Below are 57,671 nucleotides of genomic sequence, written 5' to 3'. Positions count from 1 at the left end.
AAAATGACTACAGATATGGTATCGGATTGTGCATTTGATTTTATGATGAAATATAGGGTAGATATTTCTCCTATTGTAAAGAATGTTGAGCATTTTGCCTATTGGGTAGATACTCTTCCATATTATCGAAATATAAGAGACGAAGGAGTGAGGTTAAGTGCCTGATATAAAAGATATAGAATTGTCTAGGTATCGTTATTCGTCGGCGGAAGAGACGTTAAGAAATGCAAAGATGTGTCTGGAAAATGGATTTTACAGAGATTCCATTAATCGCTCATACTATGCCATGTTTTATGCAATTAAAGCGATTTTAGCACTAGGCAGTATTGATTTTAAACGTCATAAAGATGTGGTTGCTTATTTTAATAAAGAGTATGTTGCAGGGGGGATTTTTCCGGGAGAGTTGGGAAGAAGACTGGCAAGACTCAAAACAAAGCGAGAAGAAAGCGATTATGATGACTTTTTTGTAGCTTCAAAAAGTGAAGCGGATGCACAGATTCAGACAGTGGAGTATGCGTTGCCTTTAATCAGAAAATATCTTATGGAAGAAAAGGTTTTTGAAAAAGATTTGTAGACTCGCCAGTTCGTGAAAGAGTTTGAGTTACTGAATGTAAGGAAATAGATGGAGATTATATATGAAGAAGGTGAAGGGCGAGGGTTCTTCACCTTTTTTGAAAAATAGTTGTATGAATAGGCCAGAAGGAGAAAAAAGCCATGAAAACCACAAAAACCATGAAAGATGAATAGGCAGAATAGGCTAAATCGAAAGGGTCTAAGTGGTGGTTTCCATGGTTTATATGGAAAGTATGAGAGAGAAGTTATTAATTGAGGGGTATACTCCTCAGATTATGAAAAAGATGGAAGAAGATTTTGCAGGGATTCATTTACAAGAGCTGGTGGAGGAATGTAAAAGGCGGTACGCAAAAAAAGAAAATATATGGGACGTTATTTATGAACAGATGAGCCGAGAATTTGTGAGGGAAGAGATTGATTCCGAGCCTATTAGTGTTATAGATATTTTTTGTGAGGCAGATCTGGATTTTAGGATTTTTTATGAAGAGGCGATACAATGCTTACGCTATAATTTGGTGCGTTTAAATGGTAACGAATATTACATAGATACCAGTGAAGAATCAGATATGGAAGCGTTAGAACGAACCAGGGATGAGTTATTCAAAGAACAAATTTATCCTGTTAAGGCTGAGGAAGAACTCAAAGATGAATTGCCGTTCATCATTAAAAGAGTTCAGAAATATCGGGACAGCGCAAATCCCTCCATTGAATTTCATATCAATTTGGAAAAAGAAGAACTAGATGGGGGGACTGAATATACAGCTAGAGGATAATTTTTTGGTCTTGCAATTACTTTTCCTGATGAACGACCGCTTTGTCTCGCTGTTTACATGTCAAGACGAGAAGCCTGACGAAAAATCATATAAAAAACGGGCTGTGCAATATGAATTTGAAACGTTGAATCATATTAGGGAGGCCCTGGCGAAAGCGGAAAAAGATTTTCCAGAGGGGAGGTCAGTAGACCTTTATGCGTGGGAAAAACTTACGCATATGAATATGGCAGTCTTGCTATCCAATTATTATGAAGGGATTAGGGAGCAGTTTAAAGAGTACGATCTTGCATGCTCCAGATGGAAAGGGGAGGGATATAACAGAGCTTTCACAGAATTGTATACAGAAGATGATTTTGCAGAAGATATTTATCGTCTGGCGATTGAGATCGGTAATCTACCGGGTAGTTTATCTGTGCTTGTAGTAATTAAAAGGTGTTTTGAGTTTATATTAAGTCATAAAAAGATAAATCTTTCCCAGGAAATAGGAAATGTAATCCGGACAATTAATAATATATATACACCAATCTGTCTTGAGCAGGGAAAGACAATAGATAAAATTCAATATTATGTAGAAATAATCTTATATTTGAGGAATGCATGTTTTGAATCAAGTGAGGATTATAGTAATAGATATAATACTATATTAAGTGAATTAAAAGGAAAATCTCCGGATTATATCATTTGTTCGCTTGACCATAGAATTGAAAAGATTCTTGATGAAGTAACAATGAAGGATAATCCTGAAATAAAGGTTACAAAACTAAAGAATTGGGACAATAAATTTCAGGAGATGAAAGAGCAATATAGAAAAAAACCTGACCTTTCTATAGAAAGAACCATGTATCAGGTTGAGCAGGCGATATATTGTTGTTACAAGGATTTGAACGGAAGATTATTGCAGGATGATTTGCGGGCGATGCAAATCAATGCGGTAGAGGATAGAGAGATCCGAAAAATAATAGTTCAATGTAACAGGGAATGGAAAGAATTCTTTGGCGATCAATTAAGAAGTATCCTCAAGGAAAGTGAAGCCGAGAGTGCGGAGGAATGGGCGGCAATATTGCTGGAGCAAGGGTGGGTAAAAAAAGATACCATTTGGAAAATAGTAGATCGGGAGTTGGGAGACAGTATAGAAGAAGCGCCGAAAGATGTCTTTGCTGAATTGGAAGTGCCAAATAAAGATGATAAAGAGGCGTATGAGGAATTGAAGCACTGGATTAGGTCCAACATAGAGTTATTTCGTAATCATAAGACTGGAACTTTGCTTTTCCCTGAGAAGATATTAGGAGAAATATCTGCCAAAGGTAGATTAAAAGAAGAGTATAAAGAAATACAGAAAAAATTATTATATCAAAAAATATAGATTATGTCAAAATAGTATGGAGAATCTGAGCGTTTCCTGTAGCGAAATGCAAGATTCTCCTTTTTGGTGTACCATGCAGACATCTTAAGATAAATGACGCGTCAAGACAAAAAGATGGAGGAAATTACGATGCAGGATAAAAAAATAAGCGATGTAAAAATGGTAAACGGAGTAACCTATGGCGGTCTGATTCGGGGCGTTTCATATAGCGATGAATTTATCCGGTTTGTTACGGAGCATTATGAACAGATCGTGCAGTATATTAAGACGAAATCATATGTTATCCGTAACCAACAGGTATGCAATATCCCTAGATTCTCCGAGGTTTATGCGGTTTTTGTGGTTACGATAGGCATTTTCTTATGGTTTATCAAAGAAACCAGGCGGTTTGATTATTCGATCGCTCTAAGTGATAAGCGGCAACTTGTGATGTATTTGAAAGAGGCGGGGATCTTAGAATCTGATCAGAGAAATAACACGAGAAAATCAAGGGAGTACCCCAAAATCATATTAGGTACTTATATCTGAAGCGGGATATGATTGAGAAGAAATTAAAGGAGGAGGCAGAATAATGAGGGCAACGAACAAGTTTAGCATGGAAGAATCGACAATCTGTGTACCTCGTGACAGGCTTCCGCAGTTGTTGGGGTGTGGCCAGGCAACAGCAGACAGAATCGCAATTGATGCAGGGGCCAGGATTAAGGTGGGAAAACGGGTTCTGATAAAATTGCATAAACTCCAACGTTATCTGGACAGCCAGACAGAGTAAGAAAGGGGCGTTTGCCCCTTTTTAAAATATATGAGGAGAAAGAAGATGGCGGTTAATAGACAAGGGCGGACGCTCCCAAAGGGGATTCGCCAGCGAAGTAAAGGATACGAAGGACGGATTTATTATGAATATAAAGAATACACAGTACATGGAAATACGATTACAGATACACAAAAAAAGATGACAGAGTTAAAGTATAAACTAGAGCATGGACTGTATATTGCAAAAGATAAAATGACCGTTCAGGGGTGGTTTGATACCTGGATGAAGGAGTATAAAAGAAATCAGGTGAAGTTAGGAACCTATATAAATTACCAGAAATATTATGATGGACTTATTAAAGAAAAGATCAGTTCGAGAAAACTTTGCAGCATTCGTGGGGAGCATATACCAAAAACAGAAACGTCTGTGAGGGATATTCCTTTGACAAAAGATATCGAATACTATCTTGAAGCACAGCGGAATTACTGGGGATTTAAGATCGAGAGATTTGACCGTTTCTTATTCTGTACGGAATATGGAGAACCTTTAAGCCGGTGGCGGGTGCAAGGGGAGATTGACCGTATTGTAAAAAAGATACGCAAGGATGGCTGCGAATTTCCACATACAACGCCACATATATTTCGCCATACTTTTGCAACCAGAGCAATTGAAGAAGGAATGCAGCCGCAGATCTTAAAAACGATTTTAGGACACAGTACGCTGGCGATGACGATGGATCTATATAGTCATGTATTACCAGATACTAAGGCAGAAGAGATGAACAAGATCGCCGGAGGGTTTTCGCGTTAGAGAGAAAGGAAAAATTAAATGATGTATAGAGGGAAAAGTTCTGCTATAATGAGAATACTGAAAGAGAGGAGGAAGGCCATGTATCTGAAAAGAGATGTATACAAACGTTTGATAGAGTGGAAAGAAAGTGGAAACCACAGTACGCTGGAGGTTAGTGGCGCAAGGCAGGTTGGCAAGACATACCTTATCAACCGATTTGCTGATGAATACTTCCATCATAAAATCTATATCAATTTGTTTGAATTGTCAGGAAAGCAGTTTATGGAGTGCTATCAGCAGGCTTTATCCTGGAAACCGGGAACAAAAAGACCGGAACATCCGCTCCACGAGGCATTTCGGCTGTATGAGCCAGACTTCCAGGACACAGAAGATACAGTGATTATCATTGATGAGATACAAGAATCAGCAGAAATCTATAACCGAATTAGGGAATTTACAAGGCAGTTTAAGTGTCGCTTCATTGTGACGGGCAGTTATCTGGGACGGGTATATGACTCGGAGTTCAGATATTCCAGCGGTGACGTGACAAAGATTACGATCTATACTCTTTCTTATGAGGAGTTTTTAAGAGTGTATGATAGTGCGCTATATGAAGAATACTGCGGTTTGGCAAATGGAGAATGTGATAAGGATATCTATAGTTCTCTGAAAGAGGTTTTTGACATTTACTGTCAGGTAGGCGGCTATCCTAAAGTGGTAGAGGCATACCTGCTGACAGGGGAAGTGCAGGAGGCTCAGGGAGAGCTGGTTAAGATCATAGATACCTTTATGAATGAATCTATCCGTTATTTTACTGATATTTTAGACAGCAGAGTATTTGCTCAGATCTTTCTGTCGATCTGCCGAATCTTGAACCGGGAAAAGAAAGGACTTGCAGAAGACAGTATCAGTGAAGAACTACAGAAAATCGTGACGAGAGATTATTCTAGTAATATTACTAAGGCGGCTTGCAACCGGGCGATAAGCTGGCTTTATTTTTCGGGAATTATTGGTTTTTGTGCCAAGATTACAGAGATGGATATTTTAGAATTTAAACCTGCCAGAAGGTGTTATTTTATGGATCTGGGCGTGGCGAATTATTATTTGAGGCTGACGGGAACGGATTTTCGTGTGTTGTCCGGTACTCTGAATGAGAATTATGTATATATTAACCTAAAAAAACGTCAGGATTTCCCGCCGGAAATTGCATTTGAAACCCCGGCGTTTGCAACCTATAAAGGTGGAGAGATTGATTTTGTTGCACAAAGCCTGAAATCAGATTTAAGGTATCTGATAGAGGTAAAAGCAGGAAGAGGGACAGCGTCTACGTCGGTGAAAGCATTGGAGAGTGGAAAAGCAGACAGGCTTTTGTATCTGAAAGGAGATACCAAAGGAGGCAGGGAGCAGAAGGTAGAGACGATACCGATCTACATGCTGGAGAGATATGTGTTTTAATTCAGAGGGCAGTGTTTGCCCTCTGAATTTCTGTCCGGAATTTGTCCGGAATCTGTCCGGACTCACATGGATATTGATAGATTGTGATAAAATAGATATCCCCGGAAACCGTTGATTTCCGGGGATATCAGACATTGATGATATATTATAAAATCAAGGCCTTTACAGCTTGACTTAAAATACCTGGGGGGGGGGTATAATGGTATACATAATAAAAGTTACTGTACACGATAAGATACAGTAACAAATTTCTGTATACAGGAGGAGAGAAATGAGAAAAACATTGAGTATTGTGCTGGCGGCAGTGATGGTATTTTTCGTGTTCGGCTGTTCCGCACCCGCTGAAAAGAATGCAAAGCAGGAGGATTCTGCAAAAGCAGAAGAGTCGGTTGAGACTGAGGAAGAAGAAACTGATACGGAAGAATCTCAGAAATTAAACGAGTACGGAATCACCGATAAACAGTTGGATGCATTTGTGAGTACGGTGAAAGAACGGGTGCAGAAGGAATATCTGGAAGCATATGGAATCGACCCGGCAGAATTTACATGGTCGGACAGCGCGGGAGCAACGTGGATGCCTAATGAGTTTAATACGGTACTTGCGCTATGTTATGCAACAGGCGATGATTTGTCAATAGGCTGGGAGTCCTGGAAAGAGAGAAACAAAGAGGCAGCGGGAATAAAGAGCTTTGAAGAAGATGAAAAACCAGTGAATAAGAAAGATGAGTTACGGTATCTGCTGGGTGATATATGTGTAAACTGGCTTGAAGAGGAAGAGATGGATGAGGCAGATTATACAACATTTCAAGAGACTACAAAAGCAGTGTATTATGATGAAGCATATACGTTCTCCAAGGAATCTCAAGAAATCATAGAACTATATTCAGGGCAGACTGACGAAATAGAAGAATGGGCAGCAAGATACGCAGAGAGTATTTCTCCCTGGGAGTGGCTTATCCGGGATAAAGTGACATTTGAGTGATGATATGGAACCATAATACAGAACAAGAAGGATATGTAAAAGATGAAAAGTCTGTAAATGTAAATTTTAGATATGATATTATAGGATAATAACAGGGCGGAGAGGTTAATTTTTTTAAACTTTCCGCCCTTGCTTTATCGGGCATTAGCAGTTTAATAAGTATACCTTGCTGGACGAAGTCCACCCGTCCGAAGGACATGCATTAAGGGATGCCCTGTGGGTATACCTTGCTGGACGGAGTCCGCCCGTCCGAAGGACATGCATTAAGGGGTGCCCTATGGGTATAGATATGTGTATGTTGTTTGGCAATAATTTTATTGACCTTTTCATACTCACAACCTATAATTATTACATTAGTAGTATTAAGGAGTGATACATATGGAAAAACTACCTCAGATTTCAGAAGCGGAATATGAAATTATGAAAATCATATGGGCCGATTCGCCTATCAGTACCAATGAAGTCTGTGAAAAGGTCCCCAAAGTGCATAATTGGAGCAATAAGACGATTCATACATTATTATCCCGGCTTACGGCTAAACATGTTATTTCTTATGAACAAAGAGGACGTATGTATTATTATTATCCCATCATTTCACAGAAAAAATATCTGTCCCAGGAAAACCATTTATTTTTAGACCGCTTTTATAATGGAAAGGCAGAGACCCTGCTATCTTCATTACTGTCGAGTTCTCAATTGTCTAATGCTGATCTGGAAAAAATGTATGAGCTGATCCATTCAAAATTAAAACGAGGTGATAAAGCTTGACATTTTCAGGACATTTTCTGTCATGTAATCTAACCGTCAGTATTCTTTTAGCCATTATATTGTTGTTGAAAAGAATTTTAAAAAAACATATGACTCTAAGCAGCCAGTATCATATATGGTATATTTTTATTTTAGTACTGTTTTTTCCATTTGTACCAGCCAGTTTTTTTAGTCCGAACCCGTTTCTATTAAAATTACAAAATGTTTTTAACCACAAATCTGGGGGTATTATAAATGTATCAGCTTATGATCCTCTTGATGCCGCCCAACTTACTGGATTGGGACTGTCTGATTTTGCGCCGGGCGCAGGCCATTCTGCCGGGTATGTATCCGGCACTGTTTTTCAAGTGATATGGATGTTGGGATGTGCTGTGACAATCGTATATTTTATCTATAATGTTTATACGGTTTATAAGATTAAAAAAGCCTCTTATTTAATTACGGCTGAAAATGAGCAAGATTTATACAGACATTTTGCTGCCTGTATGGAGGAACTGAAGATTGAGCGCAGGGTTGCCCTGTATGCTTCCTGTAATGTGCCTAGTCCTGTATCTTACGGTCTCATTCGTCCGACAGTCATTATTCCGCAGGATATGGATATTCTATTGGAGGAACATGATATCCGTTTTATTTTCCTTCATGAGCTGCAGCATTATAAAAATAAGGATGTCATTTTAAACTATCTAAGCTGTATCTTCCAGATACTTTATTGGTTTAACCCCTTTGTCTGGCATGCCTTTCATGTCATGCAAAAGGACAGGGAAATAAGGGTTCCTTCGTTTTGTACGATATGGTGGCGGGCAGATATCATATATATAATGAAGATTTAAGTATAAAACGGGTATTGCCGGACTCTGGTTATAAAATATACAGTGGTCTGTTTGCTCTGGAGGAAGGCGTTATTTCTCCCGATTCCTCTGGCCAGTCCTGGGACGGCACATAGTATTCCTTTGATTCGTGGAACAAAGACCAAACTTTTTCTTTTGCTATGCAGAACTCTGTAAACTGGTATTTTCAAAATCTCGACAGCCAGACAGGACTTCCCTCGCTGCATGCTTATTACCAGTAGATTTCCTATGGGAACTGTGACCTGACAGCGGGGATCCACGACTATTGGGCAGAATCTTCCCTGAAGATCTCCCCTGTAGAGCAGGTAATACTTTTATCTGAACTGCTTGAGAATAAGTGGGGGTTTGATGAACAGAATATTCAGGCTGTCAAAAATGCCCTATATCTGTCTGATACTTCATCCGGGAGGCTTTACGGCAAAACGGGTACGGGTTTGGCAGATGGGGAAAATGTAAACGGATGGTTCGTAGGGTTTCTTGAAAAAATGGGCATATTTATTGTTTTGCGACTATTATACAGGATTCGGAAGATGCTGCTAGTTTGATGCCCCGTATGCTTGCATCGGGGTCTTTGACTGGCCAGTCTGTCTGATAGATGGCTTTAAAAAGGTGCTGGGGGAAATAGTAACTGACAGGTAAGGTTGAGGCTAAAGGGCTGCATGGAGGAGTTTGGGATGTATCATATACTGGTTGTAGAAGACGACAAGGCGCTCAGCGATGGAATCCGGCTTGCTTTGCAGGACGGAGAACATGGGGTATTTCAGGCAGAGAGCCTGGCACAGGCGGAAGGGGCAGTTTTTGGCAGGAATGCAGGGGGAATAGATCTCGTGATTTTGGATCTGAACCTGCCCGATGGAAACGGCCTTACGCTTTTACAGAAGATCCGGAAGGCGATGGATCTGCCGGTGATTATTCTGACGGCAAATGACCTGGAAGTGGATATTGTAACTGGATTGGAATCTGGAGCTGACGACTACATTACAAAACCTTTCAGTCTGATGGTTTTGCGGGCCAGGGTGAATACCCAGTTGAGGAAGATTAAAAAAGGGGAGAGAGCCAGATTGGGAGATGCGGGGGAGTTGATACTTGGCCCATTTTGTTTTGCTTTCTCCAGTATGGAATATACAAAGAACGGACAGCCTCTTTTTTTGAGCCGGACAGAGCAGAAATTGCTGAAAATTTTGGTGGAGAACCGGGGAAATACAGTGCCTAAAGAACGTATTTTAGATGCAATCTGGACGGAAGGCGGAGAATTTGTAGATGATAATGCACTTCCTGTTGCAGTAAAACGGCTGAGGGAAAAGCTGGAGGATGACTCCTCGTCCCCGGAGTATATAAAAAATGTGTATGGTGTGGGTTACACCTGGGTGGTGAAGTAGATGGGCATAGAGGCAGGGATCATACTGACCTGTATAGGACTGGCAGCAGGAATTGGTCTTTTCTGGGGATGGCAGTACAGAAGAATGCGGGGGATTTTGAGTTCACTGCAGAAGATGTTGGATGAAGCGGTGGAAGGTACGTTTCGGGAGAAACGCTATGATGAGACAAGAATATCTGCTATTGAGACGCGCATGGCGCAATATTTAAAGAAGTCAGAAACAATCATCCGAAAAATGGAGCAGGACAAGGGCAGCATTAAAACGCTTATTTCGGATATTTCGCATCAGACAAAGACGCCCCTTGCAAATATATCGCTGTATACACAGCTTCTTCTGGAAAAGGAATTGCCCCGGGAGGAGAGAAATTGTGTCAGCCAGATACAGGGGCAGGCCGGAAAGCTTCAGTTCTTGATTGAGGCTCTGATTAAGGCCTCCCGCCTGGAAAATGGAATCGTGACACTGCACCCGAAAAGGCAGGATGTGTTTATATTAATTGAACAGGCCGTGGAACAAATTCGGAAAAAGGCGGAAGAACGAAAAATAAAGATTCACTGTGCAAATCACCAGGGAACTAAAGAAAAGGGGGACGTGGTCTGCGACGGGAAATGGACCCAGGAGGCCCTTTATAATATCTTGGATAATGCAGTAAAATATACAGAGCCAGGGGATGAGGTGACTGTGTCCGCGACACCTTATGAATTGTTTTACCGCATCCAGATTACGGATCATGGGCCTGGGATTTTGGAGGATGAGCTGGGGAAAGTATTTCAGAGATTCTATCGCGGGAGGCAGGTTTTGGAAAAGGAGGGTGTCGGTATCGGACTATACCTGACCAGCCAGATTATTCAGGAGGAGGGGGGATATGTAAAGGTGGAAAGTATGCCTGGAATTGAGACTACATTCTCTGTGTTTCTCCCTAAAAAAGATGTGTATTTGCAGAAATAAATATAGCATTATTTTAACAGCCGTGAAGCCAAAACTTTCAGATCTGTTAGTTTTCAGAAAGCACCATGAAAGATTGTTCTGTTATAGTGTAATCAGACAGAAACAGTTTAAGCGTAGGGACAGAAAGGGGTTAAGGCTATGGCAATTCTGGAAACACGAGAGCTAAAGAAATATTATGGGGCCGGGGAGACTATGGTGAGGGCGCTGGACGGTGTAAATTTGTCAGTAGAGGCAGGCGCATTCACCGCCATTGTGGGTACGTCCGGCAGTGGGAAATCCACGCTGCTGCATATGCTCGGGGGACTGGACCGCCCCACCTCAGGAGAGGTGATTGTAGGCGGGGAAAGAATATTTGGACTCAAAGAAGAGGCGCTGACTATATTCCGAAGGCGTAAGATTGGATTTGTCTTTCAAAATTATAATCTTGTTCCAGTACTGAATGTATATGAGAATATTGTGCTTCCCATTGAGCTGGATGGAAATAGGCCGGATAAGCGATATGTGAAACGGATTATTCAGACTCTTGGGTTGGAGGATAAGGTGGAGAGCCTGCCCAATAATTTGTCCGGAGGTCAGCAGCAGAGGGTGGCCATCGCCCGTGCCCTGGCCGCAAAGCCAGCCATTCTGTTAGCAGATGAACCTACTGGAAACCTGGATTCGCGTACGAGTCTGGATGTGATGGGACTTTTAAAAGTAACGGGCCGTCAGTTTGAACAGACCATCGTGATGATCACACATAATGAAGAAATCGCACAGATGGCTGATGAAATCGTTCATATTGAAGATGGGAAGATTGTAAACGGCAGGCAGGCCAGCGGGCAGACTACAGGCAGGGCAGGAGACAGCGGTAGAAAGGGTGTGGCAGAATGAAGGTAGCAAACAGACGCACAGTCCGCCGTCTTGCATTTCGCAGCCTCCGCGCCGGCAAGACGAGAAATCTTGTGGCAGTACTGGCAATTATATTGACTTCCCTGTTATTTACTGCATTATTTACTGTGGCGGAGACCATGAATTATTCTGTAGAGCAGCAGAGTATGCGGCAGGTCGGAGGATATTCCCATGGTGGGTTTAAAGAACTGACAAGGGAACAAGTGAATGAGCTGAAGGACGATCCATTGATCCGGGAATATGGGACTACATTTTTATTTGCCAAGCCGGAAGAAGCACCGTTTGATAAAATCTGGCTGGAAATTCGGTATGCGGACGAAAATTATGCAAAATTTGGATGGAGCCAGCCCACTACTGGCAGAATGCCTGAGAAAGAAAAGGAAGCAGCTGTAGATACAGCAGTTCTGGAGGAGCTGGGCGTGCCAAAGGAGCTGGGGGCAGAAGTGACAGTTACCTACCCTCTCGGAAAGGAAACAGTGACAGATACCTTTACATTGTGTGGATTCTGGGAAGCAGACCAGGCTGCCCAGGCGCATATGATGTGGTTGTCAGAGGAATATGTTCTGGAGAAGATGGAAAAAGTACCACGTGAAGATATTTATTACAGTGGCATTGGAAGTTGGTTTCTGGACGTAATGTTTAAAGATAGTAAAAAGATTGAAGAAAATTTGGATCAGGTAGCAGAAAATCATGGCTATACGACCTTAGATGCGGATGCAGGCAATTATCTAAGCACTGGAGTGAACTGGGCGTATACCTCGACGAGAAGTGACACCGGCGATATCCAGGACCGGTTTATTATGATTCTTGCGCTGGTATCCATCATCCTGGCAGGTTATTTGATTATTTATAATGTATTTCAGATCAGTGTGGCGGGAGATGTACGGTTTTATGGACTTTTGAAAACCATCGGGACTACCAGGGGGCAGATCCGCAGGATGCTCTTCTGGCAGGCGGCGCTCTTGTCGGGTATCGGGATCCCAGTGGGACTTCTGGCAGGATATGCCGTGGGAAATCTTTTGGCTCCGGTTATGATACGCAATTTTGATGATGTGGAAGTGTTTTATACGGCAAATCCTTTAATTTTTGTGGGTTCGGCACTCTTTGCATTGGTGACAGTGCTGATTAGCTGCCTGATTCCCGCTTGGAAGGCAGGAAAAGTTTCTCCTATTGAGGCGGTGCGCTATACAGAGCAGAGCCAGAAAAGGAGCAAGAAGAAACGGAAGAGTAAGAAGAGAAGCCGTATTTACCAGATGGCCATGGGAAGTCTGATGCGGAACAAACTAAAGACTGTATTGGTCGTGTTGTCACTATCGTTGAGCCTGACGATCCTGAACGGAGTGTATATATTTTCTGTGGGTTTCAATATGGATGGTTTTCTGGATAAGTTTGTGCTCTCTGATTTTCTGGTGGGTACTGTGGATTATTTTAACTATTCCGGCGGCGGGGATGTCTCAGATTCTCTTGTGGAAAATCTAAATGCCCAGCCGGGCATGGAAGACGGAGGGTATGTGTACTATGCAAGAGAATACCTGGAAATGGATGTGACAAAGGAGCAGTGGATTAAGCAGCGCGCAGGTTATTCGCGGGAGCATCTGGATCCGAGTATCCTGGCTCTTCCAGACGATGCAGCCGTGAGTGAATATCCAAATTTGTTTGGGCTGGATGATTTTCCGTTTACCTATCTGGAAGAGGTGGAGGGACATCTGGAGGATTGGAAAAACCCAGACAGTATCATCCATGTAATCCAGGAGGATGACTACGGAAGACCCAGGACAGAAAATATTCTTTTCCATCCAGGGGAACAGGTTAAGCTGACCTATTCAGACGATTACACCTGGAATGAGGAGGGCACAGAAGTGACATTGCATGGGAAGACAGAGAAAACCTATACCGTAGCGGCAGTTGCAGTAATGCCAGGAAATATGACACTTCGCAGGTATGGGAACCCTATGTTTGCCATGTCAGCAGAAGGGATACAGTCATTGGCGGGCAAAAATGCCGGAAAGATGATCTATATGGCAGATTTCACGGAAGAATCCCAGGCAGATGCGGAACAGTTTTTGAAAAATTACACTGAAAATGTGGAGACAGATATGCAGTATGAGTCAAAAGCGGGGTATGCTTCTAATTTCCAGCAGATTCAGACAATGATCTGGGTCGTGGGGGGCAGCATGAGTCTTCTCATCGGCCTGGTAGGTATTTTGAATTTTGCCAATGGGGAGGTGACCAGCATCGTATCCAGAAAGCGGGAACTGGCAATGCTGCAGAGTATCGGCATGACGGGGAAGCAGATGAAAAAAATGTTGATCATGGAAGGGATACTGATTGGCGGGAGCACCATTATCCTGGCATTAATTTTAAATTTTGGTATTTATTTTGGACTGCTTCCGGTTGTGGAAAGTCTGTATTGGTTTTTCAAACGGAAAATGACGGTTACGATGATTCTTATTGCTGTACCAGTTTTAGCTTTGCTGGGTGTGTCTATTCCAATTTTAGTATATAAAGCTGTCTCAAGGAAGAGTATTGTAGACAGGTTACGGGAACATGAAACATAATAGTAAAAACAGATGCTTTCTGCTATATTGGCGGCCAAACACCTCTGTGATATACTATGCGCCGGAGGCACATTCTTTGTCCTATACATTGTTAAGGCTATGTTAATTTTTATTATGAATGGTATATAAAGGTGGTATAATATGTAAAAAAGATAAATTAAATTGAGACGGAGGGGTTACAAATGAAAAAGAGAAAAATTATTTTGGTTACTTTGGCGGCAGTTTTATTTACTTCTTCACTTGCAGGCTGTGGGAAGAGTGAGAAGGCGGATCAGCAAAACAAGCAGGCGCAGGAGGCTGCTGCAGAGGCAGAACCTAATCATGAAGCGGAGAAATATTTTGAATCCATAGAAACTTCTAATACAATAGAAGAAATCAATGGGATTATTGGATTCGAAGCAGAGAAAAATGAATATAAAGAAGAGTACAAATGGAAATTTGAGGATGAAACATCTATTGTAGCAAATATGACTGCCGGCGATATGACGCTTGGATTAAACTTTAAGAAAGAGGCATACGCAAATGATAAGGTCGATTTATCCTGCTACTATGATATTGAGGAAGCCCTCGAGAGTGGAACTTCTTTTACTTATGAGGAAATGGTAGAAAAGGTTGGAGGAGAAGCGGGTATTCTTGCAGGAAAGACATCCACTTCTAAACGTTATTCCTGGGTGGATAAGCATCATGTGGTTTTCAGTGCTACTTTCTCAGATAATTTAGAGGGAAGATGCTCTATTATTTCTATGAGATAGGGGTGAAATATATAATTTAAGAATATTTTATAAACCTCCGGGGACTTTGGTACCGGGAGGTTTTTTGCGTGTATCCATAAGGCTGCATTCGAAGAGTCCCTTAATAAAAGTTACTGTCCCCAAAAACAAAAAGTTACTTTCCCTATGTTACCCTCAGTATGCAAGGCGCTATACCAAAAAGGATATGCCTTGTTGGATACTAGCAGTTCAAAAAGTATATCTAAGGGCGCCATGTCCAGGTACAAAATCATGTTTATCAAACTGTCTAAAAGAAAGGGGAAAGAAGTGAAAAGTAAAGTAAACAGAAGCCTATATTATTTTATTCTCCCAGCTCTTCTGCTGTATGTAGTATTCTGGGTTTCACCTGTATTAATGTCATTTTATTATGGGTTTACAGACTGGTCAGGAGTGGGGGACTATAAATTTGTAGGATTGGACAACTTCCAGTTTTTGATGAGAGATGGTACGCTTTTAAATGCACTGAAAAATACGGGTATCTATACACTTTTTACTGTGATATTCGGGAATGTCCTCGCCCTGGTGCTGGCCTTTATACTCAATATGAAAATGCGGCTTAAGGGGGCGTTCAGGACTACATTTTACATACCTGCATTATTTAGTACGGTCGTAGTGGCATTTATATGGAGTTATGTATATGCGCCTTATTATGGGATGATTTATAGCGTGTTCGACGTCTTTGGGGCAGGCGAGTCTGCCCCGAATCTCCTGGGCGGCACAGGCACGGCGCTAATTGCATGTGCTTTTGTAGAGCAATGGAAGACCTGTGGGACAATGACGCTGATTTATTTGGCGGGACTGCAGAATCTGCCGGACGAAGTAATTGAGTCAGCCAAAATAGACGGCTGTAAATGGTATCAGGAGATGTTCAAGGTAAAAATACCGATGCTCGCCAATACTATTGCCATTAATGTAATGCTGGGACTGATCAATGGATTCAAGTCTTTCGATTATGTGTTTACTCTGACAGGGGGCGGCCCGGGCAATTCATCAAGTACTTTGATGTACAGCGTGTATAAGCTGGCCTTTGTAGAGTATCAATATGGGACTGCCGAGGCGCTCGCGGCATCGGCCTTTGTACTTATACTTGTAGTTTCCTGCGTGGTACTATATTTCTTTAAGAAAAGGGAGGTGGAGGCATAATGAAAAAATCAACAAAAAAGGAAATTGTGTGGAGCATACTTATTATTCTGTTTTTTGTCCTTATGCTTTCCCCGCTTTTAATTGCACTGTCCGGGTCTTTTCGTTCACCCGACAATGGCACATCCTTCCTGCAGTTGTTTAATGAGTTTTCTTTGGAGAGTTATAAAGAGGCATTTGAGGATATGCACTATTTCCGCTCCCTTAAGAACAGTATAATTACTACATTTTCAAGTGTGGCAATCTTGCTTGTAACAGCGTCCCTGGCTGGATATGCCCTGGCCAGGCTAAAAACAAAGATAGGGGGATTTCTGCAGGTTTTCTTTTTGGCCGGCATGATGATATCGGCCCAGATGTCAATCATCCCCATTTACAGCATTATGCGTTCTTTAAAAATTAATAACAGCTATATGGCGCCTATTGTGATGTATGTTACAATATCCATCCCTTTTTCTATTTTCGTCTATACTAATTTTGTGAAGTCAGGCGTGCCCCTTGCACTGGAGGAGGCGGCAAGGATCGATGGCGCAAGCAGGGTGGGGACATTCTGCAAGGTAGTGGTGCCTCTGACAAAACCTGTGCTTGCGTCAATTATCATCACTCAGGGAGTGCCTATATGGAATGATTTCTTTTTATCTATGCTTTTTTTGTCATCCTCCACGAAAAAGACTCTGCCCTTAGTTATGCTTTCATTTTTAGGTGATATGCAGAAGCCTACACAGTGGACGACACTTTTTGCTGCATGTTTTTTAAGTGCGCTGCCAATATTAGTTATATATGCATTTTTGCAGAAGCAGTTTGTCGGAGGACTGACAGTGGGCGCTGTAAAGGGGTAGAATACTCGGAGGTTTCAAATGAACAATAGTTTAAAGAAGAAGTTTACTTTCGGACTTTTGTGTGTGTCTATTATACCAGTTCTAATTCTTTTTGCACTTCATTTAAAAAGCTCTTATGAATTTTATAATGAACAGACCAAAACCATTGCATCTGGTGAGATAGATAAGGCTGTATACCAGGCGGATACTGTATTTAAGGAAATAGATGATCTTGTGACTTCGCTGATCTTCAGCCAGTATGAGAGTGAATATTTTATCCGCTCCATGTCCGTCCAGGAGGAAGAAAATTCTTCTTTATCTGCCATTGACAGACTTAAAAACTACAGGAAATTTATTTACATCTGCAGTAATCTTATCCGCAACAATAAATACGTGGAGGGAGTCTATCTGTTTAACAGAAGCGGATACACTTACTCTTATACAAAGTCAAAGGATTTTTACCTGGAAAATAATTATAAAGACAGCCAGTGGTATAGAGAAATCACGTTGGAAAATATCTATCAGGCCATGATGTTCTGGCAGCCTTATGATGACGCGGGCAAAGAAAAATATTTTATAGAGGTCAGGCCTGTATCAGATGAAGCTGGAAATAAGATTTCTTATATTGCAGTGGTGTGCAATACGGAATTTATAGAAGAGATGGATGACGCCATATTAGATGACGCTGCTGCAATACTCGGTGAAGGAGGAGAACGTATATATGAGATTGCTGGGAAGATAGACCTTGACAGCAGTGAGTTAAGTAAGGTACAGGAGCAGTCCGAAGGTTTTATAGAGACTGGCAGCGGAGGGTATATATTCCGGAGCCTTGGGATAAACGGATGGAAAATAATATCAAGATATGATGTGGAAGAACTCGGCGTACTCTATAGGGAAAACACAAGAAACTTTATATTGATTATTGCAGGCTGTATTGTATTTATTACATTGTCTGCAGTTGTGATTGAGAAGCATTTTATCGAACCCATTGTGAGGCTTTCAGTAACCATGCTTAGGGTGCCGGAGAATGAGATGCGTGTTGACAGTGTGTATAAAGGGCGGAAGGATGAAATCGGGATACTGTATAAAGAGTTTGACCGGATGATCAGCCAGATCCATGAACTGATACAGGAGCGCTATATCAGCCAGATCCATCTTCTGAAGGAAAAGCTGAATGGGCTGATGTCCCAGATTAATTCCCATTTTTTGTTTAATACCCTGGAAAACATAAACTGCCTTGCAGATATGGAAGGGGATCAACGGATAGCCCTCATGTCTAAGTCTCTTGGCGATATGCTGCATTACAGTATGGACTTTGAGAAAACAGAAGAGACACTGGAAGCAGAAATAGAAAATATAAGAAGATATACGGAAATCCAGGAGATCCGGTTTGGAAATGAAATCCAGGTGATAGAAGAGATACCAGACGCCTTGAGAAGATGTGCTGTTCTTAAGTTTATGCTGCAGCCCATTGTGGAAAACGCGATTGAACATGGGATGATTGATATTGAGAATGGATGGTATATTGTCATACGTGCAGTAAAAGAAGGGCAGGGATTATTGGTTCAGATCGAAAATGGAGGGGAGAATATTCCGGTAGAAAACCTGCAGGCTCTCAGGCAGAGGATTTCTGGAGTAACGAGGCATCTTGACGAGAAGCCTGACACGGGACTGAAGCAAGGGCATAGCATAGGCCTTGAAAATATTCAGAGAAGGATACAGCTTGTATATTCAGATAAATATGGACTGGATATTGCAAATATAGAGGGCGGAGGCGTTCTTGTGGAAATCAGGCTGCCTTTGAAATACACGCTGGGAGGTGAGGATAATCGGGATCTATACGTATATAGTGATTGATGATGAGGTGATTATCAGAAAGGGGATCGTTAAGAAGATATGGGAAGCAGGGGGAGCTCAATATCAATGTGTGGGCGAGGCCTCCAACGGCATAAAAGGACTGGAGTTAATCAGAGAAAAATCTCCGGATTTTATTATCACTGATATGAAGATGAATAAAATGGACGGCGTGAAATTCCTGGAACAATTAAGGGAAGAAAACTTGCAGCAGCCGGTCATTGTGATCAGCAGTTTTAAAGATTTTGAATATATGCACAAGGCCATTGAGAGCCGCGTAATCGGATATGTCCTGAAGCCATTTTCGGCGGAGGAGATAGCCGGGCAGCTAAAAAAAGCAGCGGAAGAAATAGAAAAGCGGCGGCAGCTTATAGACGCAGAGAAAAAGATAATCTGGATGGAGGAAGAGGACAGGACTAAGAATCTTCAGAGAATTATACTGGGCGCTGAAGAGGAAGTCCCGTCCGGGGAACAGGGGGGATTCGGGCCTGCCCTGCACATGGTTATGGTTACTGTGAATGCGAAGTCGAGGAAAGCATATGAATTAGCATTTACTGCCTGCGGTGAAATTAAGGGGAGCATCCAGTGGGCGGTGGTACAGAATACGCTATCAAAGCGGCAATTTTTTGTCCTGCTTTATATGGAGGAGGACAGGGAGCAGTATTTACTGTTAAGGGCGAAGAGGGTATGCGAAAAAATAAAAGAGCTATATGACAGGGAAAATGTGGGAAGTATTTTCTGTGTCATAGGGGGGCCTGTTGAACATTTTTCCAGGCTTAAGGATGTGCAGAAGAACAACGACAGGCTGCTCAGGGGGATTATGGCCGGGGAGAAAAGCAGAATCATAGAAGAGGATGCACAGGACCGGGAATACAGGCTTATTTACTCCAAAGAATGTATGGACGACTGGGTTAGGAGGATGAAATATGATATATCCCAATGCAGCATAATAATGGAAAGCTTTTTCCAGAGCATAGATATTTCAATCTTTACCTTGGGGGATATTAAAAAAACCGTGGATTATATGATACGGCAGATAAATGATTACGCATCGTCAAAGGGAGTAGAATCAGATGATATAATGAGATATTTTGACACGCGGTATATTTTTGAGATGAACCTCAGAAAGATGCAGCAGGAAATTTCGGGTTATATATTGCTTATTTTACAGTCTGTGACAGGAAATAAAGCTGCAAAAAATGATATGTTCGGGCAGATCATAGATTTTATGCAGAGAAATTATAGAAAGAAGATAACTGTACAGACGGCTGCAGAAAGTCTTTTTGTGAGCCAGGCGGCAGTGCGGGGCGCCTTAAAGGAAAAAGGGGTGGCCTTCAATGAATACCTGACTGAAATCCGTGTAGGGCAGGCAAAAAGAATGCTGTCAGAGACAGAATTTTCAATTGAGTTTATTTCAAGCGAGATTGGGTATGTGAACCCTAAGTATTTCTTCAAGGTTTTCAAAAGAGAGACAGGGAAAACTCCCCAGGAATATAGAAAATTGTACCGAGATAAGTAAGAGAATTATATGAGGGAAATTTCAAATGTTCCCAAGATAACAGGAAAGAAGGAAATGGATTATGATATTGGATGCCCATTGCCATCTGGGAGATGACGTGATATTTGACTGCAGCCATTCAGAATATGAACTGCTGGAGGCAAACCACAAATATGGAATAACAGGTGGAATTATACAGCCATTTATAGGCAGGCCATATGTTGAGGACACAAGAAGATACCACGACAGGATAGCAAAGTTTTGTGAAAGAAATAAAAACTACTGGGGGATGGCGTCTATAAACCCCCATTTCAGACATCAGGAATATGCTGTGGAGGCAGCACGGTGTATAGAAGAACTCCACTTTGTGGGGATAAAGCTGACGCCTGTAGGACATGCCGTGGACCCGGAGTCAAAGGATGGGCTGTTTGTATTCGAAAATGCCAGAAAACTTGGCGTGCCTGTTATGGTACATACAGGATACGGGGTTCCTTTTTCAGACCCTGCAAAATTGTGGAAGGCGGCCAGGAAGTTTCCGGATGTGAAACTGGTTATCGCCCATCTTGGAAATGGCTTTTTTGCTTCGCAGGCAATCAGGCTGGCAGAACAATTCAGCCAGGTATATATTGAACCCAGTGGATGTGGAATCGGGGAAACCTTAAGCGCCCTGTTGGCCTTAGGGCCCGAAAGAGTGATGTTTTCCTCAGATTCCCCCCTCCAGCTCCCTACAGAGCTGGCAAAATACAGAAGAATACTGGAAGATTACCCTGAGTGGGAGGAACAGTTATTTTACAGGACAGCGGAGAGCGTTTTCGGCATCGGCTTACAGTGCCATGAAAAGTGACTGATAATAAAATAAAAAGTTACTTGGGCGATGCTATATTGTATCCAAGGGAATGAAAGGCTTCCGAAGTTAGAAGTACTGCAGATTACTGAGAAATTTCCGGAAATTTAAGCAAAAGAAGGGAGAAAGAAAATGAGGAAGAAAATTGTAAGCGGACTGCTGATATTCAGCATGATAGGGTCTATGATACTGACAGGATGCTCAGGAGGCAGCTCAGAAAAAAGCAGCGATTCTGGCAGCTCTGGGCAGGCAGAAAGCACAGACTCACGTTTCACATACGATGGGAAAGATGTGACTTTGAATTTTATGTTTATTACAGGCGGTGAGAATGAGTTTTATAATGAGACTTTGCCTGAACTGGTTCACGAGCAGTTTCCAAACATAGACATAGAAGTTGAGGAGCTTCCCAGTGATAATTATAAGTCTACCATTCAGATGAAGTTTGCCAGCGGGGAGGGCCCTGACTTGTTTGAATGGTGGCCTGACAAACAGGCAGAGCCATTGATTGAAGCAGGGTATTGCCTGGATTTAAGCGATCTGGAGTGTATTGGGGATTTTAGGGAAGATATGGTGGACTCTTTTACATTTGATGACAAAAATTACGCAGTGCCGCTGGGTTCCAGCTTTTTGACTACCTGGTACAATGAGTCTATGTTCGAGGAGGCAGGGATCTCAGAGGCTCCGATGAATTGGGAAGAGTTTATTGACTGCTGTGAAAAACTGAAGAGTGCTGGAATCACGCCTATAGTCATGGGGGATAAGGATGCCTATGTGATTCAGTTTGGCATATACATGACAGGGGCTTCTGCCATATATGCGGATAACCCTGAGTTTGACGACCAGTTATATACGGGAGAAACAAAGTTTACGGATGCCTGCTGGGTGGAGGCCGTGGAAAAGTATAAATATCTGTATGATAACGGGTATGTTATGGAAGATACACTGGGACTTTCCCATGATCAGGCCAGACAGGCGTTTATTGACGGCCGTGCCGCTATGACTTTTGACGGAAGCTTTGGCTGGGAAGCCTTGATGGCAGAGGGGGCGGCAGAGTTTGAAAGAGGATTGTTCATGCTTCCTTCCAATGAGGAGGGCGAGGATATGGTCTACAACCTGACTCCTGCAGAAGGTATTTTTGGAGGTGCAAACGAGGGGCATGAGGATGCGGTTAAGGCTGTAATGAGTTATTGGTTTACAGAAGGAACCCCTCTTTTTGAGGAATGGGCAAAGACCAATGATAATATCCCTGCGCATAATAACCTTTCTGACAACCGGGAGTTAATCCAGGAGTATTTCGCAAGATATGACGGACTGTCTACAATTTATAACCTCAATAATGCATGGCCCAATGGCGTGAGTGATGAGATGACTGCGAAGTTCCAGGAAGTAATTGCAGGGGATGCCAGCGCAGAAGATGTGACAACGGCAATGCAGACGAAGTTTGAACAGGTAAAATAACTATGCTTTACAAAGAATCACATGAAGAATTGAGGGAAGATGTATTTAAAGACCCTCCTGCCCCATATAGGGGAGCTCCGTTTTGGGCCTGGAACTGCAGGCTCAAAACAGAGCAGTTAATCGAGCAGGTTCCTGTATTTAAAGAAATGGGAATGGGAGGGGCGCATATCCACTGCCGGATAGGGCTGGATACCCCCTACCTGGGAGAGGATTTTTTTCAGAATGTAATAAAGTGCCATGAGAAGATGAAAGAGGAAGGCCTGCTTTGCTGGCTCTATGATGAGGACAGATGGCCTTCCGGCACTGCCGGAGGGGGCGTCACCAAGAACAGTAAATTCCGTTCCCGGTTCCTTGTATGGGAGCCATATGGGTTTTGCCAGGAGGCAGAGGAAGGTTATATGGCAGCCGCCAAGGCTGTCAGAAGCAGTGAGAGAACTCTTTTGGGCCATTATGAAGTTATCCTGGATAAGGAAGGGTATTTGAAAAGATACACAAGGATCAGCGGGGAAGAGTGCGGCAGCGTGCACGGGGACAGCCATATAAAAGCTTTATCAGACAAGAATGTAACCCGTAGGTCTGTTTGGTCAGCATGGCTGGAAGTATCGGGGGATACCCCCTGGTTTAACAACCAGGCATATGTAAATACTATGGACAAAGAGGCCATAGGAGAGTTTATCAGGCTTACCCACGAAAAGTATGCCGCCCGCCTGGGAAAAGACTTTGGGAAAACAATCCCTGCCATATTTACGGACGAACCTCAGACGGGCCATAAAGAAATTCTTTTTGGCCCTTTCGAAGAGAAACCAGTGGTACTGCCCTTTACCGATGACTTTGAGTCCTCTTTTAAAGGAAAGTATGGAGTATCTGTACTGGCACATCTGCCAGAGCTTATCTGGGAGAGGGGGAAGGGGGAGGTCTCCCAAATAAGATACCTATATCACAGGCATGTGTGCGAACGCTTTTCAGAGGCTTTTGGAGATCAGGTGGGAGCCTGGTGTGAGGGTCACAATCTGGCGCTGACAGGACATATGATGAATGAATGGACCCTGTACTCACAGACAGTGGCTGCAGGCGAGGTGATGAGGCCCCTGAAAGCCTTTACACTGCCGGGAATTGATATGCTCTGTGACAGGAGGGAGTTTTCTACAGCAAAACAGGCCCAGAGCATTGCCCGCCAGATGGGGCGGGAGGGATGTACAAGCGAAATATATGGGGTGACAGGATGGGACTTTGATTTTAGGAACCATAAGCTTGCCGGGGACTGGCAGGCAGCTTTGGGAGTAACTGTCAGAGTCCCCCATCTTACATGGGCTTCTATGGAGGGAGAGGCAAAAAGAGATTATCCGGCCAGTATTGGGTATCAGTCACCCTGGTATAAGGAATACAGCACAATAGAGGATCACTTTGCAAGGCTGAATACCGTACTGACCAGGGGAAAACCCTCTGTGGATATTGCTGTCATCCATCCTGTTGAATCTTACTGGTTATACTGGGGATGCGTTAGCCAGACTGCCGCTGTAAGACAAATGCTGGAAACAAACTTTGAAAATATTATTCAGTGGCTGCTGTACGGACTCCTGGATTTTGACTTCATATCAGAAGCTGTCCTGGCAGAGGAGGGACAGGCCCAGGAAGGGGACGGGTTTGTTATGGGAGAAATGGAGTACCGGACAGTGATTGTTCCGGCCTGTACCACTTTAAGGAGAAACACATACGAGCGGCTAAGAGCATTCAGGGAGGCCGGAGGGCATGTGATTTTCATGGGAAAGGAACCGGAGTATCTGGATGGGTGCAAAAGTCCCCTGCCCGCTGCATTGGCTGCCCAGTGTGAGCAGATTGGGTACAATTCTTCAGAACTGATTGAGGCTCTGGAAAAATACCGGAAAGTAGATGTGTCGTCTGTGCCCGTGGACGGGACAGACCCTACCCGTATGAAGCACCGCGAAAACGGAACCAGAACCAACAATATGTTTTATCAGATGCGTAAGGAGAAAGACCATGACTGGCTGTTCCTCTGCCATGTCAATAAACCTGTAAATGAGCATATTACATATACGGAGAAATTAAGAATTACAGTAAAAGGAGAATATATCCCCAGCCTGTGGGACACGGCAGATGGGAATGTACGGAAGGTAAAAGCAGAGTATATAGATGGATGCACAGTGATTACAGCATATACGTCGGCCCATGGCAGCCTGCTTTTTAAGCTGGATACAGGGCGTGTGAATGGGGAAGGGGATGTGGGGCATGTCCAGCCAGAGGGGGAATGTATAGGCCAGGAATGTATGCCGCTTAAAAATCCCCGTTATTTGCCACAGCCACAAGGCTATGTACTGGAGGAGGATAATTGCTGCCTCCTGGATCTGGCAGAGTATGCTTTTGACAGCGGCCCCTGGCAGCAGGAAGAAGAGCTGCTGAGAATCGATAATTATTTTCGTCAGAAACTGGAGTATCCAAAGAGGATGGAAGCCCTGGCCCAACCCTGGACAGAAGGGGAAGGGGAGAAGGAAGGGCATGTATTAAAACTCAGGTTTACGGTTTCTTCAGAAATAGATATGGGTAAGATAGAGCTGGCCGGGGAGAACCTGGACAGATCTAATATTTACATAAATGGGAGAAGCGTAGATTTTAAAGATTGCGGATGGTATGTAGATAAAAGTATCCGGAGGTGTAAAATTCCAGGCTTAACAAAGGGAGATACGATATTTGAGCTGCATATACCATTTGGCAGAAAGACAAATATAGAGTGGTATTATATTCTGGGGCAGTTTGGAGTCAGGGTTTGGGGACGGAAAAAGGTCATTACGGCCCTGCCGGAGAGATTGTACTATGGCGACCTTACAACCCAGGGATTCCCCTTTTATGCGGGAAACATGATTTACGAAACAGCCGTGGATACAGAGGGGGGAAGCCTGTGGATTGAAGCGTCCCACTACAGAGGGGCCCTGGTGCAGGTGCAGGTAGGCCAGAAGGGGTGGAAAAATTTGATTTTGGCTCCCTACCGTATCGACTGTGGAAGGATAGAAAAGGGAAAGCATCATGTACGTATTAAAGTTTTTGGCAACAGAATAAACGCATTTGGCGCAGTACATAATGCAGATGCGGCAGAGAAATGGTATGGCCCGAATTTGTGGAGGACAACATTAAATAAATGGAGCTATGAGTACCAGCTTAAAGAAATGGGGCTCCTCACAACACCCCTGTTCTATATTAAGCAATAACCCAGGAATATATGATAGTGGCTTTTTGGCCGGCCGGAAGGAAGGATGGAAGATGGAAAAGCATTTTAGTGATGGAGTATGGCCTGTTATGCTGACTCCTTTTACAGAAAATAATAAGGTTGATTATAAGGCACTTGAAAAGCTGACAAGATGGTATATTGGCCATGGTGTGGCAGGACTCTTTGCAGTCTGCCAGTCCAGTGAGATGTTTTTTTTATCATTGGAAGAGCGGGTGAAGATTGCCCGGTTTGTAAAGGAAAAGGCGGCGGGGAAGGTGCCTGTGGTAGCGTCGGGGCATATATCGGACTCCTTTGAGGATCAGGTAAAGGAGTTAAATGCAGTGGCCCAGACAGGTGTGGATGCATTGATTCTTCTCACCAACAGGCTGGCCGCTGAAAATGAAGGTGATGATGTGTGGCTTGAAAACCTAAAAAAGCTGCTCCTTAGGCTTCCAAAGGATATTCCCCTCGGCTTTTATGAATGCCCGTATCCATATAAAAGAATCATAGCACCGGAGCTTTTAAAATGGTGCGCCGATACGGGCCGGTTTTATTTTATAAAAGACACAAGCTGTGACCTTGAGAATATTCGGGAAAAGCTTACGCAGATAAAAGGCAGCGGGCTGAAGCTGTTTAACGCAAACTCATCTACGCTTATAGAGTCCCTGGAGATGGGGTGCAGTGGTTTCAGCGGGGTGATGGCCAATTTTCATCCCGATCTGTATGTCTGGCTCTGCAGAAGTTATAACAAATATCCCCAAAAGGCACGTACAGTTGCAGATTTCCTGACAATAGCATCACTGATTGAACGCCAGGTATATCCTGTGAATGCAAAGTATGCCCAGGTTAAAATGGAAAACTTTCATTCGGTCTATACCCGGGTAAAAGCGCCTTCTCTTCTCACTGATACTGGAAAGCTGGAAGTAGATCAGCTTATGAGGATGACAGATTTTATAAGGAGATTGACATGAAAATATTGGTGACGGCGACAAACTACTCAAAGTATTGTCAGGCTGGAAAGAAAATATTAGAAGACGCTGGGTGTGAAATTTTGGAAAATCCCCACGGCAGGCCATATACATACAAGGAATTGAAGGATATTGTAAAAGATATAGATGGGGTGGTTGTGGGCGTAGATACATGGAATGAGGATATATTCTGCTTGGCCCCGAAGCTGAAGGCAATGGCCAGGTTTGGCGTGGGCGTGGATAATATAGATTTAAAAGCAGCAGAGGGACATGGGATTGTGGTGTGCAATAGTCCTGGAATTAATTCTTCTGCTGTGGCAGAACAGGCCATTGCCCTGATGTTTGCCCTTATGAGAAGAGTGCCTGAAATGGACAGGGCAGTCCGCAGGGGAGAGTGGCCAAGGCCCATGTTCCATGAACTGAGAAGCTGTAAAATTGGATTCCTGGGATTTGGCGCGATAGCAAAAAATGTAGCGCTGAGGCTCAAAGGATTTGGTACAGAGATGAGTGCATATGATAAATACCCAGACCAGGAAGAGGCGGACAGGTTGGGGGTCAGGATGGCCTCTATGGAGGATGTGCTTAGGGACTCAGATATTATTTCCCTGCATCTACCTGCATCTAAGGAAACAGAACATCTAATCTGCAGGAAGACAATTTCATTGATGAAGGATGGAGTACTGATTGTAAACACTGCAAGAGGGAGCATTGTGAAGGAGGCCGATGTGGCGGAGGGGTTAAAAAGCGGGAAAATCGGCGGATTTGGAACAGATGTATTTGAACAGGAGCCTGTGGATACAAAAGGGAAATTGTTCGGATTTGATAATTATATTGCTACGCCCCATGTATCTGCCGAGACGTATGAAAATTGTGAGACCACTTCTATTGTGACTGCAAAAGCACTGCTCAGTGTGTTTGAAGGCAAGGAGCCAGAAAACAGACTAGTATGACAGAGACTACGGCCAGAAACCTCCCCTTATACTGCGGGGCAGTGCACGGGGAGGTTTCTGGCTGTGGGCCTGTCACTCTGCCTGTTTTGCGGCGGGGTACTCATTACAGAGCAGACGGTATGGAGGCTCATCTTCTTCCACCTCTGGAAAACGCCCGATGGGTTCATAAAAGCGGTTATCATGCTCGTCGTCATTGCACATAGAGACTTCACCAAGCAGGACAGGCCCTCCTGTGTCGGGTACGGTGAAGTCATGGTACATATAGGGGGTAATTGTAATACTTTGTCCCGGCTTCAGAAGCACTTTAGTTCCTGCAGGGACGGATTCTTTTTTTCCGTCAGAATATACAGTCACATCTGTGCCCAGCATACTGCCATCCTCATCCCCGTTGTATACAGTAATGTAAATATCGTTGCCTCCCCGGTTAATGATGTCTTCCATCTTACTCCAATGGTAGTGCATAGGCGCCGTCTGCCCTTCGTAAAGCATAAGGAGCTTCTCTGCATATGGCTTTGGATACTCTTTAGGCCTTTTCTGGTTGCCATTGCGGATTGTAAGCAGTGAAAATCCAATCTTATCAAAGCTGCCAAGGCCGTAATCTGTGATATCCCAGCCAAGGCAGTTGTCCCGGACCTCATCGTATTCATGTCCTATGTGCCCCCAATCTTTTGGGGTCCATTTAGCAAAGGGAGGAATCTCAAAACCATGCTGGTTGATTAATGCCTCCATATCCTTTATGACCTTATTAATTTTTGAACGTTTCATATCTTTGATTCTCCTTATCTTCAAAGAACTGACGCGAAACAGAACATGCCATCTGCTGGATGGTTCTTTCGGCAGTACGATTATATTTTATATTCTGACAGAATAATCTCTGGTTTGTCTGCATGTCTTATCTTAATTAATTCTTCGTTTGTGACAAAATTGAGCAGAGCATCGATCACGGCAGTTTCATTTAAATGTGCATACCCTTTATAATAGTTAAAGGATTCTTCTTTACTTGTGGATAAGAGGACGTAATCGGCTAAATTGGAAACCGGTGACTGGGCATATGCTGTAATGGCAATACTTTTAAGGTTCTTTTCCTTTCCAAGCTCCATCCCCTGGATAACCTGCCTGGAGGTTCCGGACTGGGTAATGGCAACAAGAATATCCCCGTCATCGGCCAGGTTAATATGATTGAGAAAATATTCTGGAGCCACATTATACGTACTCTTAATGCCCAGCCTTCCGAGGCGGAACCCCATATATTGTGCCAGCGGACTTGTATTGCCTACGGCCATAATATGTGCCTGCTTACAAGTTTTTAGCAGATTTACACAGTTCCACATAACATCTGAATTAATTGTACGGCCTATGTTCCTCAGTGTCTCGGCGTATTCATTAAATATCTGCTGTACCGCGCCCTTCCCCTGTATGGGGGTTGGGTCTGCATATTGTTCTCTCCCTAAGTCCCTGGCCAGCGTTATTCGGAATTGGTAATAGCCGCTGTATCCTATGTGATGGCACATCCTGACAACGGTGGCATCACTGACGCCGCTGGCCTTTGCCAGCTCCGATACATTAGAATCCACCGCTTTTTGAGGGTTCTGCAGAATATAATCCGCTACTTTTCGCTCCGCTGAAAAAATGTGGTCATATTGCTCTCTGATAACCTGAAATACTTCCCTTGCTAAAATGTTTCCTTTTCCGTCACTTTTATCCACAATTCATACACCTGCCATAACAATTATTTGCTGTCATTATTATAGCATAAGTTATTATTAGTATAAAGACGCTTTCCCGATTGTCTGGAAGAGTTCAAGTTTGTGCTCTGCCACTTCTTTCATTGCTTCTATACAAATGGGTTCAATTACATTAGGTTCTCTTAATCCCTGATCCTGGAGCACTTCTCTCATCTTCTGGAAGTAGGCCGCTTTAATATCAGAGGAAATATTAATTTTATTAATTCCGAGAGTGACAGACTCTCCGATCTCTTTATCTGGATTGTTGGAACCCCCATGAAGTACTAAGGGTACATTAACTTTTGCTTCAATTTCTTTGAGGATATCAAGTTTTAATTCTGGTTTCATACCAGCCGGGTACAGGCCATGGCATGTTCCAATTGCTATTGCCAGTGTGTCAACGCCAGTCTCTTTTACAAATTTAGCCGCATCCTCAGGATCCGTATAGATAATAGCTGCAGTACCGCCCTCTAAGTCTTCAGGCTCCAGGGAACCGATTGTCCCTAATTCAGCTTCGACAGATACATGGACTGGATGGGCTGCCTCGACTACCTTTTTAGTTCCTTTTATATTATCTTCAAAGGAAAGCTCTGCCCCGTCGAACATTACAGAAGTAAAGCCGCTCTGGATTGCCCAGATGATTTTTCCGAAATCCCCGCAGTGGTCTAAGTGGATGCATACAGGAACAGGGGACTTATATGCCCTTTCCTTGATAGCTGTTACCATCTCAGGCCCGATAAAACTTAATTCATCAGGGTGTATTTCGATAATTACCGGTGAGTTTGTTTCCTCGCATATATCCATAATTCCAAGAAACATGGAATAATCACTGATATTAAACGCTGGCAGCGCAAATTTGTGTTCTTTAGCCACTGATAGTATTTCACTCATATTCATTAACATAATTTATTACCTCCATTTAGTTAAGATTTTTATATTAAAAACATATCTGGACTCCTCCGACAAAGGAGTCGCCAAGGCCGATTGTATACTTTGGGCGGTCCAGGTATTTGGACGGGACTAGAACCGATTCTTCAGCGTATTTACTGTTTTTAAGTTCCTGATAGTACTTTAATCCCTTTTCGCTTAATTCATATCCTAGGATTTCTTTTATCTGCCTATGGCCCCCATAGGAACCCTTCGCCGCTTTTGCGGTCGCCATCATGTTGCCATACATAAGTCCTCTCTCAATGTCAAAGTCCAGTGGATCCCCCACATACATGGAATAATCCTTAGTATGGATAATGACGCCTTTTCTCACTTTGAAATTTTCCCTGATATATTTGGCGCCTTTTACACAAGAATATATGTCGCCGGTATCCACTTCAAATTGATACATTTTATTTAATGTGTAACTTAGTTCTTCTTCGTTTAAACTTACAATATCAATGCAGGAATATATGCTTTCCAGGCACAGCCTTTTCACATGAATGTCATGATAGTGGGCATCTTCAAAAAATACGATTCCTTTTGGGTTGTTCTTTTTGTACCTCTCTATATGGCCTCTGACAAAATCCAGATGTTCCTTAAGAACCTCTGCATCCAGGAGGGCGTTAAAGCTTGAAAGTACATTACTGCTTACTTTTGGCGCATGATCTTCTACCCACCTAAAATATGGCTTATAAAACGGTACGAACTCGTTTACTGTAATTTTAGTCAGGATCAGCCGGTTTGAGCATGGGATTTCTATTACCTGCCCTTCAAGGCAAATTTTATCTCCCTTTTTAAATTGAATAATAAAATGGGGTTCTTGTTCATTTGTCTGTGCAATCTTATCCGTGTGTATAAGCTGCCCTTCCTGGGAGACTGTGTGTACAAAAGGCGTATTGAGTATTGTGCATACTTCTCTTGAATCATCTGTCAAGTGTACAACTGAGGGGCATCCTACTGCATTAAGCGCCAGCGCGGCCTGTACTGCTGTCCCTCCTATCCCATATTGAAAGGGAAAACTCTCTTTCAGGCATTCTGTATTTTCTATATCCACTTCGCCGCCGATTCCACGGGAGCAGTAATATACTACTGTCTCCAAAAGTTCCTGGATGGTATGTATTTTTGCCGGGGGTTTCATTTCAGATAGCCTTTTGCCCTTCATATGCTCTGCAAGCAGCGTATTTAGACGGCCTGTCTGGAATTCACATAAAAGATCCAAGTTACTAGTATACCCCAAGGCGGGATAATGCTCATTTTGAACTCTTCTTTGTATCACCTCATCGAGCGCGTTATATGCCTCAATATACTTTTCTTTCAAATCCAAGTTATCCACCCCTCTCTAGCTTTTGACTGACCCTGCCGTCATTCCTGCAATAAAATATTTCTGGAAAAACAGGAATAAAAGTAGGATTGGCAGAGAGCCAAGGACGCTCATTGCCATCATTTGGTTCCATTCATATGCATGCTGCCCCATTAATAAGTTGATTCCCACAGGTACTGTGCGCATATTGTTTGTCTTAGTAAGTGCCAGTGCGAACAAGTATTCATTATATGCCTGCATAAAAGTGTACATACCCACGGATACAAGTCCGGGGATGGCTGTCGGGACAAGAATTGTCCAAAGGGCCCTGAATCTGGAACCGCCGTCGATCATTACTGCCTCGTCAAGTTCTTTGGGCAAGGTATTGAAATACCCTGTTGTCATGAGAATTGCATAAGGGAGTGTGAATACCATATATGTAAGAATTAGCGCCCCATATGTATTGAACAGTCTTAGGCCTACAATTAGGCTCACATAGGGAATTAACAATGTAATAGGCGGAACAGCCTGCACTGCCACGATAATTGTATTAATCATGCTTTTGCCGGGAAAGTTAAAGCGGCTGAACGCATAGGAAGCCAGGATTCCGATAACCAGTGTAAGTATGACCACAATGGCCGTAACCGCGTAACTGTTTAAAAAGAAGCGGACTTGCTCAGGGTTTGTAAAAATTGCTTTATATGCGTCAAAGCTGAAATTCTCTGAAATCCAGGTAGGAGGCCATGCGAAAATCTCTGAATTTGGCTTAAATGAATTTAGGATCATCCATAAAACCGGGAAGCCAGCCCAAATTGTACCTATGGCCAGAAGGATAATAATGAGTATTTTAACCCTCAGTTTTTTCTTTCCAATCATACTTAATCCCCCGCTTTCTGTTGCCTGACATAGAAGATTCCTATGACCGTACATACCACAAGCAGGATGACTGCCCCGGTAGATGCCATGGAGTACTCATACTTTGTAAATCCCTGCTTATAAATATATGTACTGATTGTTTCAGTTGCATTTACTGGCCCACCTCCCGTGGTCATCCAGATTAAAGCGAACTGCTGGAGGGTCCAAACAAAATCCAGCATAAGGAGGCTGATTAAGATGGGTTTTAATGTGGGGATCGTTATATGGAAAAATGTCTGTACAGAGTTTGCCCCGTCGATGGCAGAGGCCTCGTATAAATCTGTGGAAATCCCCTGTAACCCGGCCAGGATACTTATCATATAAAAGGGGTACCCCGACCAGATATTTATAAGAGTTACAGCAAAAAGTGCGGTATCCCTTGACCCCAGCCATTCCACATTTTCACTGATTATGTGCAGGCCTTGGAGGAGGTAGTTGAGCACGCCGTTTGGCTGCAGCACCATCCTCCATACAATTGCGATTACAGATGCCGTAAACATCCAGGGCAGTGCATAAATGACACGGAAGATTCCTTTGGTCCTTTTGCTGAGATACCGTGTGTTTAAAATAGTTGCAAAGGTCATGCCTATAATGAAATGTGCGATAATACTGACAATAACAAAAATCAGTGTATTTCTAATAGATTTTAAAAATACCGGGTCGGCCAGCACATCTATATAATTTTTTAAGCCTACAAATGAAGGGTTTTTATTAATAATAACGTTGTCAAAAAATGAATAGTAGATAACCATGGCAACTGGTATAATTAATAAAATGCACATCAAAATAATTGTCGGAAGAAGATACAGATATGGCGTGGATTTTCTCTTTAAATTTGTCAATTACTCCATCTCCTTTTTCAGAAATAGGGTTACAGCGGGGTTTTATTCAAACGCAGGCTCCCAGCGTTCTTGGGCTGCTTCGAGCATGTCTGCGGCAGAAGCCGTGTCCCCGTCAAGATATAACTGTAATTCTTCGCCAAAGCTTCTCATCAGGTCTTCAGATGTAGGAAGTCCTGTAAATTCATTAATCGCCGTGCTGTCCTGGAATAACTCGTAAGCCTTTACAAATAAAGGATCAGATTCAGAATAATCTGGCTCTGATGCAGAGTTTCCTGGGAATGCATTGGCAAGTACTGCCAGCTTGGCGTTTACCTCTGGACTCATAAGGTATTCGATAAACTGCCATGCCTCTGCCTTATTTTCACAATTTTCTGCGACGCCGATTCCCCAGTTTGCGACTGACATTCCGCCTTTTTCTACATCAGTTCCTGCAGCAGGGACTTTGATGTAATCAAAGTTAAGGTCAGGAGCCCCTTCTTTGATTGTTGTTAAGTGGGAGACGCCATCTGTCATAAAGGCTACGCGGCCATTTGTAAATTCCTCTACCATGTCAGGTTCTTTCATCGCATAGGCGCCGTCTGCAATGTAACCTTTGTCAAACATCTCTTTAATAAAATCTGTGGTCTCCTCTAAATCCTTATTTCCGGCAAGGTTGGGTTTGCCGTCTTCTGTCATCATGGAAGCGCCGTCTGCCCACAGCCATGTCATAAATTGATTCTGGACTCCTGCCGGGGATTCTGTTGATAGTGGAATGGCCCACCCGGCTATACTGTCATCGTATGCTTTTACTGCCTCACAGGCTGCCAGGAATTCATCCCGTGTAGTGGGAAGTTCTGTAACGCCCGCCGCTTCGAGGATATCCAGGTTGGCGTACATTGGATATGCAAAGTTCACTACAGGAATCATATATGTATTCCCTTCAAACTGAATCTGGTCTGATAATTGACTGTCATCGTAACCTGATTCATCCATTAAAGCTGTCAGGTCGGCAATGGATCCCTGCTTTGCAAAGTCGTATACCCAGGATCCGTCCAGGCCAACAACATCGGCCATTGTCCCCGAAGCCGCCCCTGATGCAATCTGTGTTTTTGTATCCGCATATGGATTGCTGAGGAGTTCAATGTTAATGCCGGTTTCCTCTGTAAAATCCTGGCATATGTCTGCCAATGCGCCGTCAGGGAGTTCCACACCCCACCATTGCTGGAATTCCAGCGTCACACCGTCTGCGCTTTTTGTGCCTCCCTCTTCCTCCGATGAGCCGCTGGATCCGCAGGCGGCTAATGAGACTGACATAGCCCCAGCAACCGCAACAGAAAACATTTTCTTTAATACTGCCTTGATTTTCATAATTTTTTCCTCCTGATTAAAAGAAATTTTATTTCTGCATACTTATGAAAATGATTTAATACGGTAAGGTGATATTTTTATGTAATTTATATGTTTTAAACGTTTTAAATCAAGTTCAATTATGCATATTGTATAATACATTATAAAATAATATTTCATAATGTCAATAGTTTTTCTTGTATTTGTGAAATTTAGTTTCTTGTATGTAATAATATTTCTTGAATGAGACTGCCAAAATAATAGAAAATGGGAATATTTCAGAGATAATTGGAAATAGTATAGGCGGGTTAATTACTTTTTGAGGGAGATAGGTACTGTATAAAGGTGAGGAAGCCGGCTATGATATTTATGGTTTGAATAAAGTATAGAAAAACCTGGAAAGATTATTGCAATTGAAGAAACTATATGGTATTATATCATTCGCAAGTAATTGAGGGCGTGTAGCTCAGGTGGTAGAGCACTTGACTTTTAATCAAGTTGTCCGGGGTTCGAATCCCCGCACGCTCAGTAGTTGGCAATGCCGCAAACCTATGTCGGGGGTGCGGTATTTTTGTGTACATAAACCAGATAGAATATCTTGAAGAAGTGTGTAGATATACAGTATAATAAACCTTGTTGGACGAAGTCCGCCCGTCGGAAGGACAAGTATTGAGGGATGCCCTTTGGGTAAACCTTATTGAACGTTAGCAGTTCAATAAGTGTACCTTGTTGGATGGAGTCCGCCCGATGGAAGGACAAGAGTTAAGGGATGCCATTGGGTATACCCTGAAGGCCGGGGAGTGGCCTGATGTAAGCCTTTGCCTGGGCATAGTGAAGAAGTGATATGATAAATTTATATTAGGAGGTCTTAACATGAAGTTAGGAATTGTAGGGACAAACTTTATAAGCGATTGGCTGGCGGAGGCTGTCGGGCAAGTGCCTGAAGTGGAGATTGCCGCTGTTTTTTCCAGGGCACAGGATACTGGGGAGGCATTTGCGGGCCGCCACAATATTTCTGGCGTGTATACGGATTATGAAAAATTTCTCCAGTCAGGCATCGAGGCTGTTTATGTTGCCACTCCTACTTATGCCCATTGCGGACAGGCCCTGGAGGCTATGAAACATGGAAAACATGTGCTGTGTGAGAAGATAATGGCAGTAAATGAGAGGGAGGTAACAGCTATGATTACCTGTGCCTCAGAAAATGGAGTTGTACTTTTGGAAGCCATGAGGCCAGACTTTGACCCTGCTTTTTCACTTGTAAAAGAGGCGCTTCCTAAAATCGGAAAACTCAGGAGAGTGACTATGGAATACTGCCAGTATTCATCCCGGTATGATAAATTCCGCCAGGGAGAGGTGCTCAATGCATTTAACCCGGATCTTTCCAATGCAGCAATTATGGATATTGGGGTATACTGTATACATATGCTGGCCGCTATATTAGGGGCACCAAAAGAAATAAAATCATTTTCAACAAAATTAAAAAATGGATTTGAGGGAAGCGGTGTTGTTCTGATGCAGTATCAGGATATGATGGCAGAGGCGGTATATTCTAAAATAACTGATTCAGTAAATCCTAGTATATTTCTTGGAGAAGAGGGGAGTATTTTGGTAGATTCTATTGCAAAACCCAGGCGGCTGGAGATTGTATATAGAAACGGCGGCAAAGAGGAGATCCCCTATACGCCGGTGGACAATAATATGGTTTATGAGGTGAAGGAGTTTGCAAGGCTTATAGAGGAGAAAAATATCAGCCATCCGTACCTGCGTTATTCCCTTGACGCCGTGCGTATAATCGATGAGGCAAGGCGGCAGAATGGGATTGTATTTCAGGCTGATGAAGTGTTATAATAGGACTATTGTTTGATAAAAATTGTAAAAATAAGGAGTATTTGGTATGGGTCTTATAACGATTCGGGAATTGTTTAAAAACAGAGAGGAATATCTGGACAAAAAGATAACGGTGGGAGGGTGGATACGCAGCATCCGGGATTCCAAGACTTTTGGTTTTATTGTTGTAAATGACGGCTCTTTTTTTGAACCCTTGCAGATTGTCTACCATGATAAAATGGATAATTTTGAGGAAATTTCAAAGCAAAATGTGGGGGCGGCTTTGATTGTGACAGGAACCCTTGTCGCCACCCCCCAGGCAAAACAGCCGTTTGAAATTCAGGCGGAGGAAGTTGTGGTTGAAGGGGCGTCGGCGCCGGACTATCCGTTACAGAAGAAACGACATAGTTTCGAATATCTTAGAACAATTTCACATTTGCGCCCTAGGACAAATACCTTTCAGGCTGTATTCCGTGTCCGTTCCCTGATTGCTTTCGCTATTCATCAGTTTTTTCAGGAGAGGGGATTTGTATATGTACACACACCCCTGATTACGGGCAGTGACTGCGAGGGAGCAGGGGAGATGTTCCGGGTGACTACGCTGGATATGGACCAGGTTCCCAAAAAGCCAGACGGGACGGTAGATTACAGCCAGGATTTCTTTGGCAAAGAGACAAATCTGACTGTAAGCGGACAGCTTAACGGGGAGACATTTGCCCAGGCATTCAGAAATATCTATACCTTTGGCCCCACATTCAGGGCAGAGAACTCAAATACTACACGTCACGCGGCAGAATTCTGGATGATTGAGCCTGAGATTGCATTTGCTGACTTGAATGATAATATGGACCTGGCGGAAGATATGCTGAAATATATCATAGCTTACGTGATGGAACATGCACCGGAAGAAATGAATTTCTTTAATTCTTTTGTGGATAAAGGCCTGATTGACAGACTTAAAAATGTTGCAGAGTCAGATTTTGCGAGAATAACTTACACCCAGGCTGTAGAACTTCTGGAAAAGAACAATGATAAATTCGAATATAAAGTGTCCTGGGGAGCTGATCTGCAGACAGAGCATGAGCGCTATCTCACAGAGGAAATATTTAAGCGTCCGGTATTCGTAACCGATTATCCAAAAGAAATCAAAGCATTTTATATGAAATTAAACGATGACGGAAAAACCGTTGCGGCAGTGGATTGCCTGGTACCCGGTATCGGAGAAATTACCGGCGGAAGCCAGAGAGAAGACGATTACGAGAAACTGCAAAAGAGGATGGCAGAGCTTGACCTTAAAGAAGAGGATTATAAATTCTATCTAGATCTGAGAAAATACGGTTCCACGAGACATGCAGGATTTGGATTGGGATTTGACAGGTGCGTGATGTATCTGACAGGAATGTCTAACATTCGTGATGTAGTGCCATTCCCGAGAACTGTTAATAATTGTGAACTTTAGGTGGTTGGGGACGTAACAAAGTGCAAAAGGGTTACGTCCCCAATTGACTTTAGACCTGTACCAAAATGGAGGTTTATATGAGGTTTATCCATATTGCCGACGTGCATCTGGGGGCCCAGCCGGAGGCTGGCACTGCATATAGTGCCAAAAGGCCTCAGGAGCTTTGGGATACATTTGCCCGGATTATTGATTTGTGTGAAGTACAGCATGTGGATGTTTTGCTGATTGCAGGTGATTTGTTCCATAGGCAGCCGCTTTTGCGGGAGCTTAAGGAGGTCAACTATCTGTTTTCTAAATTGACGCATACCAGGGTTGTTTTTATTGCAGGTAATCATGACTATGTGAGAAAAGATTCTTATTACTGTACATTTAAGTGGAATGAGAATGTTTATCCGCTGCTCGGAGCTAAGATGGGATGTGTGGAAATCCTAGGGTTTGAGCTGGCTGTATATGGATTTAGTTATCACAGCAGACAAATAACAGAGGAATGCTGTAATGTAAAGGCCCCTGGAAAGTACAGGTATGAGATAATGCTGGCTCATGGCGGAGATGAAAAGCATATCCCCTTGAGAAAGGAAGCATTAGAAACATCCGGGTTTGACTATATTGCCCTGGGGCATATCCACAAACCTGCCATACTTATGGAAAACCATGCGGCTTACGCAGGTGCTTTAGAGCCGGTTGACATAAATGACACCGGACGCCATGGTTATATTAGCGGTGAAATTTCCCCGGCCGGGACATATGCAGAGTTTGTACCCTTTGCTTCCAGAGAATACATTCATCTGGCGTTTAGGGTGCAGGAGTCAATGAGCAGTGGAGGCGTTGGAGACTCTGTCAGGGATGCTGTAGAAAAACGGGGAATCCACAATATTTATAAACTTGTTTTAAGGGGTCTGAGGGATCCGGAAATAGTATTTGATACAGACAATATGGATATATATGGAAATATTCTGGAAATTGCAGATGAAACGCAGCCTGCCTATAATTATCAGAAGCTATATGTTGAAAACAAGGAAAATATTATTGGGAAATATATAGAGAGGTTTTGGGCGTGTGAGGATGGGAGCATTGAGCGGCAGGCCTTGCAGGAGGGCGTTCAGGCATTGCTTGAAAATCATCTCTGAATTGAAGAGATACCAATAGTATAATTTTAGACATATTTTCAGGAGATAAAGAGGTTTGTTTCAAATTCAGCGGGTATTTGGCAAGTATGGAAATCAGAGAATTATATATAAAGAATTTTGGCAAATTTACGGATAAACATTTTATTATAGACAAAGGAATCCATATCTTTTATGGCGAAAATGAATATGGAAAATCTACAGTTTACGCATTTATAAAAGCTATGCTTTTTGGCATGGAGAGGGGAAGAGGCAGAGCCGCCCTCAACGATGAGTTCAGCCGGTATGAGCCTTGGGAGAACCCCAATTATTATGCGGGGACCATGCGCTTTACAAGTGGCGGCAAGTGGTTCAGGCTGGAGCGGCAGTTTGATAAGTATGCAAAAAAGGTATCTTTAGTCTGTGAGGATGACGGTGAGCAGCTGTCTGTGGAGGATGGAGATTTAAAAATGCTTTTGGGAGGGATGACGGCAGAGAGTTTTGAAAATACAGTTGCTGTTGGGCAAATGGCGGCTAAACCTGGGATGGGGCTTGCGGGGGAGCTGAAAAACTATGCCGCTAATTTTTATGAAACGGGAAGCAGCGTGGTGGACTTAGAAGGGACTCTAAATACACTGGCTCAGCGGAAGAAACAGGCTGAGCGGGAAATAAAAATATTGACGGACGAGCAGAAAACGAAAAAAGAAAAGGTGAAACAAGAAAGCCAGTATGTGTCCGAAGATATGGAAAAGTTACATCTTGAATTATTATATAACCAAGAGAAATTAAATAATTTACAAAGGGAATGCCATTTAAAAGAGGATATTTCTTATGAGAAAAAGCTGTCGGCAGACAGAGGCAACAATCATACATGGAAAAGCCTTATGGCCGCAGGGGCAGGAGGCATTATCTTAGCGGGAATAGCAGGAGTTGGATATACATTGATTTCGGCAGACATGCCCATAGTAGGTAAGGCTGCCTTTATTTTGACATGGTTATTCCTAATAGTGGGAGCGGTCTTGCTAGGGGGCGGTGCCTTACAGTATTTTCGGATTAGATCACAGACACAAAGGAATGTTTCTGCTTTCGGCATTTATGGAAAATTTGTAAGAGGCAGGAGCCGCCGAATTGAAAGGCAATCTGAAGAAAAACAGAATAGAGCGGCAAATATCCCCCGGGAGACAGAGCAGCCTGCGGACGAGGGCCGAGACAAGAGCATACAAAAGATTGAGTGGGAGAATCAGAGAATCCGGGGAGAGTGGAAGGAAAAACAGGTGAGGTATTTAAACCTTCAAGAGCAGTTAGAGGAAATAGGAACGCCCGACGGTAAAATCAAAAGCCTGCAAAAAAGCATTCAGGCGCTGGAAATAGCCCGGGAAAAGCTGATAGAAACCTCCAGGAATATGACCCAGAATTTCGGGAATATTCTGAATAAAAGAATGTCTGAAATATTGTCCCAGATAACAGAGGGAAAGTATACAAAATTCTTAGTTGATGAAAAACTGAGTATAAATTTATATTCAGACGGCCGCAGTATCCCGGCAGACCGCCTGTCCCGTGGAACCATTGAACAGATATACCTGGGACTCAGGCTGGCCGTGGCCGATCTGCTGTATGAGGAGAAAGTTCCTCTTATTCTTGATGATACTTTTGTATTTTATGACGAAAAAAGACTAAAATCTACTTTAAAATGGTTGAGCGAACAGCAAAGACAAGTTATAATATTTACTTGTCAAAAACGTGAACAGGAAATTATAAAACAATTCTGAAAATGGTGCGCAAAGGGGACAGTCCCTTTTGCAAAGGGGACAGTCCCCTTTGCCCTCCCCCTTTACGTACTTCCCTTTGGAAAGGAAGTTTTACATGAAGATAGAGTTGCCAGGAAAAGTTATTCTGATTATCAATAATCTGCAGATGCATGGCTATGAAGCGTATGCCGTCGGCGGCTGTGTGCGTGACTCCATACTCTGCAGGAAGCCGGAGGACTGGGATATTACTACCTCTGCAAAGCCAGAGGAGGTCAAGCGTCTTTTCAGGCGTACTATTGACACAGGCATTGAGCATGGCACGGTCACTGTGATGATGGGAAAGGAAAGTTTTGAGGTCACTACATACCGGGTGGACGGCAAGTATGAGGACAGCCGGCATCCAAAGGAAGTGACTTTTACTGCAAGCCTGAAGGAGGATCTGCGGCGACGGGATTTTACAATCAATGCAATGGCATATAATGATGAGGTCAGGCTGGTAGACGCATTTGGCGGTATGCAGGATTTAAACCATCACTTGATACGATGCGTGGGAAATCCGGAGGAGCGTTTTCAGGAGGACGCGTTACGCATTCTGCGCGCTGTCAGATTTTCAGCCCAGCTGGCTTTTCCCATTGAAAAAGAAACTGCAGCGGCGGTTCAGAAACTGGCGCCAACTCTGGAGAATATTAGTGCGGAGAGGATTCAGGTGGAGTTGGTGAAGCTTTTAATGTCGGATCACCCGGATTTGCTCAGGGACGCATATGAGCTGGGAATAACGGGGGTTATTCTGCCGGAGTGGGATGCCATGGTGGGAGTGGCCCAGAATACCCCTCACCATAAATATGATGTGGCGGAACACACTCTTCATGCAATGAAGAATGTGAAAAAGGATAAGATACTCCGCCTTACGATGCTGTTCCATGATATGGGAAAGCCGTCCATGAAAACAACAGACGAAAACGGTACAGATCACTTTAAAGGACATGCACTGGTCAGCGAGGAAATTGCCAGAAGAGTGATGAGACGCCTGAAGTTTGATAATGATACAGTCAAAAAAGTAACCCGCCTTGTCTGCTATCATGATTACAGGATCCCGGCTACCCCCAAAAATGTCCGCAGAGCCATGAATAGAATCGGCGTAGAGCTTTTTCCCTACTATCTGGCTGTACGTATGGCTGATGTCAAGGCTCAGAGCCCATATGAGCGTCGGTCTAAAATAGAAAATATCGTGGCAATGAGGGAAATTTACCAGGAAACCCTTATAAATGGGCATTGCGTCACACTCAGGCAGCTGGCGGTCAGCGGAAGGGAGCTTTTGAAGCTTGGCATGAAGCCGGGCCGGGAGATGGGAGATATGCTGAATAAGCTCCTGGAGCTTGTCCTTGATTATCCTGAAATGAATGAAAAAGAAATATTATGTAATTATGTAAAAGAAAAGCTTGGCATTTAGCATACTCAGGCTGTCCTCTTCATAGATTAGAAAGAGTTATGAATCGTATAAGCAGGGGGCAGCCATGAGAGAATATGAATTAGAAGTCTTGGAGCAGTATGATATAGAAATAAGGGGCACCCGCAAAATAAGGGGTGCGTTTTTTTGCGATACCAATGAGGGCACAATGCTGTTGAAGGAAGCGGGCGTTTCCGACAGGCGTGCCCCTTTGTTATATATCATGCTCAGTAATCTGGGGAATGCAGGTTATCCCAATATTGATATCCCGGTATATAATAAAGAAGGTTCTCTAATCAGTATATCCAGAGATGGCACCAGATATATGCTGAAGAAATGGTTTTCAGGACGGGAATGCGATGTCAGGAAAGAGTGCGAAATCCTACAGGCAACTATAAATCTTGGAGAGCTTCATAATAAAATGTCCTGGTTTGAGGAAGATGGCCCAACTGGAACCCAGACAGGTTATCTGCCGTTAGGGCGGCATTTGAAGGAGGAATTTGCCAGGCACAACCGTGAAATGAAAAAAGTCCGTGCCTTTATACGGGATAAAGTGGCTAAAAGTTCTTTTGAGTTTCTTTTTCTGGAGTATTTTGAAAAAATGTATACCATAGCTGAACGTGTGACAAAGCGTTTAGAGAAATCCGGGTATAATAATTTATATGAGGAAAGCATACAGTCTAAAAAACTGGTGCATGGTGACTATAACTACCACAATGTGATCTTAACTTCAGGCAAGATGGCGACAACAAATTTTGAACATTTCCGTGTAGATGTACAGGCGCAGGATTTGTATTATTTTCTGCGCAAGGTGATGGAAAAACATCAGTGGGAGGAAGGGTTGGGAAAGGCCATGCTGGACGCCTACCAGAGTGTACGTGAGCTGGATTCCAGGGAAATGGAGTATATTGCATTATGCCTTGCCTATCCAGAGAAGTTTTGGAAAACGGCCAATGCATACTATCATTCCAACAAGGCCTGGATCCCTGAAAAAAATGTGGAGAAATTGCAGACAGCGATTACTCAGACAGAGGAAAAACTACGGTTTTTAGAGAATATATTTACTTTTATTTTATAGGCTCCTGTTGTATAATGAAAACATCCCGAGAGAGCATTTTAGGATGTTTAGGAAGTCGCTTTTGAAATAAAGTGGGAATCATTCATATGGTTAAAGATTCCCGCGGCATGTGTACAAGCTGTCTCTCCCAGCCAGCTGCGGAGTAAGGCTACGCCTGCAGATTATATTTTATTTCCCGGCATTTGCATGGACTGCGCCTGTGTATACCCACAGGGCACCCCCAAACACATGTCCTTCGGAGGGACCTGCTCTTAATCGGCAGCACAATTATATTATTTTTAGTCAGGAGGTACCAGTATGGACTATAAGGAGAGATACGAGGAGTGGTTGGCTAACCCATATTTTGATGTGGAGACAAAGGCGGAGCTTGAGAGTATCAAAGAGAATGAGAACGAAATCAAAGAGCGCTTTTACACAGATTTGGAATTTGGCACAGCAGGACTGCGGGGTATCATCGGTGCGGGGACAAACCGTATGAATATTTATACAGTCAGAAAGGCGACTCAGGGATTGGCCAATTATATTAAGAAGAGTGGGAATGAGGGCAGAGGGGTGGCAATCGCTTACGATTCCCGCCACATGTCCCCTGAGTTTGCCAATGAGGCTGCGCTTTGCCTGGGGGCAAATGGGATTAAGGCGTATGTGTTTGATTCTCTGCGGCCTACTCCAGAACTGTCCTTTGCAGTCCGCAGACTGGGATGCATTGCGGGAATTAATATAACCGCCAGCCATAACCCGCCGGAGTATAACGGTTATAAAGTATACTGGGAGGATGGGGCTCAGATTACCCCCCCTCACGATAAGGGGATTATGGATGAGGTGAAGGCTGTCGAGGATTATACAACGATGAAAACCATGAACCTTGAGGAAGCCAAAGCAGCAGGCGTATATGAGGTGATTGGAGCAGCCATAGACGACGATTACATAGCAGAGCTGAAAAAACAGGTGCTTCATCAGGATGCCATTAACGCTGTGGGAAAAGACATTAAGATTGTATATAGCCCCCTTCATGGGACAGGCAATATTCCTGCCCGCCGGATCTTAAAGGAACTGGGATTTACAAATGTACATGTGGTAAAAGAACAGGAACTTCCCGACGGTGACTTTCCCACTGTTTCTTATCCTAACCCAGAGGCGGCAGAAGCGTTTGAGCTGGGCCTGAAACTGGCCAGGGAGATTGATGCGGATATTGTGCTGGCCACAGATCCAGACGCAGACCGCCTTGGAGTCCGTGTAAAAGACAGCCAGGGCCAATACCATGACCTGACAGGGAATATGTCGGGATGCCTGCTTGCGGATTATGAAATAGGGCAGAGAAAGGCATTAAAGGGACTTCCCAATGATGGATATTTAATTAAAACAATTGTTACATCAAATATGGCAGATGCAATTGCCCAGTATTACCATACAGGCCTTATTGAAGTTCTGACTGGGTTTAAATTTATTGGCCAGCAGATACTTGGGTTTGAAACAAGCGGAAAAGGTGAATATTTATTTGGATTTGAGGAAAGCTATGGATGTCTGATCGGTACCTATGCAAGAGATAAGGATGCTATCGTAGCTACTATGGCACTCTGTGAGGCAGCCGCCTACTATAAGACAAAGGGGATGAACCTTTGGGATGCTATGATTGGGCTGTATGAGCGCTATGGCTATTATAAGGACGATATTCAAGCGATTACCCTGAAAGGCATTGAGGGACTGGCTAAGATTCAGGAGATCCTTGAGACTCTCAGGAAAAATCCGCCTGCAGAGATTGCAGGTTATAAGGTAGTGAGGGCAAGGGATTATAAAGCAGATACTATCAGGGATATGGAGACAGGGAAGGTGACAGGCACCGGACTTCCAAACTCGAATGTGCTGTACTATGATCTGACAGACGGCGCATGGCTGTGTGTAAGGCCGTCTGGGACAGAGCCCAAAGTTAAATTCTATTATGGCGTAAAAGGGACATCCCAAAGCGATGCGGATGCCAAATCTGAGAGTATGGGGAAAGAAGTTCTTGCCATGATAGATAAAATGATGTAACGCAATGTGGCAGGAAAAATTACCCTTACCGAAAGAGATGGAAAATTTTGAAAAAACCTTAAAAACCAGTATGAAAGCAAGTGAAAACGGTAAAAATCCTTGACAAAAATAGGGTAAACAGTTATAACAGTACATAAGGGTTAATCATGTGAACGCCGGTACATGAGGCCTTTATTTAAACTGTAGAATATTTTATTCTAGTACAATAAAGAGGAGGAACTTATCCATGAACAAAACAGAATTAGTAGCAGCTATTGCAGAAGAGGCGGAAATTTCAAAAAAGGACGCCGAAAAGGCATTGAAAGCTTTTACTGATGTAGTAGCAAACCAGTTAAAAAAAGGTGATAAAGTCCAATTGGTTGGATTTGGCACTTTTGAAGTGAGTGAAAGAGCAGCAAGAGAGGGAAGAAACCCACAGACTGGTAAGACTATGAAGATTGAAGCCTGCAGGGCTCCTAAGTTCAAGGCGGGCAAGGCTTTAAAAGACGCTGTGAATGCTTAGTTCTATACGGGTATAGCCATATAAGAGAACCGCTGTATGGCGGGGGTCCATGCAGTGGATTTAAGTACCGGAGAATTATTTTTTATTTTCAGGAGTTACTCAGGGGCATGTGTTAAGGGAGTCCCTGGGTACACTTTCCTGTAAGGCAAAGGCAGCTAGAATGCAGCGGGAAGATGCCGTCAGAGCGGTCCTTCCGCAGGCCGGGAATGTGCTATGCACATTCTTTTTTGTTACATAGGAAATTCCATTGGATTTCCTGTATAACAAAAAAGTACTCCCTGCTGGGCCGCACTGCGGCTAAGCGGGATTATATCCTTATGGAAAGGCCCGGGAGAACTCCAAAGGGCGTGGCTGCCGTTAATACTAAGAGATTTCCCCAAAAACTGGGGATATAGGGTGAGAGGCGGATGATATGCGGTTAGATAAGTTTTTGAAGGTATCACGGCTAATTAAAAGGCGCACAGTAGCAAATGAAGCATGTGATGCCGGCAGAGTGCTTGTAAATGGAAATACGGGGAAGGCCTCTTTGAATGTAAAGCCTGGCGATATTATAGAGATACAGTTCGGTACAAAGGCTGTCAAGGTCGAGGTACTCCAGATTCAGGATACAACAAAAAAGGAAGAGGCCAAGGAACTCTTCAAATATTTATAAAGACAGTATTTGATAAGCACGCTATTATTGCGTGCTTTTTTCTTTTATGGTAAAATAAAAGAAATAGGAACTTAGCCGGAATGTGGAGAAAGGAGGAAAGAGATGGCGGTAACGATACAGCAGATCGCGGACAAGGCAGGTGTATCCAGAGGAACTGTGGACCGGGCATTGAATCACAGGGGCAGGATAAACCCCCAGGTGGCAGAGCGCATCTGCCTTCTTGCAGAAGAGATGGGATATGTGCATAAGAGAAGGAAACGGTCGGATAATAAAGATAAGAAGCTGAAGATAGGGATTGTAACTCAGCTCGCGAAATCTTCATTTATGATGGAAGTAAACAGAGGGATCAAGAAAGCGGAAGAGGAGCTGCAGGAAAAAGGAATCGAGCTCATCTTGAAGGAGGGGATTTCTGTAGATGAGGAGGAACAGATCCGCGCAATCGAGGAACTGGAGGAGGAAGGGGTACATGGCCTGGCAATCATGCCGGTAGAATGTGAGAGGATCCGCGTGAAGCTGAACAGCCTGACAGAGGAGAAAAAAATTCCAGTAGTTACATTTAATTCTGATATTGTGGGGACGAAGAGGATCTGCTTTGTAGGCATGGATAATCGAAAGAGCGGAAAGACGGCAGCCGGGTTATTAGGGTTACTGACCAGAGGAATGGGGAAGATCCTGGTTATAACCGGTTATTTCAGCAATCATGTGGATAACCAGAGGGTGGACGGCTTTATTGAGGAAATAAAAAGCCGGTATCCACAGTTAGAGATAGCGGGAGTGCACGGCAGTTTTGACGAAACAGATGAGGTGGAACATATTGTAGAGACAACTATGGTTAATACCACAGGTATTACGGGTATTTTGGTGGTTTCAGGGGGACAGGCAGGGGTGGGCCGTGCGTTTGAGAAGCTAAGGCTGGAGCAGCGGCCCTATGTTGTAATATATGACCAGACCCCGAAAAACGAAAAAGCATTGAGGGACAATACGGTTGATTTCCTGATTGACCAGAATGGGTATATACAAGGGTATCTCCCTCCCCATATCTTATCAGATTTATTAGTGCAGGGAGTGGATCCCGGGCAGGAGTACCTATATACAGATATTAATATTAAAATGAGCTATAATCTGTAAACCAGATGTAGAGGGCGGAGGGATAAAGCTGGCAGCGGTATGTATAACAAATATAGGAGGGGCAGAGAGGACGTTTCCGGCGGAGGCGCCTCTTTTTTTTATGCAATAAAGTTTGCCGTCATATTATAGCAGTTTTCTAAATTGGCTGTTTAGGAAAACCCTAAAAAATAAATTGGAAAATAGTATTGCACGCAAATAAAATGTGTGCTAATATGTGATTAAGATAAAAAATAGTAAAGCACGCTGCGTGCTAAATGTGTAAATGACAGTAAAGGAGACGGGTATATGAAATATGTAGAATTCGATACATCCAGGCCCATGGATCTGGTGCTTTTGGGGAGAATTGCCATTGATTTTAATCCGGCGTACAACGACCAGGTAAAAGAAGAATTTAAACCGCTGAAAGATGTACATACATTTGAAAAATTTGTAGGCGGCTCCCCGGCTAATATTGCCGTGGGTGTTACCAGGCACGGACTGAAAGCAGGGTTCCTGGGAAAGGTGTCAGACGACCAGTTTGGTGACTTTGTGACAGAGTATTTTAAGGGGCAGGGAATTGATACTTCACACGTAACCCGCTGTACAGGAGGCGAGAAATTAGGGCTTACATTCACAGAGATGCTTTCTGACAGGGAGAGCCATATATTAATGTACCGCAATTGCATCGCGGATCTTCAGCTTCATGTAGACGATATAGATGAAGAGTATATCCGGAAGTCAAAGGCCCTTCTTGTCTCCGGGACGGCTCTTGCAGAAAGTCCGTCCAGGGAGGCGGCGCTTAAAGCGGTGATGCTTGCCAGGAAAAATAATACGAAGATTATTTTTGATATTGATTATAGAGAATATAACTGGACTGGCAGCGATGAGATCTCTATTTATTATAGTATAGTTGCAAAAGAGGCGGATATTATTATGGGATCCAGGGAGGAGTTTGACCTTACTGAGAAACTGATCAGGCCAGGCATGACAGATGTGGAGAGCGCGGCTGTATGGCATGGGCACCATGCAGAGATTGTGGTGATCAAGCATGGGATGAAAGGATCTGCCGCATATACATCGGACGGACAGTCCTTTAGTATAAAACCTTTCCCGGTGGAGGCGAGGAAGAGTTTTGGCGGCGGAGACGGCTATGGCGCGGGTTTCCTTTATGGGTTATACCAGGGGTGGGAGATGATTGACTGTCTGGAATTTGGTTCCGCGGAGGCGTCTATGATGGTGAGGAGCAACAATTGTTCTGAGTCTCTTCCCTGGACAGATGAAGTGCATACATTTATTAAGGAAGAAAAAGAAAAATTTGGTGAAATGCTGGCCAGGGTGTAGGGGGATGCAGGGTATGGAAAAAACAATACGTATGACAGTTGCCCAGGCAATTGTAAAATTTCTTGACAGCCAGTATGTGTCTATGGATGGACGAGAGACAAAATTTGTGGAGGGATTTTTCACGATTTTTGGACACGGGATTGCGGTAGGCTTAGGCGAAGCGCTGGATAGTAACCCGGGATCACTGAGAGTCCTGCAGGGGAGGAATGAGCAGGGAATGTGCCATGTGGCCACAGCCTTTGCCAAACAGTCCAACCGGAAGAAAATTATACCCTGTGCATCTTCTGTAGGGCCGGGGGCGGCCAATATGGTGACGGCATGTGCAACAGCCACAGTAAATAATATTCCCCTGCTAGTATTCCCCGCGGATACATTTGCATCCAGGCAGCCAGACCCGGTATTGCAGCAATTAGAGCAGAGCAGCAGCCTGGCCGTCACGACTAACGATGCATTTAAGCCTGTATGTAAATATTGGGACAGAATTACCAGGCCGGAAATGATTATGACAGCTCTTATTAACGCTATGCGGGTATTGACGGATCCAGGGGAAACGGGAGCGTGCTGTATTGCACTTTGCCAGGATGTAGAGGGAGAATCTTTTGATTATCCTGAGTATTTCTTTAAAAAACGTGTGCACAGAATTACTAGGCCGCTGGCAGTGGAGGAAGAACTGGAAGATATTGCGAACGTCATAGCCAAAGCTAAGAAGCCTTTGGTGGTGGTAGGAGGAGGAGTCCGTTACTCAGAGGCTGGGGAGGCGGTGGAAAACTTTTGCCAGGAGTTTGCCATTCCTTTTGGGGAGAGCCAGGGTGGAAAAAGTGCCTGCAGGTCAGGGCATCCATACTGCCTGGGAGGGATTGGCGTGACGGGAACTTACGCCTCCAATATTCTTGCCAGAGATGCGGATGTGGTGATTGCCATTGGTTCCAGGCTATCGGATTTTACTACTGGGTCAAAAAGGTTATTTAAACGGGATGATGTACAGTTTGTGACCATCAATGTAAGTAAATTCCACGCAAATAAGATGGACGCGGTCAAGGCTGTGGGGGATGCCAGAGTCACTGTAGAGGCATTGGCGGGAAAACTGAGAGAGCGGAAGTATAGGTCTTCCTACACAGGGGAAATCGAAAATGCAAAACGCATTTGGGGTCAGGAGATGAAGCGGCTGGCGGAGATTTCCTATACAGGGGAAGATTTTGAACCCATGGTCAAGGCCCGGGATCCCAGGACGATTCCTGAGTTTGTAAGGCTGACGGGAGGAAAAATTACTCAGACGGCAGCTCTTGCAGCGATACGCAGGGTGATCGCCGATGATTCTATTATTGTTACGGCAGGGGGATCCCTCCCCAGCTGTATGCAGCGAGTATGGACCACAGACCAAAGGGGCGCTTACCATGCCGAGTACGGGTATTCCTGTATGGGATATGAGGTGGCGGCTACATTAGGGGTTAAATTTGCCGAGCCGGACAGAGAAGTATATTGCGTCGTGGGGGATGCCAGTTTCCAAATGCTCCACAGTGAGATTATGACAATTATGCAGGAGCAAAAAAAAGTAAATATACTGATTTTTGATAATTGTGGGTTTGGATGTATAAATAATCTGGAAATGAACCATGGAATTGGAAGTATGGCTACAGAGTTCCGCTATACAGACGGAAAAACGCCCTGCGGTGATCTGATTCCGGTGGATTATGCAAAAATCGGCGAGGGATATGGCTTAAAAGCTTATACCTGTAAAACAATATTACAATTGGAAGAAGCCCTGGAAGATGCTAAGAAACAGGACATAGCATGTCTGTTTGATTTAAAAGTCATTCCCAAGACAATGACGGAAGGCTATGAGTCATGGTGGAACGTGGGAATAGCCACTACATCTGTGAAAGAGTCTGTAAGAAAAGCATGTAAAGGCGTTCTGGAGGGAAGAAAAGAAGCGAGAGATTATTAATGCTGGCGTGCCAGTAAAAATTGGAGGCAGGTCTATATGGACAAAGTATTTGGCTATCCCCGGTTTGATGAAGCCGGAGAAATGGTACTTACTACTTATGATAATGAATATAAAGCAATGATGATGGATATCCGTGTATACAGCATGAAAGGAGGGGAAAAGAGGAGATTTTACAAGGAGGCGGAGGAGACAGCCATCCTCCTGCTTTCGGGCAGAGTTACGTATACATGGGAGGGGCAGGCAGGGACTGTCAGCAGGCGGGATGTATTCACGGAAGGGCCGTGGTGCCTTCATGTATGCCGGGGCGCTAAAGCCACTGTTCTTGCCGGGGAAGATACAGAGATTCTGGTACAGTGCACACATAATATGAGGGAGTTCCCGAGCCGTCTGTATGGACCGGATGACGCCCCATGGGGATATTCCTGCGTGGGAAAATTTGGAAATGTGGCAAAACGGCGTGTAAATACTATATTTGATCACGATATATGTCCAAAATCCAATATGGTTTTGGGAGAAGTGTTAAACGACAGGGGGAATTGGTCTGGATATTTGCCCCACAGGCATCCCCAGCCGGAGGCATATCTGTTTAAGTTTGACAGGCCGGAGGGATTTGGGGCAAGTTTTGTAGGGGATCAGGTATTTAAAAGTGTCAATAACAGCTTTTCGGCAATACCAGGCGGGGAACTTCACCCCCAGGCCGTGGCGCCCGGATTTCAAATGTACACCTGCTGGATGATCCGGCATATAGAAGGGAATCCCTGGCTGCAGACTGACCGCTGTGAGGATGGACGTTATATATGGATGCATGACGCTGTATTTTAGGATTGTGGGAGACAAAGATCCCGATGCAAGCATATGGGGCATTCCACTAGCGGCGGTGTAACATCGGGGTCTTAGACTCTCGCGGCAGCCGCCAAATGGACATGTAAACATGTCCGCTTGGCTGGTTGCCCGCGGAAATAAAAAATGTGACGAAAGAGAGGAAATAAAAATGGAAAAATTAAAAGTATTTATTAACGGTGCCTTTGTAGAGTCCAAAACAGATGTCTGGTATGATTTACATAATCCATCTACCGGTGAAATCACTGGCCAGGCGCCATGCTGTACAGAGGAGGAGGTGGAGGCGGCAGTGCAGGCGGCAAAGGCGGCCTTTCCAGGGTGGAGCGGCACACCGGCCTTAAAGAGGGCCCAGATTATGTACAAAGTGCGGGAGCTGATTATAAGGGACTATGAGGAGTTAACCTATACTGTGGCAGAGGAAAACGGAAAAACATGGGGCGAGGCGGACGGAGATGTGGCTAAGGCAAAAGAGGGGACAGAACTTGCCACCCAGGTGCCGTCCCTTATGATGGGGGAGTCCATGATGGATGCTTCAAAAGGATATGATACAGTGAAATATAGGGAACCCCTGGGCGTATTTGCTGGGATTGCCCCGGTTAATTTTCCGGCTATGATTCCTTTCGGATGGATGGCTCCCACTTGTATTGCAACGGGAAATACTCTGGTTTTAAAGGCGGCTTCTTTTACACCCAGAACTGCGCTGAAATTGGCAGCTATTTATAAAGAGGCCGGGGTTCCCGATGGAGTACTCAATGTAATTACTTGTTCCAGAAATGAAGTAGACCTTCTGCTGAACCATCCAGATATCAAAGGTATTTCATTTGTGGGGTCTACCCCTGTGGGAAAATCTGTATACCAGAGGGCGGCAGCCTCCGGCAAACGTGCACAGGCTCTGTGCCAGGCTAAAAACCATGCTCTGGTGATGGCTGACTGTGCTCTCCAACGGACCGCGGCAGGGGTCATAAATTCAGCTTTTGGATGTGCTGGCCAGAGATGCATGGCTTTAAGCTGTGTTGTCGTGGAGGAGGCCATTGCCGACAGGTTTGTGGAAGAGTTAGTAAAGCAGGCAAAACAGATTGTCCTCACAAAGGCTTATGACCGCTCCCATCCAAAGGGTTCGAAAACCCTGGGGCCAATTACTTACGCTAAACACTATGAGGAGGTAATCAGGGATATCCAAAAAGGGGTGGATGAGGGCGCCGACTTGATTCTGGACGGGAGAAACCCGGAACTTCCTGAGGATATGAAAGATGGGTATTTTGTGGGGCCAACAATTTTTGACCATGTGACAGAAAAGATGAGCATTGGAAGTGAAGAAATATTTGCCCCGGTTCTCTGTGTGAAGCGGTGCAAGACCTTTGAGGAAGGACTGGCGATTATGAATGCCAATCCATATGCAAATGGTTCTGTAATATATACCCAGAGCGGATACTTTGCGAGGGAGTTTACAAGACACACAGATGGGGGCATGGTAGGCGTCAATGTGGGAATCCCGGTGCCGGTTGGTTTCTTCCCCTTCTCAGGACATAAAGATTCTTTCTTTGGAGACCTGCACTGCCTTGGAAAAGATGCATACAGGTTTTTTACAGAATCTAAGACTGTGACAACCCATTGGTTTGATGAAGAAGAGAAGAAATCTATAGAAGTATCTACATGGGACGGAACAATTTAATCCCCTGTATTTTGGGGCGCCCCTTCCTATGTGCCTGGAGGGCCAAGGGCGCAAAAACGCCCGTTTAGGTTTGTTTCTAGGGCGGGATATATAAATATAAAAGCATACAGGAGGGAACGGGTATGTTTGATAAAGAAAAAGTAAGTCTGGGTATTGCGCCAATTGCATGGACAAATGATGATCTGCCGGATTTGGGAGGCCAGAACACCTTTGAACAGTGTGTCAGTGAGATGGCCCTTGCGGGGTATAGTGGGAGTGAAGTGGGGAATAAATATCCAAAAGATCCGGCCGTTTTAAAAAGGGCCCTGGATCTGAGGGGACTTGGAATTTGTAACCAATGGTTTTCCTGCTTTCTGCTTACAGAACCCTTTCAGAAGGTAGAGAAAGATTTCCGGGAACAGCTTGTATTTCTGAAACAGATGGGAGCTAAAATTATTGGCGTATCGGAACAGAGCTACAGCGTACAGGGGCAGCAGGGCACCCCTATTTTTGGACATAAATATAAGATGAATGAAAAGGAATGGGATACGCTATGTGGGGGACTGGACAGGCTGGGCAGAATCGCACAGGAGGATTATGGAATCAGCCTTGCATTCCACCACCATATGGGGACCGTGGTACAGGATGCAGATGAGGTCAGTGAGATGATGGGGAGGACAGACACAGAGTACGTAAGCCTGCTTTTTGATACAGGGCATTTCTCATATTGTGGAGTTGACCCGCTGGAAATGGCCAAGAAATATGCAGATAGAATCAGACATGTGCATCTGAAGGATATACGGAAAGAGGTTGTTGAAAAAGTCCGGAGAGAAAATTTAAGCTTCCTCCATGGAGTCAGGCTTGGGACGTTTACTGTGCCTGGAGATGGGTGCATAGACTTTAGTCCTATTTTCAGGATACTTGCAGAGTATGGATATGAGGGATATATGGTAGTTGAGGCGGAACAGGATCCGAAGAAAGCAGATCCGCTGGAGTATGCAATAAAGGCCAGGGAATTTATCAGAGAGCAGACGGGACTTTAAGGTGCCAGTTTAAAGAAATAAAAGGAGAGGGATAACATGGTGAGAGTAGGGATTATTGGCGCGGGCCGTATTGGGAAAGTACATACTGCCAGCCTTTGCACTAGAGTTTCAAATGCAGTGCTCAAAACAGTTGCAGATCCATTTATGGATAATGAGACCGCAGAGTGGATAAAAAGTATGGGCAATATCAGTGTTACTAAAAATTATAAGGAGATTATTGAGGATCCGGAGATTGATGCGGTACTTATATGTTCTTCCACAGATACACATTCTTCTATCTCCATGGAAGCAATAGAAGCGGGCAAGCATGTTTTCTGTGAGAAACCAGTGGATCATGACATACAGAAAATCAAGAAAGTACTCATGGCCCTTGAGAAAAGCAGTGTGAAGTACCAAGTTGGGTTTAACAGGAGATTTGACCACAATTTTGAGGCCGTGCAGAAAGCCGTGGTAAATGGGGATGTAGGAGTTCCCCATATTATCCGTATCACGTCCAGAGATCCGGAACCTCCTTCACCAGAGTATGTGAAAGTATCTGGGGGGATGTTCCTGGATATGACCATCCATGATTTTGACATGGCCCGTTATCTGGCCGGGTGTGATGCCGTGGAGGTATATGCAGAAGCAGGAGTGATGGTGGACAGTAAAATCGGGGATGCGGGAGATGTAGATACAGCGGTAATTACTTTGAGAATGGAAAACGGCGCCATTGTAGTTATTGATAACTCCAGAAAGGCAGTTTATGGGTATGACCAGAGGGCCGAGGTTTTTGGGTCTGGGGGCATGGCGGCGGTTGCCAATGATACAACTTCTTCCATGGTGCTGAGTAACAGCCGCGGGGTAGTGGGACAAAAGCCGCTGTATTTTTTCCTGGAACGATATATGGATTCTTTTGCGAAGGAGATGGAGTGCTTTGTCAGGGCAATCGAGGAAGACACAGAGACACCCGTCGGCGCAGAGGATGGACTGAAACCGGTACTGATGGGTATGGCTGCAAAAAAGTCTGTTTTGGAGCATAGGCCTGTAAAGATTTCAGAGATTGAAGAATCTTCAGGCTTATAAAGCTCGTCTGTTATTTTAGTTTAAAAGGACTGGGGTAAAACACGCAAAGATTTTTGGCTGCGGCAGTTTTATAAAATTTATAGTAAAAGTACGTCTTGCAGAGGAGTCCCTCTCCTATACAAGACGTATTTTTGTGCATTTTTTTCTAGTCAGCTATTAGCCGGCGCTTTTTACTGACAGAATTTGGAGCACGAACCTCCCGCCTGGAAAGCATGTGTTAGAGGGTGCCCTTTGGGTGCGATTAAATAGATTTTAAAAAATGAGTTTTATCCATATATTACCTTCTTTTTCTCTATTTTTCTTTCGACATGCGAAGTATATAATAACGATATCAAAAATTAAGGAGGGAAAAATTATGAAAAGGAAAAAGATCTGGGCGGCAGTTATGGCGGCAATTATGTTGGCGACAGCGGTCACTGGATGCGGAGGAGGCAGCGAGGAGGGCGCAAAAGGCCAGGCCTCAAAAGACGGGGTTACGCTGACCCTCTATGGGAATGCGGATGATGCAGCCAAGCCATATATGCAGAAAATTTTTGAACTGTATGAGGAGGAAACGGGAAACAAAATTGATGTCCAGGGCCTCGACGCCAGCAATTTTGAAAGTGTGTGCCTGACTAAGTTTCAGACCGGGGATATCCCTGATGTACTGATGCATTTTGGCGGGTATAGCCTGGATGCTTATAATCCGGCAGAGAATTTTGTGGATTTTACTGATGCTGAATGGGTGGATGATATTGCGGACACTTCTGTGGCTCAGACAATGAGGGATGGCGTCGTATACGGACTTCCATTCTGGGAATCCTCTGTTTCCGGATGTTTTTATAATAAACAAATTTTTGAGGAACAGGGACTTGAGGTTCCCGCAACTCAGGCTGAATTTGACACTGTGTGCCAGAAACTGTTAGATGCGGGAATACAGCCGATTTACATGGCAGCGGCGGACTCGTGGCCTTTATTATATCAGTTTGGGATGGATCCAATCTTTGCAGAGGGAGATCTGCTGGAGAAAATAAACAGCAACCAGACGACTTATTCAGATATTCCAGAAATGCACAGTCTCCTTGAATGGTATAAGACCAGCGCAGATAAAGGATATTTTGGAGAAGATTATGCAACTGATACATGGGATTACAGCAGTGAGGTGCTTGGAACAGGGGAAGCAGCTATGATATTCTGCTGGGACACTTGGTTTGATACAGACTATGACAGCGAATCCTATGATTATACAAGCGAAGACTTTGGGTTGATGCCTATCTTTATGGGAACCGCAGAAGAAGGGACCTATGAAGGAGGTAATAATTCTCTCTTGTTGGTAAACAAAAATGGGGATCACGTAGATACTGCCATTGAATTTGTAAATTTCTGTGCAGATCCAGATAACTATAACCAGGCCTTTGACGGTGTTGCGACTACACCCACTTTCAAGGGGATGACAACAAATAAGCTTTCATCCCAGTACCAGGGGGCTGAGGACAGCATCGCCAAAGTAGGGAACCCGTCTATTGCCAATCCAGAGATTATCGGATTCTCTCAGAACGATGGAGGAAAATGTATACAGGAACTGCTGGTAGGAAATATTGATGTGAAAGAATGTCTAAAGTTGATGGATGAAGAACGTATTAAAGTAGCTACATCCCAAAATGTAGAAGGGTTCAAGTAAAAAATGGGCTGGCGGGAAAAGGGTATGTTATTTATATCAGCTTGCCCGCCAGCCTTCGTTATTAACAGGAAGGAAATGCTTATGGATGCCAAAAAGATATATCCGCGTTATATGTTGATTATTCCTGTCATTGTTTTTATAATCTTTTTCGTGATTCCATCAACCATCGGTTATGCGTATGCTTTTACAGATTGGAATTCATATGTTCAGGATGTGAGTTTTGTTGGGTTTAAAAATATTATAGAAGTATTCAGTGATAGGACAGTGCCGGTGGCGCTTATAAATACGATTATTTTTGCAGGAGTAAAAACGATTGTGGTTACAGTTCTGGGGTTTGTATTTGCCTTGATACTGAACCGCAGGCTAAAAACGAGAAACGCCATACGGACCGTATATTTCATACCTGCTATTTTTTCGGCGCTTGTGGTTGGGCTTATTTTCAGCGCTCTGTTCCAGACTAGGAATGGCACGGTAAATTTAATTATCCAGGCTATGGGGATGGATAAAGTTCAGTGGCTGGGAAGCCGTTGGACAGCGGTGTTTGCAATT

General features: G+C 43.8%; 50 protein-coding genes, 1 tRNA gene and 1 pseudogene (2 of these 52 running past the window's edge). 45 read left to right on the top strand and 7 right to left on the bottom strand.

Annotated features, from left to right (window positions below; genetic code table 11):
* The 26 genes and pseudogenes from EFA47_RS16415 to EFA47_RS16295 form a co-directional block, all read left to right on the top strand.
* On the top strand, window positions 1–165 hold the 3' end of the coding sequence (locus tag EFA47_RS16415) for a nucleotidyltransferase domain-containing protein (protein ID WP_122644224.1). 171 nt of this gene lie to the left of the window's left edge; only the last 165 of its 336 coding nucleotides appear in the window; its start codon lies off the left edge, out of view; its stop codon occupies window positions 163–165.
* Entirely contained in the window at window positions 158–574 is a 417-nt protein-coding gene (locus EFA47_RS16410) for a HEPN domain-containing protein (protein WP_122644223.1), read from the top strand. The genes EFA47_RS16415 and EFA47_RS16410 overlap by 8 nt, the downstream gene beginning before the upstream one ends.
* A gap of 214 nt (window positions 575–788) precedes the next feature.
* Entirely contained in the window at window positions 789–1,346 is a 558-nt protein-coding gene (locus EFA47_RS16405; protein WP_122644222.1) for a hypothetical protein, read from the top strand.
* Window positions 1,315–2,709: a hypothetical protein gene (locus EFA47_RS16400; protein WP_122644221.1), complete on the top strand. Its 1,395-nt coding sequence runs from the start codon at window positions 1,315–1,317 to the stop codon at window positions 2,707–2,709. Before EFA47_RS16405 ends, EFA47_RS16400 begins: the two co-directional genes overlap by 32 nt.
* A gap of 129 nt (window positions 2,710–2,838) precedes the next feature.
* The gene (locus tag EFA47_RS16395; protein ID WP_122644220.1) at window positions 2,839–3,237 is read left to right on the top strand and encodes a hypothetical protein; all 399 of its coding nucleotides are present in this window, start codon (window positions 2,839–2,841) and stop codon (window positions 3,235–3,237) included.
* A 43-nt stretch (window positions 3,238–3,280) separates the two neighbouring features.
* Window positions 3,281–3,478, top strand: a complete 198-nt coding sequence (locus EFA47_RS16390; protein ID WP_122644219.1) for a DUF6462 family protein — start codon at window positions 3,281–3,283, stop codon at window positions 3,476–3,478.
* A 45-nt stretch (window positions 3,479–3,523) separates the two neighbouring features.
* A complete protein-coding gene (locus EFA47_RS16385; protein WP_122644218.1) occupies window positions 3,524–4,270 on the top strand; it encodes a tyrosine-type recombinase/integrase in 747 nt (248 codons plus the stop codon).
* A gap of 78 nt (window positions 4,271–4,348) precedes the next feature.
* Window positions 4,349–5,704: an ATP-binding protein gene (locus tag EFA47_RS16380; protein ID WP_122644217.1), complete on the top strand. Its 1,356-nt coding sequence runs from the start codon at window positions 4,349–4,351 to the stop codon at window positions 5,702–5,704.
* 271 nt (window positions 5,705–5,975) lie between these two features.
* Window positions 5,976–6,686, top strand: a complete 711-nt coding sequence (locus EFA47_RS16375; protein ID WP_122644216.1) for a hypothetical protein — start codon at window positions 5,976–5,978, stop codon at window positions 6,684–6,686.
* Between the two features lie 378 nt (window positions 6,687–7,064).
* On the top strand, window positions 7,065–7,454 hold the full coding sequence (locus EFA47_RS16370; protein WP_122644215.1) for a BlaI/MecI/CopY family transcriptional regulator: 390 nt from the start codon (window positions 7,065–7,067) through the stop codon (window positions 7,452–7,454).
* Window positions 7,451–8,284, top strand: a complete 834-nt coding sequence (locus EFA47_RS20215; RefSeq protein ID WP_235853281.1) for a M56 family metallopeptidase — start codon at window positions 7,451–7,453, stop codon at window positions 8,282–8,284. Before EFA47_RS16370 ends, EFA47_RS20215 begins: the two co-directional genes overlap by 4 nt.
* A 158-nt stretch (window positions 8,285–8,442) precedes the next feature.
* Window positions 8,443–8,847, top strand: a pseudogene (locus EFA47_RS20525) (penicillin-binding transpeptidase domain-containing protein).
* 129 nt (window positions 8,848–8,976) lie between these two features.
* Window positions 8,977–9,681: a response regulator transcription factor gene (locus EFA47_RS16360; protein ID WP_122644214.1), complete on the top strand. Its 705-nt coding sequence runs from the start codon at window positions 8,977–8,979 to the stop codon at window positions 9,679–9,681.
* Window positions 9,682–10,626: a sensor histidine kinase gene (locus EFA47_RS16355; RefSeq protein WP_122644213.1), complete on the top strand. Its 945-nt coding sequence runs from the start codon at window positions 9,682–9,684 to the stop codon at window positions 10,624–10,626.
* A 138-nt stretch (window positions 10,627–10,764) separates the two neighbouring features.
* A complete protein-coding gene (locus tag EFA47_RS16350) occupies window positions 10,765–11,496 on the top strand; it encodes an ABC transporter ATP-binding protein (protein ID WP_122644212.1) in 732 nt (243 codons plus the stop codon).
* Window positions 11,493–14,072 (top strand): ABC transporter permease, encoded by a 2,580-nt coding sequence (locus tag EFA47_RS16345; protein ID WP_122644211.1) that lies wholly within the window; start codon window positions 11,493–11,495, stop codon window positions 14,070–14,072. The genes EFA47_RS16350 and EFA47_RS16345 overlap by 4 nt, the downstream gene beginning before the upstream one ends.
* 182 nt (window positions 14,073–14,254) lie before the next feature.
* Window positions 14,255–14,824, top strand: coding sequence for a hypothetical protein (locus EFA47_RS16340; RefSeq protein ID WP_122644210.1), 570 nt, complete (start codon window positions 14,255–14,257; stop codon window positions 14,822–14,824).
* A 285-nt stretch (window positions 14,825–15,109) separates the two neighbouring features.
* Entirely contained in the window at window positions 15,110–15,985 is an 876-nt protein-coding gene (locus EFA47_RS16335) for a carbohydrate ABC transporter permease (protein WP_122644590.1), read from the top strand.
* On the top strand, window positions 15,985–16,818 hold the full coding sequence (locus EFA47_RS16330; RefSeq protein WP_122644209.1) for a carbohydrate ABC transporter permease: 834 nt from the start codon (window positions 15,985–15,987) through the stop codon (window positions 16,816–16,818). Before EFA47_RS16335 ends, EFA47_RS16330 begins: the two co-directional genes overlap by 1 nt.
* Before the next feature lie 18 nt (window positions 16,819–16,836).
* Window positions 16,837–18,654 carry a sensor histidine kinase gene (locus EFA47_RS16325; protein WP_122644208.1) on the top strand — a complete coding sequence of 606 codons (1,818 nt, stop codon included), beginning with the start codon at window positions 16,837–16,839 and terminating at the stop codon, window positions 18,652–18,654.
* Window positions 18,647–20,170 (top strand): response regulator transcription factor, encoded by a 1,524-nt coding sequence (locus tag EFA47_RS16320; protein ID WP_164690041.1) that lies wholly within the window; start codon window positions 18,647–18,649, stop codon window positions 20,168–20,170. The genes EFA47_RS16325 and EFA47_RS16320 overlap by 8 nt, the downstream gene beginning before the upstream one ends.
* 61 nt (window positions 20,171–20,231) lie before the next feature.
* Window positions 20,232–20,993: an amidohydrolase family protein gene (locus EFA47_RS16315; RefSeq protein WP_122644206.1), complete on the top strand. Its 762-nt coding sequence runs from the start codon at window positions 20,232–20,234 to the stop codon at window positions 20,991–20,993.
* Window positions 20,994–21,125: 132 nt separating this feature from the next.
* The gene (locus tag EFA47_RS16310) at window positions 21,126–22,451 is read left to right on the top strand and encodes an ABC transporter substrate-binding protein (protein WP_235853279.1); all 1,326 of its coding nucleotides are present in this window, start codon (window positions 21,126–21,128) and stop codon (window positions 22,449–22,451) included.
* 2 nt (window positions 22,452–22,453) lie between these two features.
* A complete protein-coding gene (locus tag EFA47_RS16305) occupies window positions 22,454–25,672 on the top strand; it encodes a glycosyl hydrolase (protein WP_122644205.1) in 3,219 nt (1,072 codons plus the stop codon).
* A 52-nt stretch (window positions 25,673–25,724) separates the two neighbouring features.
* The gene (locus EFA47_RS16300) at window positions 25,725–26,642 is read left to right on the top strand and encodes a dihydrodipicolinate synthase family protein (protein WP_122644204.1); all 918 of its coding nucleotides are present in this window, start codon (window positions 25,725–25,727) and stop codon (window positions 26,640–26,642) included.
* A complete protein-coding gene (locus EFA47_RS16295; RefSeq protein ID WP_122644203.1) occupies window positions 26,639–27,589 on the top strand; it encodes a phosphoglycerate dehydrogenase in 951 nt (316 codons plus the stop codon). Before EFA47_RS16300 ends, EFA47_RS16295 begins: the two co-directional genes overlap by 4 nt.
* Before the next feature lie 72 nt (window positions 27,590–27,661).
* Here the strand turns inward: EFA47_RS16295 and EFA47_RS16290 are convergent, their stop codons facing one another.
* From EFA47_RS16290 to EFA47_RS16260, 7 genes are all read right to left on the bottom strand, one after another.
* A complete protein-coding gene (locus EFA47_RS16290; protein ID WP_122644202.1) occupies window positions 27,662–28,354 on the bottom strand; it encodes a D-lyxose/D-mannose family sugar isomerase in 693 nt (230 codons plus the stop codon).
* Between the two features lie 80 nt (window positions 28,355–28,434).
* Window positions 28,435–29,295, bottom strand: coding sequence for a MurR/RpiR family transcriptional regulator (locus EFA47_RS16285; RefSeq protein ID WP_235853278.1), 861 nt, complete (start codon window positions 29,293–29,295; stop codon window positions 28,435–28,437).
* A 57-nt stretch (window positions 29,296–29,352) separates the two neighbouring features.
* Window positions 29,353–30,216, bottom strand: a complete 864-nt coding sequence (locus EFA47_RS16280) for a ketose-bisphosphate aldolase (RefSeq protein WP_122644201.1) — start codon at window positions 30,214–30,216, stop codon at window positions 29,353–29,355.
* 34 nt (window positions 30,217–30,250) lie between these two features.
* Complete coding sequence (locus EFA47_RS16275; protein ID WP_235853277.1) at window positions 30,251–31,576, bottom strand: ADP-dependent glucokinase/phosphofructokinase; 1,326 nt, start codon at window positions 31,574–31,576, stop codon at window positions 30,251–30,253.
* A 6-nt stretch (window positions 31,577–31,582) separates the two neighbouring features.
* The gene (locus EFA47_RS16270; protein ID WP_122644199.1) at window positions 31,583–32,419 is read right to left on the bottom strand and encodes a carbohydrate ABC transporter permease; all 837 of its coding nucleotides are present in this window, start codon (window positions 32,417–32,419) and stop codon (window positions 31,583–31,585) included.
* 2 nt (window positions 32,420–32,421) lie between these two features.
* Window positions 32,422–33,300: a carbohydrate ABC transporter permease gene (locus EFA47_RS16265; RefSeq protein ID WP_330512217.1), complete on the bottom strand. Its 879-nt coding sequence runs from the start codon at window positions 33,298–33,300 to the stop codon at window positions 32,422–32,424.
* A 42-nt stretch (window positions 33,301–33,342) separates the two neighbouring features.
* Window positions 33,343–34,647, bottom strand: coding sequence for an ABC transporter substrate-binding protein (locus tag EFA47_RS16260; protein WP_122644198.1), 1,305 nt, complete (start codon window positions 34,645–34,647; stop codon window positions 33,343–33,345).
* 434 nt (window positions 34,648–35,081) lie between these two features.
* Here EFA47_RS16260 and EFA47_RS16255 point away from each other — a divergent pair.
* The 19 genes from EFA47_RS16255 to EFA47_RS16160 form a co-directional block, all read left to right on the top strand.
* A tRNA-Lys gene (locus EFA47_RS16255) sits at window positions 35,082–35,154 on the top strand.
* A 345-nt stretch (window positions 35,155–35,499) separates the two neighbouring features.
* Window positions 35,500–36,477 (top strand): Gfo/Idh/MocA family protein, encoded by a 978-nt coding sequence (locus EFA47_RS16250; RefSeq protein WP_122644197.1) that lies wholly within the window; start codon window positions 35,500–35,502, stop codon window positions 36,475–36,477.
* Window positions 36,478–36,523: 46 nt separating this feature from the next.
* The gene (asnS, locus tag EFA47_RS16245) at window positions 36,524–37,915 is read left to right on the top strand and encodes an asparagine--tRNA ligase (RefSeq protein ID WP_122644196.1); all 1,392 of its coding nucleotides are present in this window, start codon (window positions 36,524–36,526) and stop codon (window positions 37,913–37,915) included.
* Window positions 37,916–37,992: 77 nt separating this feature from the next.
* On the top strand, window positions 37,993–39,042 hold the full coding sequence (locus EFA47_RS16240; RefSeq protein ID WP_122644195.1) for a metallophosphoesterase family protein: 1,050 nt from the start codon (window positions 37,993–37,995) through the stop codon (window positions 39,040–39,042).
* An 86-nt stretch (window positions 39,043–39,128) separates the two neighbouring features.
* Complete coding sequence (locus EFA47_RS16235) at window positions 39,129–40,787, top strand: ATP-binding protein (RefSeq protein WP_122644194.1); 1,659 nt, start codon at window positions 39,129–39,131, stop codon at window positions 40,785–40,787.
* A gap of 94 nt (window positions 40,788–40,881) precedes the next feature.
* Entirely contained in the window at window positions 40,882–42,216 is a 1,335-nt protein-coding gene (locus EFA47_RS16230; RefSeq protein WP_122644193.1) for a CCA tRNA nucleotidyltransferase, read from the top strand.
* Between the two features lie 64 nt (window positions 42,217–42,280).
* The gene (locus EFA47_RS16225) at window positions 42,281–43,291 is read left to right on the top strand and encodes a CotS family spore coat protein (RefSeq protein WP_122644192.1); all 1,011 of its coding nucleotides are present in this window, start codon (window positions 42,281–42,283) and stop codon (window positions 43,289–43,291) included.
* A 297-nt stretch (window positions 43,292–43,588) separates the two neighbouring features.
* Window positions 43,589–45,319 carry a phospho-sugar mutase gene (locus EFA47_RS16220; RefSeq protein WP_122644191.1) on the top strand — a complete coding sequence of 577 codons (1,731 nt, stop codon included), beginning with the start codon at window positions 43,589–43,591 and terminating at the stop codon, window positions 45,317–45,319.
* Between the two features lie 226 nt (window positions 45,320–45,545).
* Complete coding sequence (locus tag EFA47_RS16215) at window positions 45,546–45,821, top strand: HU family DNA-binding protein (RefSeq protein ID WP_122644190.1); 276 nt, start codon at window positions 45,546–45,548, stop codon at window positions 45,819–45,821.
* 412 nt (window positions 45,822–46,233) lie between these two features.
* Complete coding sequence (locus EFA47_RS16205) at window positions 46,234–46,473, top strand: RNA-binding S4 domain-containing protein (protein ID WP_122644188.1); 240 nt, start codon at window positions 46,234–46,236, stop codon at window positions 46,471–46,473.
* 102 nt (window positions 46,474–46,575) lie between these two features.
* Window positions 46,576–47,601 carry a LacI family DNA-binding transcriptional regulator gene (locus tag EFA47_RS16200; protein ID WP_122644187.1) on the top strand — a complete coding sequence of 342 codons (1,026 nt, stop codon included), beginning with the start codon at window positions 46,576–46,578 and terminating at the stop codon, window positions 47,599–47,601.
* Between the two features lie 285 nt (window positions 47,602–47,886).
* A complete protein-coding gene (gene iolC / locus EFA47_RS16195; protein ID WP_122644186.1) occupies window positions 47,887–48,921 on the top strand; it encodes a 5-dehydro-2-deoxygluconokinase in 1,035 nt (344 codons plus the stop codon).
* A gap of 13 nt (window positions 48,922–48,934) precedes the next feature.
* Window positions 48,935–50,866 carry a 3D-(3,5/4)-trihydroxycyclohexane-1,2-dione acylhydrolase (decyclizing) gene (gene iolD / locus EFA47_RS16190; RefSeq protein WP_122644185.1) on the top strand — a complete coding sequence of 644 codons (1,932 nt, stop codon included), beginning with the start codon at window positions 48,935–48,937 and terminating at the stop codon, window positions 50,864–50,866.
* A gap of 36 nt (window positions 50,867–50,902) precedes the next feature.
* Window positions 50,903–51,688 (top strand): 5-deoxy-glucuronate isomerase, encoded by a 786-nt coding sequence (locus EFA47_RS16185; RefSeq protein WP_122644184.1) that lies wholly within the window; start codon window positions 50,903–50,905, stop codon window positions 51,686–51,688.
* Between the two features lie 169 nt (window positions 51,689–51,857).
* Window positions 51,858–53,378: a CoA-acylating methylmalonate-semialdehyde dehydrogenase gene (locus EFA47_RS16180; RefSeq protein WP_122644586.1), complete on the top strand. Its 1,521-nt coding sequence runs from the start codon at window positions 51,858–51,860 to the stop codon at window positions 53,376–53,378.
* Between the two features lie 122 nt (window positions 53,379–53,500).
* Window positions 53,501–54,400, top strand: a complete 900-nt coding sequence (gene iolE / locus EFA47_RS16175; protein WP_122644183.1) for a myo-inosose-2 dehydratase — start codon at window positions 53,501–53,503, stop codon at window positions 54,398–54,400.
* Between the two features lie 36 nt (window positions 54,401–54,436).
* A complete protein-coding gene (gene iolG / locus EFA47_RS16170) occupies window positions 54,437–55,462 on the top strand; it encodes an inositol 2-dehydrogenase (RefSeq protein WP_122644182.1) in 1,026 nt (341 codons plus the stop codon).
* Window positions 55,463–55,817: 355 nt separating this feature from the next.
* Window positions 55,818–57,122, top strand: a complete 1,305-nt coding sequence (locus EFA47_RS16165) for an ABC transporter substrate-binding protein (protein ID WP_122644181.1) — start codon at window positions 55,818–55,820, stop codon at window positions 57,120–57,122.
* A gap of 81 nt (window positions 57,123–57,203) precedes the next feature.
* Window positions 57,204–57,671, top strand: the 5' portion of a protein-coding gene (locus tag EFA47_RS16160) for a carbohydrate ABC transporter permease (protein WP_122644584.1). The gene runs 399 nt beyond the window's last position; 468 of the gene's 867 nt are visible here — the first part of the coding sequence; its start codon is at window positions 57,204–57,206; its stop codon lies off the right edge, out of view.

It is taken from the genome of Luxibacter massiliensis (genome assembly GCF_900604355.1).
In the GTDB taxonomy this organism is placed as follows: domain Bacteria; phylum Bacillota; class Clostridia; order Lachnospirales; family Lachnospiraceae; genus Luxibacter; species Luxibacter massiliensis.
This window is presented reverse-complemented; position numbering and strand designations above follow the sequence as displayed.

Excerpts from the sequence above, each read along its gene's own strand:
- EFA47_RS16205 (WP_122644188.1), top strand. The coding sequence starts at position 46,234 with ATGCGGTTAGATAAGTTTTTGAAGGTATCACGGCTAATTAAAAGGCGC.
- EFA47_RS16280 (WP_122644201.1), bottom strand. The coding sequence starts at position 30,216 with ATGTTAATGAATATGAGTGAAATACTATCAGTGGCTAAAGAACACAAA.
- iolD (WP_122644185.1), top strand. The coding sequence starts at position 48,935 with ATGGAAAAAACAATACGTATGACAGTTGCCCAGGCAATTGTAAAATTT.
- asnS (WP_122644196.1), top strand. The coding sequence starts at position 36,524 with ATGGGTCTTATAACGATTCGGGAATTGTTTAAAAACAGAGAGGAATAT.
- iolC (WP_122644186.1), top strand. The coding sequence starts at position 47,887 with ATGAAATATGTAGAATTCGATACATCCAGGCCCATGGATCTGGTGCTT.
- EFA47_RS16340 (WP_122644210.1), top strand. The coding sequence starts at position 14,255 with ATGAAAAAGAGAAAAATTATTTTGGTTACTTTGGCGGCAGTTTTATTT.
- EFA47_RS16380 (WP_122644217.1), top strand. The coding sequence starts at position 4,349 with ATGTATCTGAAAAGAGATGTATACAAACGTTTGATAGAGTGGAAAGAA.
- EFA47_RS16240 (WP_122644195.1), top strand. The coding sequence starts at position 37,993 with ATGAGGTTTATCCATATTGCCGACGTGCATCTGGGGGCCCAGCCGGAG.
- EFA47_RS16290 (WP_122644202.1), bottom strand. The coding sequence starts at position 28,354 with ATGAAACGTTCAAAAATTAATAAGGTCATAAAGGATATGGAGGCATTA.
- EFA47_RS16385 (WP_122644218.1), top strand. The coding sequence starts at position 3,524 with ATGGCGGTTAATAGACAAGGGCGGACGCTCCCAAAGGGGATTCGCCAG.
- EFA47_RS16360 (WP_122644214.1), top strand. The coding sequence starts at position 8,977 with ATGTATCATATACTGGTTGTAGAAGACGACAAGGCGCTCAGCGATGGA.
- EFA47_RS16165 (WP_122644181.1), top strand. The coding sequence starts at position 55,818 with ATGAAAAGGAAAAAGATCTGGGCGGCAGTTATGGCGGCAATTATGTTG.
- iolE (WP_122644183.1), top strand. The coding sequence starts at position 53,501 with ATGTTTGATAAAGAAAAAGTAAGTCTGGGTATTGCGCCAATTGCATGG.
- EFA47_RS16250 (WP_122644197.1), top strand. The coding sequence starts at position 35,500 with ATGAAGTTAGGAATTGTAGGGACAAACTTTATAAGCGATTGGCTGGCG.
- EFA47_RS16400 (WP_122644221.1), top strand. The coding sequence starts at position 1,315 with ATGGGGGGACTGAATATACAGCTAGAGGATAATTTTTTGGTCTTGCAA.
- EFA47_RS16325 (WP_122644208.1), top strand. The coding sequence starts at position 16,837 with ATGAACAATAGTTTAAAGAAGAAGTTTACTTTCGGACTTTTGTGTGTG.
- EFA47_RS16355 (WP_122644213.1), top strand. The coding sequence starts at position 9,682 with ATGGGCATAGAGGCAGGGATCATACTGACCTGTATAGGACTGGCAGCA.
- EFA47_RS16375 (WP_122644216.1), top strand. The coding sequence starts at position 5,976 with ATGAGAAAAACATTGAGTATTGTGCTGGCGGCAGTGATGGTATTTTTC.
- EFA47_RS16235 (WP_122644194.1), top strand. The coding sequence starts at position 39,129 with ATGGAAATCAGAGAATTATATATAAAGAATTTTGGCAAATTTACGGAT.
- EFA47_RS16305 (WP_122644205.1), top strand. The coding sequence starts at position 22,454 with ATGCTTTACAAAGAATCACATGAAGAATTGAGGGAAGATGTATTTAAA.
- EFA47_RS16185 (WP_122644184.1), top strand. The coding sequence starts at position 50,903 with ATGGACAAAGTATTTGGCTATCCCCGGTTTGATGAAGCCGGAGAAATG.
- EFA47_RS16260 (WP_122644198.1), bottom strand. The coding sequence starts at position 34,647 with ATGAAAATCAAGGCAGTATTAAAGAAAATGTTTTCTGTTGCGGTTGCT.
- EFA47_RS16345 (WP_122644211.1), top strand. The coding sequence starts at position 11,493 with ATGAAGGTAGCAAACAGACGCACAGTCCGCCGTCTTGCATTTCGCAGC.
- EFA47_RS16200 (WP_122644187.1), top strand. The coding sequence starts at position 46,576 with ATGGCGGTAACGATACAGCAGATCGCGGACAAGGCAGGTGTATCCAGA.
- EFA47_RS16350 (WP_122644212.1), top strand. The coding sequence starts at position 10,765 with ATGGCAATTCTGGAAACACGAGAGCTAAAGAAATATTATGGGGCCGGG.
- iolG (WP_122644182.1), top strand. The coding sequence starts at position 54,437 with ATGGTGAGAGTAGGGATTATTGGCGCGGGCCGTATTGGGAAAGTACAT.
- EFA47_RS16215 (WP_122644190.1), top strand. The coding sequence starts at position 45,546 with ATGAACAAAACAGAATTAGTAGCAGCTATTGCAGAAGAGGCGGAAATT.
- EFA47_RS16225 (WP_122644192.1), top strand. The coding sequence starts at position 42,281 with ATGAGAGAATATGAATTAGAAGTCTTGGAGCAGTATGATATAGAAATA.
- EFA47_RS16370 (WP_122644215.1), top strand. The coding sequence starts at position 7,065 with ATGGAAAAACTACCTCAGATTTCAGAAGCGGAATATGAAATTATGAAA.
- EFA47_RS16395 (WP_122644220.1), top strand. The coding sequence starts at position 2,839 with ATGCAGGATAAAAAAATAAGCGATGTAAAAATGGTAAACGGAGTAACC.
- EFA47_RS16270 (WP_122644199.1), bottom strand. The coding sequence starts at position 32,419 with ATGATTGGAAAGAAAAAACTGAGGGTTAAAATACTCATTATTATCCTT.
- EFA47_RS16310 (WP_235853279.1), top strand. The coding sequence starts at position 21,126 with ATGAGGAAGAAAATTGTAAGCGGACTGCTGATATTCAGCATGATAGGG.
- EFA47_RS16230 (WP_122644193.1), top strand. The coding sequence starts at position 40,882 with ATGAAGATAGAGTTGCCAGGAAAAGTTATTCTGATTATCAATAATCTG.
- EFA47_RS16315 (WP_122644206.1), top strand. The coding sequence starts at position 20,232 with ATGATATTGGATGCCCATTGCCATCTGGGAGATGACGTGATATTTGAC.
- EFA47_RS16180 (WP_122644586.1), top strand. The coding sequence starts at position 51,858 with ATGGAAAAATTAAAAGTATTTATTAACGGTGCCTTTGTAGAGTCCAAA.
- EFA47_RS16390 (WP_122644219.1), top strand. The coding sequence starts at position 3,281 with ATGAGGGCAACGAACAAGTTTAGCATGGAAGAATCGACAATCTGTGTA.
- EFA47_RS16405 (WP_122644222.1), top strand. The coding sequence starts at position 789 with ATGGTTTATATGGAAAGTATGAGAGAGAAGTTATTAATTGAGGGGTAT.
- EFA47_RS16220 (WP_122644191.1), top strand. The coding sequence starts at position 43,589 with ATGGACTATAAGGAGAGATACGAGGAGTGGTTGGCTAACCCATATTTT.
- EFA47_RS16330 (WP_122644209.1), top strand. The coding sequence starts at position 15,985 with ATGAAAAAATCAACAAAAAAGGAAATTGTGTGGAGCATACTTATTATT.
- EFA47_RS16300 (WP_122644204.1), top strand. The coding sequence starts at position 25,725 with ATGGAAAAGCATTTTAGTGATGGAGTATGGCCTGTTATGCTGACTCCT.
- EFA47_RS16295 (WP_122644203.1), top strand. The coding sequence starts at position 26,639 with ATGAAAATATTGGTGACGGCGACAAACTACTCAAAGTATTGTCAGGCT.